The following is a 49369-nucleotide window of genomic DNA, read 5'->3' as shown; positions in this document are numbered from 1 at the left end:
GGACTGGGTCGGGTTTTATGCTGCGGTGGAAAAGCTCGGCAAATTGCCGATCGACGAGCGCAAGGCAGCCTTGAAAGCGTTGGCAGCGTCTAAGCCTTCTGCGGATTAGGCGACGTCATCGCGAGCAGGCTCGCTCCCACTGGGGCATCTCCAAATCCTGTGGCGAGGGAGCTTGCTCCCGCTCGGCTGCGCAGCAGTCGTCGCTTTTAGGGCCGCTTCGCGCCCCAGCGGGAGCAAGCTCCCTCGCCACGGACACCCAGCACAAAAAAAGGGCATACCGATTCATCGGTATGCCCTTTTGATTGCCGCTTTCTTCCCCCTGGCTGAGGTACTCGCAGCAATTACGGGTTGACGCTGTCTTTCAGGAATTTGCCTGGTTTGAAGGCAACGGTGTTGCTGGCCTTGATCTTCACCGGTTCACCGGTCTGTGGGTTCTTGCCAGTGCGGGCGCCGCGGTGGCGTTGCAGGAAAGTGCCGAAGCCCACCAGGGTGACGCTGTCCTTGCGGTGCAGGGCACCGGTGATTTCCTCGAGGACGGCGTTGAGGACGCGGTTGGCTTGTTCTTTGGTGAGGTCTGCTTTTTCCGCGATAGCGGCGGCGAGTTCTGGTTTACGCATGAATGAAGCCCCTTTGACGGTTTTTTTGTTGTTATGTCCGTGCCGTTCTCTTTGGAACGGCCCCTAAGGCGCCGCAGGCTCTACTCTGCGGCAGACGGGAGTGAGGATGGCACGGTGCCGAAAACGGCGCCAGTGGCCGGGCGACCTTTGTGGGACCAAAAGTAGGGTTTTTGCGACAGAACGACCAGTATTTACGCCAGCAGGGGTGGAAGTTCCTTGTTCAGCGCCAGTTTCTCCATCACCGCCGTGCCCGTCAGGGCATAGCCCAGCAGGTTGCCTTGCGCGTCGCGGCATAGCGCCTTGATGTCCGCACCCTGCCCTTCGACGCTCCACACGCCCTCGCTGCCCCGCGGTGGTGGCGACACCACCAGTGGGCACACCGGGGTTTTTACCGTAATCGGCATGGCGCCGTAGCTGACGGCCGTCGGGTTGCCGGCCAGGGTCTGGGCCAGGGCCCGGGCGCAGCTCATCAGCGGCATGACATACAGCAGATTCAAGCCATCGACCTCGGCGCAGTCACCCAGGGCGTAGATGTTGGCGTGGGAGGTTTTCAGGTGACGGTCGACAACGACGCCGCGGTTGACCACCAGACCGGCGGCCGCCGCCAGGTCGATGCGAGGGCGCAGGCCGATGGCCGAGACCACCAGGTCACAGGCGATCACCTGACCGTCGGACAGGTGCGCCTCCAGTCCGTCGGCGACCTTCTGCAAGCGGTTGAGCACGGGGCCCAGGTGGAAACGCGCGCCAAGGCTTTCCAGCCCGGCCTGGACCGCTGCGGCAGCGGCCGGGTGCAGCAGCGTCGGCATCACTTGCTCGCACGGCGCCACCAGCTGCACTTCGTAGCCGCCCAGGCTCAGGTCGTTGGCGAACTCGCAACCAATCAGGCCGGCGCCAAGCAACAACACCCGACGCTTGCCGGCGGCCGCGGCCCTGAAGCGTGCGTAGTCTTCCAGGTCGTTGATCGGAAAGATCAGGTCCGCCGCATCGCCCTGTACCGGCACGCGCACGGTTTCGGCGCCCCAGGCCAGGACCAGGTCACGGTAGCTCACCGCCTCTTCGCCGATCCACAGCCGTTTGTGGCCCGGATCGATGCCGCTGATACGGGTGTGGGTGCGTACTTCGGCCTTGAGTTGCTCGGCCATGGCCCCCGGTTCGGCCATGCTCAGGCCGTCGGCGTCCTTGTTCTTGCCAAAGCCTGTGGAGAGCATCGGCTTGGAATACGAGCGCCCGTCGTCCGCGGTGATCAGCAGCAGCGGGGTTTCGCTATCGAGCTTGCGAAACTCCCGGGCCAGATTGTAACCGGCCAGGCCCGTACCGACGATAACGACAGGTGCGCTCATGTTGCTCTCCATTTGATGAAACGATCAGTTGATTTCGATCATTTCGAAATCCATTTTGCCGACGCCACAGTCCGGGCACAGCCAGTCTGCCGGTACGTCCTCCCAGCGAGTGCCGGGCGCGATGCCATCGTCAGGCCAGCCGTCAGCTTCGTTGTAGATCAGGCCGCAGACGATACATTGCCACTTCTTCATTCCAATATTTCCTCAAGATGTCAGGCTTTGGCCGGTATTTTCCAGCTCAGGGCCGTTTTGTACTGATCGGTTGCGACAGATGCAAGCACGATCAGCAGGGCAGCCGGCCAGGCCAGTCAAAACCGGCGACCGACATGGTAAGCTCGCGGCCTCATTTGCTGCCATTCAAGACCTCTGTGCCGCATACAAATTCGATATTTCCTACACTCCAATGGTTGCCCCAGCCCCTGTTGTCGCCCCGCCCCGATGCGGCTGTACTCGACTGGCTGTTCGACGAAGGCTCCCTGACCCGGCGCCTCACGCGCCTGTCGGACGGCCATTTCAGCGTGACGCCGCTGTTCGAAGGCTGGCAGCCATTGCGCGCCGACGAATGCACCGCCCTGGACCTGGCCGAGGGCAGCGAGGGCTGGGTACGCGAGGTGTATCTGCGCGGCCATGACCAGCCGTGGGTGTTCGCCCGCAGCGTCGCGGCGCGTAGCGCCTTGCAGGGTGACGGCTTGCAGATGGACGAACTGGGCAGCCGTTCCCTGGGGGAGTTGCTGTTTTGTGACCAGGCGTTCCAGCGCCGAGCCATCGAAGTTTGCCATTACCCCGAGGCCGGGTTGCCGGAAGAAGTGCGCACCAGCGGCCTGTGGGGTCGCCGTTCACGTTTCGATCGCGGTGCGCTGAGTGTGCTGGTGGCGGAAATCTTCCTGCCGCGCTTATGGACCGTCGCCCGTGCCTATTCGGAGAGTTTTTGATGTACGTGCAACTGCTCAAATCCTTGAATCGCCTGAACCCACGGGCCTGGGACTTCGTGCAACTGACCCGCATGGACAAGCCCATCGGCATCTACCTGCTGCTGTGGCCGACGTTGTGGGCGTTGTGGATTGCCGGTGAAGGCTCGCCGTCCATCGCCAATGTGGCGATTTTCATCCTCGGCGTGGTGCTGACCCGCGCCGGTGGCTGTGTGATCAATGACTGGGCCGACCGCAAGGTCGACGGCCACGTCAAACGCACCGAGCAGCGCCCGCTGGTGAGCGGCAAGATCAGTTCAAAAGAGGCGCTGGTGTTCTTCGCCGTGCTGATGAGCGTGAGTTTCCTGCTGGTGCTGTGCACCAACGCCCCGACCATCCTGCTCTCCCTCGGGGGCCTGGCGCTGGCGTTCAGTTACCCATTCATGAAGCGCTATACCTACTACCCGCAAGTGGTCCTCGGCGCGGCGTTCTCCTGGGGCATGCCGATGGCGTTCACCGCCGAAACCGGTCATCTGCCGGCCGCCGCCTGGCTGCTGTACATCGCCAACCTGCTGTGGACGGTGGGCTACGACACCTATTACGCGATGACCGACCGGGACGATGACCTGCGCATTGGCGTGAAGTCCACGGCGATCCTGTTTGGTGATGCCGACCGGGTGATCATCCTGTCGTTGCAAGGTCTGGCCTTGGGCTGCCTGCTGTTGGCCGGGGCGAAATTCCAGCTGGGCGGCTGGTTCCACCTGGGGCTGGTGGCCGCTGCCGCGTGCTTCGCCTGGGAGTTCTGGTACACCCGTGACCGTGACCGGATGCGCTGCTTCAAGGCGTTCCTGCACAACCATTGGGCCGGGTTGGCGATTTTTGTGGGGATCGTGCTGGATTACGCGTTGCGCTGAAACCGCTGACCCAGCGGCGAACCTTGGGTCATGAAAGCCTTTGTGGCGAGGGAGCTTGCTCCCGCTCGGTTGCGCAGCGACCGCAAGATTGTGGGGCCGCTTCGCAGCCCAGCGGGAGCAAGCTCCCTCGCCACAAACAAGCGTCTTAAAGGGACGCGTTACTTGGCCTTGGCAACCTTCCAGGCGCCATCCATCAAGCCATCACCCGTCTTGTCTCCGGCTTTTGTGTCCTTCACAAAGGTGTACAGGGGCTTGCCATCGTAGGCCCACTGCTTCGTACCGTCGTCACGGGTGATCACGCTCCATTTGCCCATGGACTTGTCGCCGCTTTCAGCCTTGAGCGGTGGCCAGTTGGCCGCGCATTTGTCGTTGCACATCGACTTGCCGGCCGAGTCTTTGGCAAACGTGTACAACGTCATGCTCTGGTGATCGGTCCACATGTCGCCTGCTTTCATCGCCGGCTCAGCCGCGAACGCCAACGCCGGCAGCGCCAGGGCAGCGGTTACCGCCAAAACCTTGATGGATTGGGTGAAGTAATTCATGGAAACCTTCTTTTGTGGTTGTCAGGATTCGGACTAAAAAGCTTAGTCCAGGATCGCCTTCGCTGCCGTTCGAGGAAATAACTGTCACACGACTGCAATAATTCCGTTATCTAATGCGGCGCAAGACAGTTAAATGACAAGAGGATTACCCCATGGTTGGCAGGAGCATTCTGATCGTCGACGACGAGGCGCCCATCCGCGAGATGATCGCCGTTGCGTTGGAGATGGCCGGCTATGACTGCATGGAAGCAGAAAACTCTCAACAGGCCCATGCCATCATCGTCGACCGCAAGCCCGACCTGATCCTGCTGGACTGGATGCTGCCCGGCACGTCTGGCATCGAACTGGCAAGGCGTCTCAAGCGCGACGAGCTGACCGGTGATATTCCGATCATCATGCTCACCGCCAAGGGCGAAGAAGACAACAAGATCCAGGGCCTGGAAGTCGGCGCCGACGACTACATCACCAAGCCGTTTTCCCCACGGGAGCTGGTGGCGCGCCTGAAGGCCGTGTTGCGACGCGCCGGGCCGACCGATGGCGAAGCCCCCATCGAAGTCGGTGGCCTGCTGCTCGACCCGATCAGCCACCGCGTGACCATCGACGGCAAGCCCGCCGAGATGGGCCCGACCGAATACCGCCTGCTGCAATTCTTCATGACCCACCAGGAACGTGCCTACACCCGCGGACAACTGCTGGACCAAGTCTGGGGCGGCAACGTCTATGTCGAGGAGCGCACCGTTGACGTGCACATCCGGCGCCTGCGCAAGGCCCTCGGCGATGCCTATGAAAATCTGGTACAAACCGTGCGCGGCACCGGTTATCGTTTTTCGACCAAGGCCTGATCCGAGCCCTTACCGCCCGACAAAGCTGACAAGGACGCGCGTCACGTGAACCAAAACTGGCATGGCACCCTGATTCGCCACATGTTGTTGCTGGTGACCGGCTGTTTGCTGATCGGCCTGATCAGTGGTTACTACGGTTGGAGCCTGGCCGCGGGCCTGGGGCTTTACCTGGCCTGGACACTCAAGCAATTGCTGCGCCTGCATGAATGGCTGCGCCTGCACCAACCCGACGAAGCACCGCCCGACGGCTATGGCCTGTGGGGGGAGGTGTTCGACAGCATCTATCACCTGCAACGGCGCGACCAACGCGTCCGCGGGCGCCTGCAGGCGGTCATCGACCGGGTCCAGGAGTCCACCGCCGCGCTGAAAGACGCGGTGATCATGCTCGACAGCGACGGCAACCTGGAGTGGTGGAACCGCGCCGCCGAGACCCTGCTGGGCCTCAAGACGCCACAGGACAGCGGCCAGCCGGTGACCAACCTGGTGCGCCATCCGCGCTTCAAGGAATATTTCGAGCAGGCCAATTACGCCGAACCGCTGGAGATCCCTTCGCCCACCAATGATCGGCTACGCATCCAGCTGTACATCACCCGCTATGGCAACAATGAGCACTTGATGCTGGTGCGCGATGTCACGCGTATTCATCAGCTGGAACAGATGCGCAAGGACTTCATCGCCAACGTTTCCCACGAACTGCGCACGCCATTGACGGTGATCTGCGGCTACCTGGAAACCTTGCTCGACAACGTCGAGGAGGTGAACCCGCGCTGGAGCCGGGCCTTGCAGCAGATGCACCAGCAAAGCGGGCGCATGCAGACCCTGCTCAACGACTTGTTGCTGCTGGCGAAGCTGGAAGCCACCGATTACCCGTCGGACAACCAGCCAGTGCCCATCGATGACCTGCTGCAAACCATTGTCGAAGATGCGCAGGAACTGTCCGGCTCCAAGCAGCAGACCATCACCCTGGAAGCCGACGCGGCCGTGCAGCTCAAAGGCAGCGAGGCGGAACTGCGCAGTGCGTTTTCCAACCTGGTGTTCAACGCGGTCAAATACACGCCGGAGCAAGGCCGCATCCATGTGCGCTGGTGGGGCGATGAGCAAGGCGCGCACCTGAGCGTGCGCGATTCGGGCATTGGCATCGACAGCAAGCACCTGCCGCGCCTAACCGAACGCTTCTACCGTGTCGACTCCAGCCGCAACTCCAATACCGGGGGCACCGGGCTGGGCCTGGCCATCGTCAAACACGTCCTGCTGCGCCATCGCGCCCGCATGGAAATCAGCAGCGTACCCGGCCATGGCAGCACCTTTACCTGCCATTTCGCCCCGGCCCAGGTGGTTCGCGCACGCCTGGCCCGTCCCGCTGATTGAGTACGCCCCCTAGGCAATCGCCGAGTCAGCCGCTACATTGACTGACTTGCGCTTGCCTTTTCAGGCGCTCATTTTCAATTCCTACGACTATACGGAACCCGCAAAACTCCATCATGGACCCTTCCCCTGGCTTGTCCCTCGTCACACTCTTCGCCGAATTCGGCATGATTCTTTTTGCTCTGATCCTGGTTTTGCTCAACGGTTTTTTCGTTGCGGCCGAATTCGCCATGGTCAAGCTGCGCTCGACCCGGGTCGAGGCCATTGCCGAGCAGAACGGCTGGCGCGGACACATCCTGCGCACCGTCCATAGCCAGCTCGACGCTTACCTGTCGGCGTGCCAGCTGGGTATCACCCTGGCCTCCCTGGGCCTGGGCTGGGTCGGTGAGCCGGCGTTCGCCCACATCCTCGAGCCGTTGCTGGGCGCGGTCGGCGTACAGTCGCCGGAAGTGATCAAGGGCGTGTCGTTCTTCACCGCGTTCTTCATCATTTCGTACCTGCACATCGTGGTCGGTGAACTGGCGCCCAAATCCTGGGCCATTCGCAAACCCGAGCTGCTGTCGCTGTGGACCGCCGTGCCGCTGTACCTGTTCTACTGGGCCATGTACCCGGCGATCTACCTGCTCAACGCCAGCGCCAACGCCATCCTGCGCATCGCCGGCCAAGGCGAGCCCGGCCCGCATCACGAACACCATTACAGCCGCGAAGAACTGAAACTGATCCTGCACTCCAGCCGTGGCCAGGACCCGAGCGACCAAGGCATGCGCGTGCTGGCCTCGGCCGTGGAAATGGGCGAGCTGGAAGTGGTGGACTGGGCCAACTCCCGGGAAGACCTGGTGACGCTGGAGTTCAACGCGCCGCTCAAGGAAATCCTGGCGATGTTCCGTCGCCACAAGTTCAGCCGTTATCCGGTGTATGACAGCGAGCGCCAGGAGTTCGTCGGCCTGCTGCACATCAAGGACCTGCTGCTGGAACTGGCGGCCCTGGATCACATTCCCGAGTCGTTCAACCTGGCCGAACTGACCCGGCCGCTGGAGCGCGTGTCGCGGCACATGCCGCTGTCGCAATTGCTGGAGCAGTTCCGCAAGGGCGGCTCGCACTTCGCCCTGGTCGAGGAAGCCGACGGCAACATCATCGGCTACCTGACCATGGAAGACGTGCTGGAAGTGCTGGTGGGCGACATCCAGGACGAACACCGCAAGGCCGAACGCGGCATCCTGGCCTACCAGCCGGGCAAGCTGCTGGTACGAGGTGATACGCCGCTGTTCAAGGTCGAACGCCTGCTGGGGATCGACCTGGACCACATCGAGGCCGAAACCCTGGCTGGGTTGGTCTATGAAACCCTCAAGCGCGTACCGGAAGAGGAAGAAGTGCTGGAAGTCGAAGGCCTGCGGATCATCATCAAGAAGATGAAAGGGCCAAAGATCATTCTGGCGAAGGTGTTGATGCTCGATTGAGTATCAACCGCCCGCAAGCTGAAGGCATAACCCCTTGTGGCGAGGGAGCTTGCTCCCGCTCGGCTGCGAAGCAGTCGTCGTTTTTGGGGCCGCTTCGCGACCCAGCGGGAGCAAGCTCCCTCGCCACAAAAAGCCCCTCGAATCTCCAGTGCTACTGCTTGCCCACCGCAAAGTTGGGCAAGTCACCCACCGGTTGGTTGAACTGGTAGGGAATCGACACCAGCCCCAGGCCGGTATTGCGCTGCACCACGAAATGCAGGTGCGGGCCTGAGCTGTTGCCGGTATTGCCCGACAACGCCAACGGCGTGCCCACCCCGACCCGCTGCCCTTCCCGTACGCTCACCGAACCTTTCTGCAAGTGCAGGTAGACGCCCATGGTGCCGTCATCGTGCAACACCCGCACGAAGTTGCCCGAAGGGTCGTCTCCACGGCCGGTCTGCTCGTTTTCGGTCTTGATGACCACCCCGCCCCGCGCCGCGATGATCGGCGTGCCGACGGGCATGGCAATGTCCATGGCGTAGCGGTTCTTCGGGCCGTAATGACTGTACTGGCCGTTGGCACCCTGGCTCAGCCGGAACGGCCCGCCACGCCAGGGCAACGGGTATTGATAGGCCTGTGCCGCGCCTGCGGGGTCTCCCAGGGAGTATTCGAACCTTGGGGTGTACACCAGCGGCCTGCCAGGTTGCGTGGCCGTGAGCAGCGCCAGGCGCAGGTTGCTGCGCGCCGGCAGCACCCGACGAATCGGCCGGCTCGGTGCCCCGCTGACGTTGCGCAGCCCGGCGAAACTCAACTCGATCTCCACCGGCGCATACAGATCGTTGCGCACGAACACCGCGTCCGCGCCATTGTGTTTCTTGATATCGAGAAACACCTGCCGTTCCAGGCGCTCGACCATGCGGTCGCGGAACACGAACACCTGGGCGCCCTTGCTGGGGCGGTCACTGTAGGACACCACGCCATTGGCGTCGGTGGATTTATAGATGGTCATGGCCATGGCCGGGGTGGCGGCCAGGACAAGACCACAGGCGAACAGCAGCGGCACGAGCATGGGCAAGAATTCTGTCGAAATGAGGGCCTGCAAAGCAGCCTAGCAGCTGCGATGGACCAGCGTAGTCGACGGATGTTTCAAAATTGGATCAGCGATCGGTGTTGGATCTTATGGCCCATCGCGAGCAAGCTCGCTCCCACACTCGATCCAGTGAACACTGAAGATCCCCTGTGGGAGCGAGCCTGCTCGCGATAGCGGATTCAAGCGCAGCCGAATCAGGCGCCCGGTACGAAGTGCTTCTGCGCGGTGCCGCGGGCGATCAGGCGGGAGATGTAGTCGAGTTTCTGCGGGTCTTTGTCGACGAAGCGGAAGGTCAGTTGCAGCCATTCGCTGTCGGGCGTCTGTTCATGGGCGACGATGGCGTGCAGGTAGCCGTTCAGACGAGCGGTTTCGGCGTTGTCGCCTTGCTCCATGTCCAGCACCGCGCCTTCGAGCACTTGCGGCAGGGTGTCGGTGCGCTTGACCACCAGCAGCGCTTCCTTGAGGCTCAGGGCCTTGATCACGCATTGCTGGGTGCCGCTGGACAGGCGCAACTGGCCTTGGCCGCGGTTGGTCGACGAAGCGGCGGCTGCCGGCGCCTTGACCGGTGGGCTGTTGAGCAGGCCACGCGCCGGAGCGGCGGCGACAGGTGCGGCCGCGGGGGCCGAAGCAACAGCGGCTATCGGAGCCTTGCCGCCCGTCAGGGCGCTGAGGGAGTCATTGCCGAACGCCGAGTTCATCTTGGTCGGGGCACTGTTCATCAGCGTGTCGAGCTTGCCGACCTTGTGCAGGGCCTGCTTGACCTTGGTCAGTAGCTGCTCGTTGGTAAACGGCTTGCTGACATAGCCGGAAACGCCGGCCTGAATCGCCTGGACCACGTTTTCCTTGTCGCCGCGGCTGGTGACCATCACGAACGGCATGCCCTTGAGGTTGTCCTGCTGGCGGCACCAGGTCAGCAGTTCCAGGCCGGACATTTCCGGCATTTCCCAATCGCACAACACCAGGTCGAACGCTTCGCGAGCCAGCAGGGCTTGGGCTTTCTTGCCGTTCACCGCGTCTTCGATGCGCACGCCCGGGAAGTAGTTGCGCAAGCACTTCTTCACCAGGTCACGAATGAACGAAGCATCGTCCACGACCAACACACTGACCTTACTCATCCAGATACACCTCTAAAAAATCCCGGCAAGCATACCGCTTTTACTGATGGCACATTGCCAAAAAACCTTCAGTCACGCCGGGACTTTTCGTTCGCGGGGTGCTGCTTTCGATGAAAAAAAACCCAAAAAAAAGCCCGACCAGAAGGCCGGGCGCTTTTCTTGGCAATCTTACTTATCGTCAGTTTCGCCCGGAACATTAGCAGTTTCGGACAGGGTGCCCTCAACTTCTTGCTTCATGCGCTTGAGTCCCAAATGCCTCACATCGGTGCCGCGCACCAGGTAGATGACAAGTTCCGAGATGTTGCGTGCATGATCGCCAATACGCTCCAGAGAACGCAGCACCCAGATGATGCTCAACACTCGGGAAATGGAGCGCGGGTCTTCCATCATGTACGTCGCCAGCTCGCGCAGGGCGGTCTTGTATTCGCGGTCGATGATCTTGTCGTACTGGGCCACCGACAACGCCAGATCGGCGTCGAAGCGGGCAAAGGCGTCCAGCGCATCGCGAACCATGTTGCGCACCTGGTCGCCAATGTGGCGAACCTCGACGTAACCGCGCGGCGCTTCGCCTTCTTCGCACAACTGAATGGCGCGACGGGCGATCTTGGTGGCTTCGTCGCCGATCCGCTCAAGGTCGATCACCGACTTGGAGATGCTGATGATCAGGCGCAGGTCGGAAGCCGCTGGCTGACGACGGGCCAGGATACGCAGGCACTCCTCGTCAATGTTGCGTTCCATCTGGTTGATCTGGTCATCGATTTCGCGCACTTGCTGGGCCAGGCCGGAGTCGGCCTCGATCAGCGCGGTCACCGCATCGTTGACCTGCTTTTCCACCAGCCCGCCCATGGCCAGCAAGTGACTGCGCACTTCCTCAAGCTCAGCGTTGAACTGTGCGGAAATGTGGTGAGTAAGGCCTTCCTTCGAAATCATCTTGTTCGCTCCGCGAAAGTTGCAAGCTTCAAGCTGCAAGCTTCAAGCAGTTAAATGTTGATCCTGATAGCGCAGTGCGGCTATGCAGCAGCCTCGACTAGCCGTAACGACCGGTGATGTAGTCTTCGGTCTGTTTCTTGGCCGGATTGGTGAACAGGGTGTCGGTGTCGCCGAACTCCACCAGTTTGCCCATGTACATGAACGCCGTGTAGTCGGAAACCCGCGCCGCCTGTTGCATGTTGTGGGTCACGATAACGATGGTGAACTTGGACTTGAGCTCGTAGATCAGCTCTTCGACTTTCAGCGTCGAGATCGGGTCCAGGGCCGAGCAGGGTTCGTCGAGCAGCAGCACTTCCGGTTCCACGGCGATGGTGCGAGCAATCACCAGGCGTTGCTGTTGGCCGCCGGACAGACCCAGGGCCGACTCATGCAGGCGGTCCTTGACCTCATCCCACAGCGCCGCGCCCTTGAGGGCCCATTCCACGGCTTCGTCGAGGATGCGCTTCTTGTTGATGCCCTGGATGCGCAAGCCGTAGACCACGTTCTCGTAGATGGTTTTCGGGAACGGGTTGGGCTTCTGGAACACCATGCCCACGCGACGACGCAGCTCGGCCACGTCTTCGCCCTTGCGGTAGATGTTGTTGCCGTAGAGGTTGATTTCCCCTTCGACACGGCAGCCGTCCACCAGGTCGTTCATGCGGTTGAAGGTGCGCAGCAAGGTGGACTTGCCGCAGCCCGACGGGCCGATGAACGCGGTGACGCGCTGTTTCGGGATGTTCAGGCTGACGTCATACAGCGCCTGCTTGTCGCCGTAGAACAGGTTCAGGCCGGGCACTTCGATGGCGACGGTTTCCTGGGCCAGGTCCAGGCTCTGCTTGTCGCGGCCCAGGGCCGACATGTTGATGCCGTGTGTATGTGCTTCGTGTTGCATGGGAGGCTCCCTGTGCTAACAAATTCGGTTCGGTTGGCCACTGAGTGGCCATGCCAATCTGTGTATGTGTCTGTGTGGGAGCGAGCCTGCTCGCGATTCAGGCGACTCGGTCTGGCTTTGAACCGAGGTGATGCCATCGCGAGCAGGCTCGCTCCCACAGAAAATCAATGTGTGATCAACTATCCAGTGCCTTGTACTTCTCGCGCAGGTGGTTACGGATCCACACCGCCGACAGGTTGAGCGTGGCGATCACCAGCACCAGCAGCAGCGCCGTGGCGTACACCAGCGGTCGCGCCGCTTCGACGTTCGGGCTCTGGAAACCTACGTCATAGATATGGAAGCCCAGGTGCATGATCTTCTGGTCCAGGTGCAGGTACGGGTAGTTGCCGTCCAGCGGCAACGACGGGGCCAGTTTCACCACGCCCACCAGCATCAACGGCGCCACTTCACCGGCGGCACGGGCCACGGCGAGGATCATCCCGGTCATCATCGCCGGGCTCGCCATGGGCAGGACGATTTTCCACAGAGTCTCGGCCTTGGTTGCGCCGAGGGCCAGGGAGCCTTCGCGCACAGTCCGCGGGATCCGCGCCAGGCCTTCTTCGGTGGCCACGATCACCACCGGCACCGCCAGCAGCGCCAGGGTCAGGGAGGCCCAGAGCAGGCCCGGGGTACCGAAGGTCGGCGCCGGCAAGGCCTCGGGGAAGAACAGCCGGTCGACCGAACCACCCAGCACGTAGACGAAGAAGCCCAGGCCAAACACACCGTAGACGATGGCCGGAACACCCGCCAGGTTGTTCACCGCGATACGGATCAGGCGGGTCATCGGGCCCTGGCGGGCATATTCACGCAGGTAGACCGCCGCCAGCACGCCGAACGGCGTCACGATCATCGCCATGATCAGGGTCATCATCACGGTGCCGAAAATCGCCGGGAAGATGCCACCTTCGGTGTTCGCTTCCCGCGGGTCGTCGCTGAGGAATTCCCAGACCTTGCTGACGTAGAAACCCATCTTGGTGAACGTGCCCATGCCGTTTGGCTGGTAAGCGTGCACCACCTTGCCAATCTCGATTTCCACTTCCTTGCCATTGGCATCGCGGGCGGTCAGGCTGTCGCGATTGAACTGCGCATGCAGGTCGGCCAGGCGCGCTTCGATGTCCTTGTAGCGGGCATTGAGTTCGGCACGCTCGCTTTCCAGGTCGGCTTGGGCGGCGGCATCGAGCTTGCCGTCCAGCTCCAGTTTGCGACCGTGCAGGCGGATACGCTCCAGGCCGGCGTTGATTGCACCGATGTCGCTTTTTTCCAGGGTCTTGAGCTCGGCGGCCAACTGATTGACCCGCTGGACGCGAGCCTGCAGTTGCGGCCAGGCGGCCTCGCCTTCGGCGACGATCTTGCCGCTCTCCTTGACGTTGACCAGGTAGCCGTAGAAGTTGCCCCACTCACGACGCTCGATCGCCATCAGCTCCGGCGGCGTGGTCTGGTTGGTCAGCCAGTCGCCGACGATCCAGGTGAAGTCGGTGCCATTCAGGTCCCGGTTACCCACCTTGATCAGTTCGCGGGTCATGAACTCGGGGCCTTCGTCCGGCACCGGCAGGCCAGCGCTTTTCAGGCGCTCGCGAGGCACTTCTTCTTTCTGCACGATTTCGCCGACCACCAGGTGCGCAGGCATGCCCGGCACGTTGTAGCTGGCGTGGACCAGGTCCGCCGGCCAGAAGTGGCCCAGGCCGCGCACGGCGATCACCGCCAGCAGGCCAATGGTCATGATGACCGCGATGGACACCGCGCCACCGCTGATCCAGACGCCGGGGGCGCCGCTCTTGAACCATCCTTTCAGGGAGTTCTGTTTCACAGACTTCTACCTTTCTTAAAGCGACGAATATTTCTTGCGCAGACGCTGACGGATCAGCTCGGCGAGGGTGTTCATGATGAAGGTGAACAACAGCAGCACCAAGGCCGACAGGAACAGCACGCGGTAATGGCTGCCGCCGACTTCCGACTCGGGCATCTCCACCGCCACGTTGGCCGCCAGGGTGCGCAGGCCTTCGAACAGGTTCATTTCCATGACCGGCGTGTTGCCCGTGGCCATCAGCACGATCATGGTCTCGCCCACCGCACGACCCATGCCGATCATCAGCGCCGAGAAGATGCCGGGGCTGGCGGTGAGGATGACCACGCGGGTCATGGTCTGCCACGGCGTCGCACCAAGGGCCAGGGAGCCCAGGGTCAGGCCGCGCGGCACGCTGAACACGGCGTCTTCGGCGATGGAGTAGATGTTCGGGATCACCGCGAAACCCATCGCCAAACCGACCACCAGAGCGTTGCGCTGGTCGTAGGTGATGCCCAGGTCATGGGAGATCCACATGCGCATGTCACCGCCGAAGAACCAGGCTTCCATGTACGGGCTCATGTACAGCGAGAGCCAGCCGACGAACAGGATCACCGGGATCAGCAGGGCGCTTTCCCAGCCGTCCGGCACCCGCAGGCGAATGGATTCCGGCAGGCGGCTGAAGACGAACCCGGCGACCAGGATGCCAATTGGCAGCAACATCAGCAGGCTGAAAATACCCGGCAAGTGCCCTTCGACGTACGGTGCCAGGAACAGGCCGGCAAAGAAGCCGAGGATCACCGTCGGCATGGCTTCCATCAGCTCGATCACCGGCTTGACCTTGCGGCGCATGCCCGGGGCCATGAAGTAGGCGGTGTAGATCGCAGCGGCAATGGCCAGCGGCGCAGCCAGCAACATCGCGTAGAACGCCGCTTTCAGGGTGCCGAAGGTCAGCGGCGAAAGGCTCATCTTGGGTTCGAAGTCGGTGTTGGCGGCGGTCGATTGCCAGACGTACTTGGGTTCGTCGTAGTTTTCGTACCAGACCTTGCTCCACAACGCGCTCCACGAGACTTCCGGGTGCGGATTGTCCAGCGTCAACGGTTGCAGCTTGCCGCCCTGTTCAACGATCAGGCGGTTGGCCCGTGGCGACATGCCGAACAGGCCTTGGCCATCGACCACCTGGTCCACCAGCAGGGTACGGTGGGCGGTGCTGTGGAACACGCCAAGCTTGCCGGCGGCATCGAGGGCAACGAAACCTTTGCGACGTTCTTCGGCGCTGATTTCAACAATCGGCGTGGTGCCCATCTGGAAGGTGCGAATCTGTTTGAAGCGCAACTCGCCGTCCGGATCACGGGCCATGAACCACTGGGCCAGGCCGCCCTTGGAGTCGCCGATGATCAGCGAGATCCCGCCCACCAGCTGGGTGGCGGCGGTGACTTGGGCGTCAGCGTTCTCGAGCAGTTTGTAGCGGCCGTTGAGGCTCTTGTCCCGCAGGCTGAACACGTCGGCCTGGGCCCGCCCGTTGACCACATACAGCCATTGCTGGCGCGGGTCGACGAAGATGTTCTTCACCGGCTCGGTCATCTGCGGCAGATCGATGCGCGTCTGCTCGCTGGTGACCTCACCGGTCATCATGTTTTCTTCGCTGGTGAGCGACAGCACTTGCAGCTGGGCACCGCTGGAACCGGCCAGCAGCAGGGTCGAATCGGTGGCATTGAGGCTGACATGTTCCAGGGCCGCGCCCTGTTCGTTCAACGCGATCGGCGTCTCGCCGTAAGGGTATTCGACGGCAGGCGAAATGGTTTTCTTGCCGTCCGGGTAGCTGACCTTATAGGTGTGACGGAATACCAAGGCCTGGCCGTTAGACAGACCGATTGCCACCAATGGGCTGCCGGGCTGGTCTTCGCCAATGGCAGTCACGCTGGCGCCAGCCGGGATCGGCAGGTCGACGCGGCGCAGTTCGGCACCGCTGTCGAGATCGTAGAACAGCGCCTGGCCCTTGTCGGAAACCCGCATGGCGACTTGGTTCTGTTCTTCGATGGAGATCATCAAGGGTTTGCCGGCGTCTTGCATCCAGGCTGGGGCGATCGAGTCCTTGGCGGTCAGGTCCGCGCCCTGGAACAGGGGCAGCACCACGTAGGCCAGGAAGAAGAAGATCAACGTAATGGCAGCGAGGACAGCGAGGCCGCCAACCAGCACGTACCAGCGGGTCAGGCGATCCTTGAGCGCGCGAATACGGCGCTTGCGTTGCAGCTCAGGCGTATTGAAGTCAATGCGCTTGGGAGGGGAAGTCGTAGTCATTGTGGAATTGGCCAGATCATTCATGCGCACACCCTAGCGATCCTGTATGACAGAAAGATGACAATGCAGTGACGCAACAAATCCGCCGCCGAGGAAACCGGCAGCGGACAGGAATTGGGGGTGTGGGAGGGTTTGCTCGCGAAGTCAGTCAACATCCCTGTTGAATGCACTGACCTCTTCGCGAGCAAGCCCGCTCCCACAAGAGTCCGGGCGTTGGCCCGGGCTCAGGTATTACTTCTTGGCGACGCTGCCGCCTTCCGACAGACCCAGGTCAGCCAGTGCCTTGGCGGCCACTTTGGCTGGCAGTGGGATGTAACCGTCCTTGACTACAACTTCCTGGCCTTGCTTGGACAGGATCAGCTTCACGAACTCGGCTTCCAGCGGGGCCAGAGGCTTGTTCGGTGCCTTGTTGACGTAAACGTAGAGGAAGCGCGACAGCGGGTACTTGCCGTTCAGGGCATTTTCTTCGCTGTCTTCGATGAACTCGCCGCCTTCTTTCTTGGCCAGGGCAACGGTTTTCACGCTGGCGGTCTTGTAGCCGATACCCGAGTAGCCAACGCCGTTGAGCGAGCTGCTGATCGACTGTACAACCGAGGCCGAGCCAGGCTGTTCATTGACGTTGGACTTGTAGTCACCTTTGCACAGGGCTTCTTCTTTGAAGTAGCCGTAGGTGCCGGACACCGAGTTACGACCGAACAACTGGACTGGCTTGTTGGCCAGGTCACCGGTCACGCCCAGGTCGCCCCAGGTCTTGACGTCGGCCTTGGCGCCGCACAGACGAGTGGAGGAGAAAATCGCATCAACCTGAGCCATGGTCAGGCCTTTGATCGGGTTGTCCTTGTGTACGAATACCGCCAGGGCGTCCACGGCAACCGGGATAGCGGTTGGCTTGTAGCCGTATTTCTGTTCGAAGGCTTGCAGCTCGTTGTCCTTCATCTTGCGGCTCATCGGGCCCAGGTTGGAGGTGCCTTCGGTGAGCGCAGGTGGCGCGGTGGAAGAACCGGCGGCCTGAATCTGGATGTTTACGTTCGGGTATTCCTTCTTGTAGTTCTCGGCCCACAAGGTCATCAGGTTGGCCAGGGTATCGGAGCCGACGCTGGACAGGTTGCCCGATACACCAGTGGTCTTGGTGTAAGACGGAATTGCCGGGTCAACACCAGCGGCAACCGCGCTGGCAGTCGCAACGCCAGCAGCGACAAACGTCATTGCCGCCATCAAACGCTTCAGTTTCATGCCTTACTCCTAGCAGATAGGGTGTGTTAAGTCGGCCAAGTATCGGTAAGCCGTGTGAACACTCTATGGCTGAAATATGACAATTGGATGAAAGGCCAGTATCGAGTTTTACAAGATGATTCATGCGGCCCCAATCGCGAGCAAGCTCGCTCCCACAGGGGCTTTGCGGTGAACGCAGAACCCTTGTGGGAGCGAGCTTGCTCGCGATGGGGCCAGTACAGTCAGTGAAAGATTCGGACCTAACGCCCCTTCTTCCAGAGATACCCGCCCACCACAATCCCGATCCCACAGATGGCCGCCACGTAATACGCCGGCCCCATCGAGCTCTCTTTCAACAGCAGGGTCACGATCATCGGCGTCAACCCGCCGAAGATTGCGTAGGCCAGGTTGTAGGAGAACGACAAGCCACTGAAGCGCACCACCGCTGGGAAGGCATTGACCATGACATAAGGCACCGCGCCGATGGTACCGACCAGCAAGCCACTCAAGGCATACAGCGGGAACAGCCATTCGGGATGGTCGAACAGGCAGTGGTAGAAGGTCCAGAACGTGATCAACAGCAAACCACTGCCGAAGACAAACACCCGGCCAGCACCAAAACGGTCGGCCAGCACACCCGCACCGATGCAACCTAGACTCAGGAACACGATCGCCAGGCTGTTGGCCTGCAACGCGGTGGTCGGACTGAAGTGGTACACCGTCTGCAGCACGGTCGGTGTCATCAGGATGACCACAATGACGCCGGCCGACAGCAGCCAGGTCAACAACATGGAAATGGCGATGGCGCCGCGATGATCACGCAGCACGGCCCGCAGCGGCACTTCCTCGGCCAGGGCCTTGCGCAGTTGCAGCTCGGCGAACACCGGGGTTTCGTGCAACCAGCGACGCAGGTACACCGAAAACAGCCCGAACACGCCGCCCAGCAGGAACGGGATCCGCCAGGCGTAATCGGCCACTTCCACCGGTGTATAAATGCTGTTGATCGCCGTGGCGACCAGCGAACCCAACAAAATTCCCGCCGTCAGCCCGCAAGTCAGCGTGCCACAGGCATAGCCGATGTGGCGCGCCGGAACGTGTTCGGAAACGAATACCCAGGCGCCCGGCACTTCCCCGCCGATGGCCGCGCCCTGGATCACCCGCATCAGCAACAGCAGGATCGGCGCCCACATGCCGATCTGTGCATATGTGGGCAGCAGGCCCATGATCAGGGTCGGCACAGCCATCATGAAAATGCTCAGGGTGAACATCTTCTTGCGTCCCAGCAGGTCGCCGAAGTGGGCCATGACGATCCCGCCCAACGGCCGGGCCAGGTAACCGGCGGCAAAAATGCCGAACGTCTGCATCAAGCGCAGCCACTCGGGCATTTCGGCAGGGAAGAACAATTTGCCGACCACGGTGGCAAAGAACACGAAAATGATGAAATCGTAGAACTCCAGCGCACCGCCCAGGGCAGAAAGCGACAGGGTCTTGTAATCGTTGCGGGTCAGTGGACGTGCGGGTTGTGCGGGCGTCGCCGTGCTCGAAGGCGCAGTGGTCATGGCAAGGGCTTCTCTTATAGTCGGTTCTGCAACCCTGGTAACACGGGTTGGGGGCCTGGGCAGGTCCGGCACGATAGCAAATTGTTCGAAAAAGCACATAGAGGGGCGTATTTGATAGTCGAAATCAGAACCGAGTGGTCGTCTCGACGTCTATCGCCCGATATACTCGCAACCTTGCAGTACTCTGTAAGGGGTTGCTGTGCGAAAACGTCGTTGGTGGCGTAGTACCTAACCAGCCGGTTTCGCAGAGTTTCCCTTTGGCACGCCTTTACGAAAAACGTGACGAACGCAGTATGTTCGGGCTGAATCGTTTTTTACAAAGACGGCTATTCACCTGAAGTACAAGACAGCGTTACGGGTCAGAGGCCCCCCTGCATGATAGAGCTCGAACAAGAAGATCCAATCCCGCAAGGCGACCTGGCCCTGCAAATCACCGCGCTCCCTCGCGAGACCAACGGCTTCGGCGATATTTTCGGCGGCTGGCTGGTGTCCCAGATGGACCTGGCCGGCACCGCCATGGCCAGCAAAGTGGCGGGCGGACGCGTGGCCACCGTGGCGATCGATCGCATGGCGTTCCTCGTACCGGTTGCAGTGGGGGCGCAGCTTTCCTTTTATACCCAGGCGCTGGAAATCGGCCGCAGCTCGATCCAGATGATGGTCGAGGTCTGGAGCGACGACCCGCTGTCCAGTGAATGGCGCAAGGTGACCGAGGCGGTATTTGTCTTCGTCGCTATCGACGGCAGCGGTCGCACCCGCTCGGTTCCGCCGCGCGCCCGTTAAACACGGTGGCCTTTTTGCGGTCCATTGCAGTCCCTGTTCCCGAGCGAGATTTGCAACATGCCTACGCCCAACGTCGAAGCCGTCAAGCTGGATGAACTGAACGCCTGGCGTATCCGCCACGGTCAGGCCGAGTTGCTGGTGGCCCAACAAGGCGCGCATATCCTCAGTTATCAAGTGGACGGCCAGCCGCCGCTGATCTGGCTCAACGACCAAGCCACGTTCAAGGCCGGCAAGAGCATCCGCGCGGGCGTGCCGGTGTGCTGGCCGTGGTTCGGCAACCTGACGCGCAACCCCGACAGCGTACAGGCCATGCGCGTGAGCAACGACCCGGCCACCGCCCACGGCCTGGTGCGGACGATGGATTGGACGCTCAAGGGCATCGAAGCCGAAGGCGAAAGCCTCAAGGTGGAGTTCGTGTTGCCCTACCCCGAGAATGGTCTTTCAGGCTGGCCTCACCAGGTCGAGCTGACGCTGGCCATCGTGATGGACGAGCAACTGCATATCCGCCTCACCAGCCATAACCGTGGCAGCGAAACCGTCAGCCTCAGCCAGGCGTTGCACAGCTACTTTGCCGTGAGCGACGTGCGCAACGTACAGGTCGAAGGGGTGGATGGCTTGAGCTACATCGAGACCCTGGACGACTGGAAAACCGTCACCCAGGCCGGCAACCTGCACTTTGCTGGCGAGACCGACCGCATCTACCTCGATACCCCGCCAAAGCTGAGCATCGTCGACCCGCAGTGGCAACGCCGGATCGAGCTGACCAGCAGCGGTTCACGCTCGGCAGTGATCTGGAACCCCTGGACCGAACGCGCCAAGGCCTTCAGCGACATGGCCGATGACGGCTGGCAGCACATGCTGTGTATCGAGACGGCCAATGTGATGGACGATGTGGTGACGTTGTTGCCGCAGGCCAGCCATACCCTGGGTGTGAGCATCGGCAGCAAGCCGCTCTAACACACACCGCAACCCCCCTCTGGGAGCGAGCTTGCTCGCGATAGCGCCATGACAGTCAACATCAGCGTCGACTGACACACCGCCATCGCGAGCAAGCTCGCTCCCACATTGGGATTTTTGTCAGGCCAACAGGCCTATTACAAATCCGCCTCCTGCACCACCCGCACCCTTTCCGCCTCCAGCGCATACGCCGCACTCGCCAGATCGTTGTCGACCTTTTCGATCTTCAGCGTGCCGGTCACCCACAGCGGTGTATAGATGTCATCCAGCTTCAGGCCCTTGGGGTAGCGCACCAGCACCAGTTGATTAGGCGGCGGTGGCGGGACGTGGATGCAGGCGCCGGGGTATGGCACCAGGAAAAACAGCGTGCTGCGGCCCTTGGCGTCGGTTTCCAACGGTACCGGGTAACCACCGATGCGGATGTGCTTGTCGTTCATCGACGCCACGGTCTTGGTCGAATACATCACCGCCGGCAAGCCCTTGCTTTGTTTCAGGCCACCTTTCTCGGTGAAGGTGCCGTTGGCTTCGGGGGAGTTGTGGTCGATCTCGGGCATGGCCTCGAGGGCTTTCTGGTCCGACTTGGGCATCAGTTCGAGCCAGTCGGTTTCCGGCAGCTCGGCGGCGTGGGCCAGGCCACTGCCCAGCAAAAGAAGGGTCAACACTAGACGGCGCATGAATGGGCTCGGCAATGGGTAGGAAGTGCAACGCCGGGCATTCTAGCCCCCTCTGCGCGCCACGCAGAGGGGGCTTTGTCGCATTTGAATCAGTTTCTTTTGATCAGGCCGTAGATCACCAGCAACACCACCGCGCCCACCAAGGCACCAATGAAGCCAGCGCCTTCGCCGGCATGGTAGATGCCCAGGGCCTGGCCGCCGTAAGTGGCTGCCAACGAACCGCCGATACCGAGCAGGATGGTCATGATCCAGCCCATGCTGTCATCGCCCGGTTTCAGGAAGCGCGCCAGCAGGCCGACGATCAGGCCGATAAAGATGGTTCCAATGATTCCCATGGCATTTCCCTCTGGTTGAATAGCTAGAGCCAGAATCCGGTCAGATTTGGCGCCTAGCTAATCAGAGAAGTTGGCCGACGAATGGTTCCACCGATGTCCCAGACTATTACTCGGCGATCAGCGTCTCGACCTTGATGATCTGCTGGGCCAGCGTCGCCCGGTCCGCGCAACGCAGGTTGGCATGACCGACCTTGCGCCCGGCCTTGAACGCCTTGCCATAGTGATGCAGATGGCAGTCGGCAATCGCCAGGACTTTCTCGCTGTCCGGGACCTTGCCGATGAAGTTGAGCATCGCGCTTTCACCGACCTTGGCGGTCGACCCCAGCGGCAGCCCGGCCACCGCCCGCAGGTGGTTTTCGAACTGGCTGCATTCGGCGCCTTCGGTGGTCCAGTGCCCGGAGTTGTGTACCCGAGGCGCGATTTCGTTGGCCTTGAGGCCACCGTCCACTTCAAAGAACTCGAACGCCATCACGCCGACATAGTCGAGCTGCTTGAGCACCCGGCTGGAATAGTCCTCGGCCAGGGCCTGCAACGGATGGTCGGTGCTGGCGACGGACAGCTTGAGGATGCCGTCCTTGTGAGTGTTGTGCACCAGCGGGTAGAAACGGATTTCACCGTCGCGGGCACGCACGGCAATCAGCGAGACTTCGCCGGTGAACGGCACGAAGCCTTCCAGCAGGCAGCCCACGCTGCCGAGCTCGGCGAACGTACCGACCACGTCTTCAGGCTTGCGCAGGACTTTCTGGCCCTTGCCGTCGTAACCCAGGGTACGGGTCTTGAGCACGGCGGGCAGGCCGATGGCAGCGACGGCGGCGTCGAGGTCGGCCTGGGACTGAATGTCGGCAAACGCCGGCGTAGGGATACCCAGGTCCTTGAACATGTTCTTTTCGAACCAGCGGTCGCGGGCGATGCGCAGGGCTTCGGCGCTCGGGTAGACCGGGACGAACTGGGACAGGAAGGCCACGGTCTCGGCCGGGACGCTTTCGAACTCGAAGGTCACCAGGTCGACTTCATCGGCCAATTGGCGCAGGTGATCCTGGTCGCCGTAGTCGGCCCGCAAGTGTTCACCCAACGCCGCGGCGCAGGCGTCCGGCGCCGGGTCCAGGAAAGCGAAGTTCATCCCCAGCGGCGTACCTGCCAGGGCCAACATGCGACCCAACTGGCCGCCACCGATTACACCGATCTTCATTCGTCAACAACCTCAGGCAATGCGTGGGTCTGGATTGTCCAGGACGCTGTCTGTCTGCTCAGCGCGGAATTTTTTCAGCACGGTATGAAATTGTGGGTGCTTGGCGCCCAGGATGCTCGCCGACAGCAGGGCCGCGTTGATCGCACCAGCCTTGCCGATGGCCAGGGTCGCGACCGGGATGCCGGCCGGCATTTGCACGATCGACAGCAACGAATCGACGCCCGAGAGCATCGAAGACTGGACCGGCACGCCCAGCACCGGCAGGTGGGTCTTGGCCGCACACATGCCTGGCAAATGGGCGGCGCCACCGGCACCGGCGATGATCACCTCGATGCCACGCGCCTCGGCTTCTTCGGCGTACTGGAACAGCAGGTCCGGGGTACGGTGGGCGGAGACCACTTTCACCTCGTAAGGGATGCCGAGCTTTTCCAGCATATCGGCGGTGTGGCTAAGGGTGGACCAATCGGACTTGGAGCCCATGATCACGCCAACCAGTGCACTCATCGTCGTGCCTCTTCTCTCTGGGCGCCCGCAGGCGCGTCAAAAAACAACAAGCCACGCAGGAAACCGGCGTGGCTTGTTGTACGAATTATGGCCGGGCAAGCCGACCGAAGGCCGGGCAGTATACCGAAAACGGTGCGTTAAACGCACTTTCGCCGACCATCTGTCATTTGCGTTGAAGTGGCGGTTTTATTGACTCGCAGGTCAGCAGAACCGCAGCACAAATCCCTGTGGGAGCGAGCTTGCTCGCGATAGCGGTAGATCAGTCAATGCAACTGTGAATGCCAGTCCGTCATCGCGAGCAAGCTCGCTCCCACAAGGGCTCGGTGATGACCCTGATATCAGTGATATCCCACAAGGGGGTCTGCGCTGTTTCAGGATCCGATGGCACCCTGCACCACACCACCTTCAAGCTTGCGCCACAACAACCGCACATTGGCCTTGCGCACCAGGGCGCAGCGGTACAGGCGGATCTCCAGCGGCACGTGCCATTGCGGGCCGCCGCAGATTACCAGTTCGCCCCGGGCCAGTTCGGCGCGAACGCTCAGGTGCGGCACCCAGGCGATGCCCAGGCCTTCCAGGGCCATGCTCTTGAGGCTGTCGGCCATGGCCGTCTCGTAGATCGTGGTGAAACGCAGCGCCCGCTGGCGCAACAACTGGTTGACCGAACGCCCCAGGAACGCCCCGGCGCTATAGGCCAGCAGCGGCACGCTGGCCTCGCCCTCAAGGTCGAACAGCGGATTGCCGTTGGCATCGGCGGCGCACACCGGGAGCATTTCGGTCTGGCCCAGGTGCAGCGAAGGGAAGATCTCCGGGTCCATCTGCATGGCCGAGTCCGGATCGTAGAAGGCCAGCATCAGGTCGCAGCCCCCTTCACGCAATGCATGGACCGCATCGCCGACGTTGGTCGCCACCAGCCGAGTGGCGATGTTCATGCCCTCGTTGCGCAGTTGTGCGATCCAGCGCGGGAAGAAGCCCAGCGCCAGGGAGTGGGCAGCGGCCACTTGGATGACTTCGCCCTGCCCGCCCTCCAGGTGATGCAAATGGCGCAACACTTCACCCAATTGCTCCACCACCGTACGCGCCGTCACCAGGAACAACTGCCCCGCCGCCGTCAGCTCGACGGGCGTGCGCGAACGGTTGACCAGGGTCAGTCCCAGCGCCGCCTCGAGGCTGCGGATTCGTCGGCTGAACGCCGGTTGCGTCACAAAGCGCCGTTCGGCCGCCTGGGAGAAACTGCGGGTAGCGGCCAGGGCACTGAAGTCCTCAAGCCATTTGCTTTCAAGATTCATCACGCCTCCCTTACACGCACCAAAACAGGTCACACGTTCGTCGCACCACCGACGTCACACCGACATTATGCCGAATATGCATAGGGCAGTGCTTAACAGCATTGGCCCTATTTTTTTCGAGAGCCTAGGATTCGCAGCGTTCCGGCTCAGACCGGGTCCTTATCGAGATGATTTCTATCATGTCCTCCGCTGCATCATTCCGCACAGAAAAAGACCTGCTTGGCGTACTCGAAGTACCAGCGCAAGCGTATTACGGCATCCAGACCCTACGAGCGGTAAACAACTTCCGTCTCTCCGGCGTCCCGATTTCGCATTACCCTAAACTGGTGGTCGGTCTGGCAATGGTCAAACAGGCCGCCGCTGACGCCAACCGCGAACTGGGCCAGCTCAGCGAAGCCAAGCACGCCGCCATCAGTGAAGCCTGTGCACGATTGATCCGCGGCGATTTCCACGAAGAATTCGTGGTGGACATGATCCAGGGCGGCGCCGGCACGTCGACCAACATGAATGCCAACGAAGTCATCGCCAACATCGCGCTGGAGGCCATGGGCCACCAGAAAGGCGAGTACCAATACCTGCACCCCAACAACGACGTGAACATGGCGCAATCCACCAACGACGCCTACCCAACCGCGATCCGCCTGGGTCTGCTGCTGGGCCACGACGCGTTGCTGGCCAGCCTCGACAGCCTGATCCAGGCGTTCGCGGCCAAAGGTGAAGAATTCAGCCACGTCCTGAAAATGGGCCGCACCCAGCTGCAAGACGCCGTGCCGATGACCCTCGGCCAGGAATTCCGCGCCTTCGCCACCACCCTGAGCGAAGACCTGGCGCGCCTCAAAACTCTGGCGCCTGAACTGCTCACCGAAGTGAACCTGGGCGGCACCGCCATCGGCACCGGCATCAACGCCGACCCGCGCTACCAGGCCTTGGCCGTGCAGCGCCTGGCAACCATCAGCGGCCAGCCGCTGGTTCCGGCCGCCGACCTGATCGAAGCCACCTCCGACATGGGCGCCTTCGTGCTGTTCTCCGGCATGCTCAAGCGCACCGCGGTCAAGCTGTCGAAGATCTGCAACGACCTGCGCCTGCTGTCCAGCGGCCCACGCACCGGCATCAACGAAATCAACCTGCCGGCCCGCCAGCCAGGCAGCTCGATCATGCCCGGCAAGGTCAACCCGGTGATCCCGGAAGCGGTCAACCAGGTGGCATTCCAGATCATCGGCAACGACCTGGCCCTGACCATCGCCGCCGAAGGCGGCCAACTGCAACTGAACGTGATGGAACCGCTGATCGCCTTCAAGATCTTCGACTCGATCCGCCTGCTGCAACGGGCCATGGACATGCTGCGCGAGCACTGCATCGTCGGCATCACCGCCAACGAAGCGCGCTGCCGCGAACTGGTCGAGCACTCGATCGGCCTGGTCACCGCCCTGAACCCGTACATCGGCTATGAAAACGCCACCCGCATCGCCCGTGTTGCCTTGGAAAGTGGCCGCGGCGTGCTGGAACTGGTGCGCGAAGAAGGCTTGCTCGACGACGCCATGCTCGACGACATCCTGCGCCCGGAAAACATGATTGCTCCGCGTCTGGTCCCGCTCAAAGCGTGATCGACACGACCACCGCTCACCAGGTCGAGGGACTAGACACCTCTCACCTTTTGAGGGCTTGGGGATCTTCCCCAAGCCCTTTTTTTAATTGATAGCAGCCAAGGATGACCGAACCTGTGGGAAGGAACCTACTCGTGATAAACGACGACGCGCTGCCCGTTGTAAACCGCGTCGCCAGCCAACACGAGCGGGCTCGTCCCCACAAGAACCTGACCGAAAGGCCAGGTGTTTCAAAGGTTTCGTTTCGTCGGACGCACCACAACTGTGCAGACGGGCACCGCACTGATAGGTATAGTGCCGCCCCTCTTCGCGTGAGCGGTCGTCTGCAGCGAGACCCTTAAACATGCGAAAACCGAACTAATAACAACCCGCGAAAATGGACCGGGACGAAACATCGCCTCACCTGTCGGGCCGCTCGCCGACCGATGTAACGCGATGTTTCCAAATGGCCAGCATTTGCTTAAACAAAAAACAGCGAGGAATACTCATGCTTGAAGTCATCAACGACTTCCTCTCAGGGAAAGTGCTGATCGTGCTCATCGTCGGGCTCGGCAGCTACTTCACGATCCGCTCGCGTTTCGTCCAGTTCCGTCATTTCTTTCATATGTTCGCGGTGTTCCGTGACAGCCTGAAAAGCAGCACTGACCAGCTCAGTTCGTTCCAGGCCTTGATGCTCAGCCTGGCCGGTCGTGTCGGCGCGGGCAACATCGCCGGTGTCGGTATCGCCGTGACCCTTGGCGGTCCTGGCGCGGTGTTCTGGATGTGGGTGACCGCGCTGGTCGGCATGTCCAGCAGCTTCTTCGAGTGCTCCCTCGGCCAGCTCTATAAGCGCTGCGATTCCGAAGGCCAGTTCCGTGGCGGCCCGTCCTACTACATCCAGCACGGCCTGCAGAAGCGCTGGTTGGGCATGATCATGGCAGTCCTGCTGCTGGTCACCTTCGGCTTCGCCTTCAACGGCCTGCAAGCCCACGCGGTCACCCACTCCCTGAACAACGCCTTCGGCTTCGACACCACCTACACAGGCCTGGGCCTGGCGGTACTGTTGGGCCTGGTGTTCATCGGTGGGATCAAGCGCATCGCCAAGGTGGCCGACCTGCTGGTACCGGTCAAGACCCTGGCGTACATCGCCGTGACCCTCTACGTGATCGTGCTTCAGTTCGAACATGTACCGGGCATGCTGGCGACCATCGTCAAGAGCGCCTTCGGTCTGGACCAGGCCTTCGGCGGCCTGATCGGCAGCGCCATCGTCATGGGCGTCAAGCGTGGCGTGTTCGCCAACGAAGCCGGCCTGGGCAGTGCGCCTAACGTCGCCGCCGTCGCGTCGGTCGAGCACCCGGTCGCCCAGGGCGTGGTCCAGGCATTCAGCGTGTTCCTCGACACGTTCGTAATCTGCACCTGCACCGCGCTGCTGATCCTGCTGTCGGGCTTTTATACCCCAGGCTTCGAAGGCGACGGCATTGCCCTGACCCAGAACTCCCTGGCGGCCGTCGTGGGTGACTGGGGCCGGGTATTCATCTCCGTGGCCCTGTCCTTGTTCGTGTTTACCTCGATCCTCTACAACTACTACCTGGGCGAGAACAACCTGCGCTTCATGCTGGGTGAGAACCGCAAGGCCCTGATTGCCTACCGCACGCTGGTCCTGGTCCTGATTTTCTGGGGCGCCATCGAAAACCTCAGCACCGTGTTCGCCTTCGCCGACATCACCATGACCCTGCTGGCGTTCGTGAACCTGATCGCGCTGTTCCTGCTGTTCAAGGTCGGCATGCGCATCCTGCGTGACTACGATGACCAACGTTCGGCCGGCATCAAGACCCCTGTCTTCGATTCCAGCAAGTTCCCGGACCTGGATCTGGACCGCAACGCTTGGCCGGCCAACCCATCGGCGTCGGTTGCCAAACCTGACACCGCTGGTGCTGGCGCGACCGCAGCGCAACGCTGATCGGTACAAGCTGTTTGGAAAAAACCGGGCGCATCCCCTGCGCCCGGCGTGACACAGCCTGAGGTCGGCGTCATGCTCGACCTTATGTTGTGGCAGCTATTAATGCAGCTGCCGTTTTCGTCCTCGGAGAACAACCCCCATGAATGGCTCGACCTACCCTGCCGCCCAGCACGTCATGGTGCTCTACACCGGCGGCACCATCGGCATGCAGGCCAGCGCCCACGGCCTGGCCCCGGCATCCGGTTTCGAAGCGCGGATGCGCGATTACCTGCACAGCCAACCCGAACTCGTCGTACCGCAATGGCGCTTCCGGGAAATGTCGCCGCTGATCGACAGCGCCAACATGACCCCAGCTTATTGGCAACAACTGCGCGAAGCGGTGGTCGATGCCGTGGATGTGCAGGGCTGCGACAGCGTACTGATCCTGCACGGCACCGATACCCTGGCCTACAGCGCCGCGGCGATGAGCTTCCAACTGCTGGGCCTGCATGCGCGGGTCTGCTTCACCGGCTCGATGCTGCCCGCCGGCGTGACCGACAGCGACGCCTGGGAAAACCTCAGCGGCGCGCTGGTCGCTCTTGGCCAGGGGCTGGCGCCGGGCGTGCACCTGTACTTCCACGGTGAGCTGCTGGCGCCGACCCGTTGCGCGAAAGTGCGCAGCTTCGGTCGCCACCCGTTCAAGCGCCTCGAACGCCAGGGCGGCGGCGTCAAAGCCTCCTCGCTGCCGGCGCAGTTGAATTACAACCAGCCCAAGCAACTGGCGAACATCGCGGTGTTGCCGCTGTTTCCCGGCATCGGCGCACAGGTCCTCGATGGCCTGCTGGGCAGTGGTATCCAAGGCCTGGTGCTGGAGTGCTACGGCAGCGGCACCGGACCGAGCGACAACCCGGCCTTCCTCGCCAGCCTCGAGCGGGCGCGGGACAGCGGCGTGGTCGTCGTGGCGGTGACCCAATGCCATGAAGGGGGCGTCGAGCTGGACGTTTACGAGGCTGGCAGTCGCTTGCGTGGCGTAGGCGTGCTGTCCGGCGGCGGCATGACCCGCGAGGCCGCGTTCGGCAAGTTGCAGGCGTTGATTGGCGCCGGGCTGCCGGTGGAAGAGGTTCGGCGGCTGGTAGAGCTGGACTTGTGCGGCGAACTCAGCTGACAGCCTGCACGGCCTGTGGGGGCCAGGTCGGCCCCACAGGCATTAGCACGCGACTACAGCGAGAGAAAAAACGCCCTGGCGGCAGCGCTCCCAATGTTGGCCCGCCAGATCCTGTCGACGGCCTGGCCGGACTGTTGCTGAGCCCGCTGGAAATCAAGACCTCGCCCGCGCTGCGCGGAGGTTTTCAAATGCGCCTTGGAGAAATCCTGCGCGGCGGCGTCCTTCTTCAGATAGTGAAAGTGCGCGTACCACAGCACCCGGTTGTCGTGCCTGTCGCGAATCTCATACTCCTGTAGAAAATCGGCGCCTTTGCCTCCTGAGATATCCACGCGATCGCCCACTCTGCGGATGCTGATCTCTTGTTCCTCCAACAGATACTCCACCGCACCTACGTCTGGAAGTTTCGACTTGACCATCCCGATACGCGTGGTTCGTCCCAACCGGCGAAGTCGTTCGGCTGCAGCCTCCAGCGCATCGATCAACGCCAATGGGACCTGATCGCCAAGGGATTGAGTCAACTGCGCAATCTCATCGGCGCAGCGACTGAACTCAGTCGACTTGCCCACGATCAGGTCTTCCACATCGCTGGGAGGACGCCCGCTTTCGGCCAACCATCGCGCGTCGCCTATCCGCTGGCTGAGCGTGGCCAACAAATCGCGGCCCTTTTTCTCCAGACTCTTGAGCTTTTTGGCGGCACGCGTGCTTAACCCTCCTGCGCCTCCCAGCAAGCGCAGGCCATACCCCCATTTCCAGCGGCCTTGCCCGTCATGTTCAAGCCAGGGGCCGGTTCGCGCCGGATGGGTCGCGTCGATGACCACCACCCCCTCAAGCTTGCGAGACACCTGGTACCAATCGCCCTCGACAAAGGCGAACCACAACGAGCCTTGTTGGTAGAGTCCTTTGTATTCACCGGACCTCACCAACCCCTGCACAGCCGCTGGCGCCGACAGCTTGAAGCTATCGAGACTGGCCAGCTCACGCGCAGAAAACCTGGCGTGTGGGCTCGACCATCCATAGACCAGCCGCGCTTTCGCGCCGAACGGAGTCGCCGAAACGGGCGATACCGGGGTCGGCGTGATCGCGTTGTCGAGCGGGACAGGGCGAATGCCCGGCCCCTCGCCAGCGAGGGGCCGCTCATCAAGGCCGGACAGGTCCCTCAGACGCGCGCCCCCATGCACCAGGACCAACGCCAGGCTCATCAAGACCCCGGCCATCGCCTCCCAGCGGTTTTCGGCACGCTCGCCTTGCACCAGCTCATCGAGGCTGGCGGTGAGCTGGACCAGCAAGCCGATCATCGCCACCGGACCGTCAAACAGCGGCGACAACAGGTTGAACGCCACCCACCCGAACTGCTTGAAGCTATCCCAGCGGGCCTGCGAATCAGAGACGCAAGCCTGCCGGGCCTGGTCAATCAGCGCCTGGGCGCAAGCCTGGTACAGCGCGCCGGCAATATCGCCTTGCAGCGGCTCGTCGGCGAGCAAGGCGGGGTCGGGTGTCGGTGGGCTGTCGAAATCGGAAACAACCAGTCGGCCTATGTGCGGCTCCTGAAAACCACCATTGGCGTAGACCGGGCGGGCAGAAGGCGCCAGCCCGGCGAGAACGCTTTCCTGCAATGCCCCGGGGGTCTTGATGGCGGTGAAGAGCGCCGCACACGAGGCGAACTCGATCAAGGGCATGGGCGAGGCAGGCCGATAAAGGACCTGGGGGCCCTGATCGACGTTCTTCGGGCCGATCACAAACTGGTTGCTGACCCTGTCCGGCGTCGCGTCAGCATGAGAAAGAAAGGCCAACGGCCTGATCACCGGTTCATGCCCACCGTCGAGGTTGTGGGACGTCGCCGGCTGCAACACGGCGACCAGATATTGATAGGCGAGGTCCGTCAGGCTCTTCTTGATTTTCAGTTCCAGTGCCAGCAGCGGCAGCAAAATGCCCAGGCTGTCGCTGAAGTGTTTCTGCCTGCGGGCCCGCTCCAGGGGGTCGTCCAATAACCGACGTTGCAGCAACTTTGGATAGTGCTTGCCGATATCGGCCCGCGAGGTCAGGTCCCGCAGATAGTCATAGGTCATCCAGGCCGGAGGCTCGCCCCCCTGGTAGGTGATCGTCGAGGGGACAAGGGGAAAGGCACCGAGGTTTTTTATCGCCCGTTGGGCGAATGCTTGGGTTTCCCGCTCAAAGGTGGGCGGCGGAAAAGGCGGATCGGCGATCTCGAACGACGTGTTGGTCAATCGAGACACTGTCACCTCGATATCGCTCACGCGAATATCCGTGCGCGTGCGGTCATCCTCGAGCATTTTCTCCTTCAATGCCTGCTCGGCAAACTCGAGGATCCCTGGAATACCGGTCATGAATGAGCAGTTCTTTCGGTGCAGGGTCGCCAGCGATGACAAGAGACGGCTGTAGGCACTGCGATCGACCAACGAAGCATTCTGGAGCCATGCCGGGAGCCTGTCCCACAAGGCCGACAGCCTGGACTCATGCCCTGAACGAAACGCCCCCAGCAAAAGACCCGGGCTGGATATCTGCGCCACGCGGCGCTCGAGACTGGCCGAATCGACGAAGTCCGCAGGCTTGATCGCCGCGATGAGCTGTAACTGACGCTCCAGGAGACAAAAGGTCAAGGCGTCGAAAATGTCATGCTCGGGGGTGTAGTTTCTCAAGGTCCAATGGCGTGCCGAGGGCAAACCGAACCAGGACGCCTCCCTGGCCGACACCGAACTGAACCGCTCGATCCCGCCCGACAGGGTGTACAGCAGGGCGATTTCTTGCTCACCTGAATGACGGGTCATCGACATCACCAGGACATCATCTGGATGAGGGCTGCTGCTGTCGCCGTCATAGACAAATGTGATGCAGGCCTGGGTTGCTGCGGCATGCCCCGGGGCCCGTTGTCGCAGGGCATTGTCCGGATAATCGAGGACGGCCTGAACGGTCGCCAATTCTTCGCCGACAAGCCCCGACGCGGCCTGTCGCAACTGAGCGCGGAACAGATCGGACAGCTGACGCCAGACGCTGGGGACGCCGGTGCTCCAGAACGCCACCAGGCATTGTTGATAGCAATCGAGCAACAAGGGCGCCCATTCACTGAGCATCTGCTGGATGTCGCTGAGCGCCACGCTTTCCTTGCGGGGGCTCTCCATGCCCGCGGATTTGGCCAGAAAGCTGGCCTGGCTGAACGTCCTGGCAGCCGCACCGCGACAGCGCTCCAACAACAAGTCCGTCAACCCATGGGTGCTGTAGCCCATCAAGTGTTGTTGTCCCGCTTCCACGCGCCATTGTGGTTCCAGAATGACGGCGTTTGCGGCGCAGATACCCAAGGTGGGGTAGCGCTCATCGAACACTTCCTGGAGCGTAAACCGTGCGGCCTCCACCAGGGTTGGGCGTGACGAGAACAGCAGGTGCACACTCAGGGCCAATGAAGTGAGCGCTTCATCATCGCGCAGGGGACGTGGCGACTTTGTATCCGAAGGCACTGCGGGGGAAGTCGGCATGGTTGTCTCCATATAGGCAGGGGAATGGAGGGCCGTCAGCCACCGGCACAGGCAGGCGCCGCGACCCATCACCTGCAAGCGTAAGCAGCCCTTGAGCGCGTCGTGCGGTACCCGGTTATCGCTTTTCCCGGCATGCAACTTGCTCCGTTTCCAGCCTTTCCCAGGCTGGAAACGGACATGCTTCATTCCCACCTCACCACTCTCAACGCCGTGTCATTGATACTGGGCACCTTTAAAAACGAAGGGCTACCCAGTGCTGCATTGCTGGCCGGCAGTGGCATCAACGCGGCGGACCTGAGCCGGGCCGATACGCGCATCACCACCAACCAGGAGATGCAGGTCTGCGCCAACGCCGTGGCCCTCAAGCGCGACATCGGCCTGGAACTGGGCCTGCGCATGCACGTTTCGTCCTACGGCATGCTCGGCTATGCCCTGCTCACCAGTGCCACCTTAGGTGACGCCTTGCGCCTGGCGCTGCGCTATCCGGCGCTATTGGGAACACTTTTCGACCTGAGCCTGGACGATGACGGCGAGCACATCTGGTTCAGCGCCGGCGATTATCGGGAGAATCCGGCCCTGGCGGTGTTCAATGCCGAGTTCTGCATGGTTTCGCTGAAAGTCATCTGCAACGACCTCCTTGGCCATGCGCTGCCCTTGCGCGCGGCGCGCTTCGAACATCCGGCGCCCGATTACCAGGCCCGCTACGCAGCGCTCTTCGATTGCCCGGTGCGGTTCGACAGCGTCGATAACGCATTCGCCTTCGAGCGCCACTGGCTCGACCAACCCTTGCCCCTGGCCGACCCCATCACCCATCACGCCATGGCCGAACGTTGCCGCCGGCAAAACACCGAGTTCACCGGACGCCAGGCCTGGCTGGGGCGGATCCGCCAGTTGCTCGACGCCCAACTGAACGCCGCCCCCGGGCTGGAAGGCCTGGCCGAACAAATGAACTGCTCGGCCCGCACCTTGCGGCGCCACCTCAAGGACTTGGGCTGCAGCTACCAGGAACTGCTGGACGAACTGCGCTTCGAACGGGCCAAGCAAATGCTCTGCGAGGACCAATTGCCGATCTATCGAATCGCCGAACGACTGGGCTTCAGCGAAACCGCCAGCTTCCGCCATGCCTTCGTGCGCTGGAGCGGCGTGGCGCCCAGCCAGTTCAGGGCCTGACCTTCCCAGGGAATCACCTCCTTCATGTACGACACCTTACCCCTGTGGGAGCAAGGCTTGCCCGCGATAGCGTCAGTCCAGACACATCCTGCTCCAACATTCCAAGTCGGATACGCTCCTGCTGTCCTAGCCTTGAAATAAAGGACAGATTAAGGACGATCATTTGTGACAACACGGCCTCATTCCCAACAGTTGCGTTCCGGACGTTATTCGCAATCTGGCCAAATCTATTTACTGACCGTGAATACCCGCGGCCGCGAGCCGCTTTTTAGCCGCTTCGAGACAGGACGCTTAGTCGTTGATGCCTTTCGAAAGGCTCAGGAAGAGCAATTTGCCCACTCGTTGGCCTGGGTGGTGATGCCAGACCATTTTCACTGGCTGATCGAATTGCAGGGTATCGACCTCTCCAAGCTGATTGCGCGAACGAAGTCTCGGACCACGGTTGTCTTCAATCGATTGACGCAGCGGGAAGGATCGCTTTGGCAGGAAGGATTTCATGACCGAGCCATTCGCAAGGAGGAAGATCTGCAATCAGTCGCTCGATATGTCGTGGCCAACCCGCTGCGAGCCGGTTTGGTTACAAAAATAGGGGACTACCCCTTGTGGGACGCGATATGGGTCTGACTCGATTGAAGCGGCGTCCATGATGGCCTCATCGCGGGCAAGCCTTGCTCCCACAGGTATTCCAAATGCTGCTTTTTGAGGGCGAGCAAACCTGCTTCCACAGGCATTCCAAATGATGCCTTTTGGGGGGCCTGCTCCCACAGCCACTCCAGATGCTGCTTTTGGGAGAGCAAGCCTTACCCCCATAGCATTCAAGGGCGCTGCCCTGTGGGAGCAAGGCTTGCCCGCGATAGCAATATGACTAACCCCGCAAAAACGCCTGGTGCAACGCATCCACCGTCTCGAAGTGATACGCCGGGCCCTCGGCGCTGAGTTCTTCATGGCTGCCAAACCCATACCCCACCGCCGCCGCATCCAGGCCGTTGCTGCGGGCGCCGATCAGGTCGTGTTTGCGGTCGCCGATCATCAGGGTGCTGGTCGGGTCGAGGCCTTCTTCGGCCAGCAGGTGGGCGATTAGCTCCACTTTGTTGGTGCGGGTGCCGTCCAGTTCGCTGCCGTAGATCACCTTGAAGTGACGGGCGAAGTCGAAGTGGCGGGCGATTTCCCGGGCGAAGACCCAGGGTTTGGAGGTGGCGATGTACAACTGGCGCCCTTGGCCACCCAAGGTTTCCAGCAACGGCATCACGCCGTCGAAGACGCGATTTTCGTATAGGCCGGTGACCTTGAAGCGTTCGCGATAGAAATTCACCGCCTCCCAGGCCTTCGCTTCGTCGAAGTCGTAAAACTGCATGAACGCCTGCAACAACGGCGGGCCGATGAAATGCTCGAGGCGGGTCAGGTCAGGCTCGTCGATGCCCAGTTTGCTCAAGGCGAACTGGATCGAACGGGTGATGCCCTCGCGGGGGTCGGTGAGGGTGCCGTCGAGGTCGAAGAGTACAGTCTGGTAATGCATGGCTGGTCCTGATGGTGGCATCACGTGGCGAGGGAGCTTGCTCCCGCTTGAGCGCGAAGCGCTCACAAAAAATGGGTCTGCTGCGCAGCCCAGCGGGAGCAAGCTCCCTCGCCACGATGAATCAAACAAATAAGAACAGTGACAAACCCATCAAGGCAGGTCGTAGCCTTCGGCCAGATGCAGGTCCTTGAGCTTCACGTAGTTCGCCGCGCTGTAGGTGAAGAAGGCGCGCTCCTTGTCCGTCAGCGGCCGGGCCTGCTTCACCGGGCTGCCCACGTACAAAAAACCGCTTTCCAGGCGTTTGCCCGGCGGTACCAGGCTGCCGGCACCGATGATCACATCATCCTCGACCACCGCGCCGTCCATGACGATGCTGCCCATGCCGATCAGGACCCGGCTGCCCACGGCGCAACCATGGAGCATGACCTTGTGGGCGATGGTCACGTCGTCGCCGATCAGCAACGGGAAGCCATCCGGATTGAACGGCCCGGCGTGGGTGATGTGCAGCACGCAACCATCCTGGACGCTGGTACGCGCGCCGATACGGATGCGGTGCATGTCGCCGCGAATGACCGTCAGCGGCCAGACGGAGCTGTCTTCGCCGATTTCGACGTCGCCGATCACCACCGCGGTGCTGTCGACAAAAGCGCCACGGGCTAGCCGCGGGCTGTGGTTCTGGTACGTGCGAAGGGTCACGATAGGCTCTCTCTTATCCGGTGATAGGCGCTGCTAGCTGCGGTGAACGTCGATTGTAATTAAGATGGGCCCATGTTTCTTCCAGCCAAGGTGTCGACCGTGAGCGTGAACAACCCTCTTTTGCAGCCCTATGACCTGCCGCCATTCTCGGCGATCCGTGCCGAGCACGTGCAACCGGCCATCGAGCAGATCCTGGCTGACAACCGTGCCGCCATCGCCGAGCTCCTCAAGACCCAAGTCCAGCAGCCTACCTGGGCCGGCCTGGTATTGGCGATGGACGAGCTCAATGATCGCCTGGGCGCCGCCTGGAGCCCGGTCAGCCATTTGAATGCCGTGCGCAACAGCCCTGAACTGCGCGAAGCCTATGAGGCCTGCCTGCCGGCGCTGAGTGCCTACTCCACCGAGCTGGGCCAGAACCGCGAGCTGTTCCAGGCCTTCGAAGCCCTGGCAAGCAGCCCTGAAGCCGCGGGTTTCGACGTGGCGCAGAAAACCATCCTGGAACATTCCCTGCGTGACTTCCGCCTGTCGGGTATCGACCTGCCACCGGAGCAGCAGAAGCGCTACGCCGAAGTGCAAAGCAAACTGTCCGAGCTGGGCAGCCGCTTCTCCAACCAACTGCTGGACGCGACCCAGGCCTGGACCAAACACGTCACCGACGAGGCCGCCCTTGCCGGCCTGACCGACTCGGCCAAGGCACAAATGGCCGCGGCCGCCCAGGCCAAGGAGCTGGACGGCTGGCTGATCAACCTGGAATTCCCCAGCTATTACGCGGTGATGACCTACGCCGAAGACCGCGCCCTGCGTGAAGAAGTCTACGCGGCGTACTGCACCCGCGCCTCCGACCAAGGCCCGAATGCCGGTCAGAACGACAACGGCCCGGTGATGGAACAGATCCTCGACCTGCGCCAGGAACTGGCCCAATTACTCGGTTTCGCCAACTTCGCCGAGTTGAGCCTGGCGACCAAGATGGCCGAATCCAGCGATCAGGTCCTCAGTTTCCTGCGGGACCTGGCCAAGCGCAGCAAGCCGTTCGCCGCCTTGGACCTGGAACAGCTCAAAGCCTTCGCCGCCGAACAGGGCTGCCCCGACCTGCAAAGCTGGGACAGCGGTTTCTACGGTGAAAAACTGCGCCAGCAGCGGTACAGCGTCGCCCAGGAAGCCCTGCGTGCGTACTTCCCGATCGACAAGGTACTGGGCGGCCTGTTCGCCATCGTGCAACGCCTCTACGGCATCGAGATCGCCGAACTGAAAGGCTTCGACACCTGGCACCCAGACGTGCGCCTGTTCGAGATCAAGGAAAACGGCCAACACGTCGGCCGCTTCTTCTTCGACCTCTACGCCCGCGCCAACAAGCGTGGCGGGGCCTGGATGGACGGCGCCCGCGACCGTCGTCGCACCATCGACGGCGTCCTGCAAAGCCCGGTCGCCAACCTGGTGTGCAACTTCACCCCGGCCGACAGTGGCAAACCAGCGCTGCTGACCCACGATGAAGTCACCACCCTGTTCCACGAATTCGGCCATGGCCTGCACCACCTGTTGACCCGCGTCGAACACGCCGGTGTGTCCGGCATCAACGGCGTGGCCTGGGACGCCGTGGAGCTGCCGAGCCAGTTCATGGAAAACTGGTGCTGGGAGCCTGAAGGCCTGGCGTTGATCTCCGGCCACTACGAAACCGGCGAGCCACTGCCCCAGGACCTGCTGGAAAAAATGCTCGCGGCGAAAAACTTCCAGTCCGGCCTGATGATGGTCCGCCAGTTGGAGTTCTCGCTGTTCGACTTCGAGCTGCACGCCACCCACGACGATGGCCGCAGCGTGCTGCAAGTGCTCGAAGGCGTGCGCGACGAAGTGTCGGTCATGCGTCCCCCGGCCTACAACCGCTTCCCCAACAGCTTCGCCCACATCTTCGCCGGCGGGTATGCGGCGGGCTACTACAGCTACAAATGGGCGGAAGTGTTGTCGGCCGACGCGTTCTCCAAGTTCGAAGAAGACGGCGTGCTCAACGCCGACACCGGGCGTGCCTTCCGTGAGGCGATCCTGGCCCGTGGCGGCTCGCAGGAACCGATGGTGCTGTTCGTCGACTTCCGTGGTCGTGAGCCGTCGATTGACGCACTCTTGCGCCACAGCGGCCTGACCGAGGACGCGGCAGCATGAGCGAGGGACCTGTGATTACCAAGCGACGCTTTATCGCCGGGGCGGTCTGCCCGGCCTGCAGCGAGCCGGACAAATTGATGATGTGGAACGAAGACGGCGTGCCGCACCGTGAATGTGTGGCCTGCGGTTATTCCGACACACTCAACGAGCAAGGCCTGTCGGTACCCAAGGAATTGGGCACCCGGGTCAATACCTCGGCGCTCAAGGCGCCGGACGCCAAGGTTCAGGCAGTGCAGTTTTTCCCCAACCCCAAGTTGAAGAAAAAACCGACGGAATGATCCGGTATCACCTTCCGGGCCCCACGGCCCGGAAGCGATACATATATACCGCCCGTGCCCACAGCTTCCTTTACAGACTGTTCATCACGTCCAGACTGAGAGGAAGGCTGCCATGCCCGACGATGCCAATCCGCTGTTGCAGGCCTATGACCTGCCCCCTTTTTCGCTGATCCAAGCCGAAGATTTTTTACCGGCCCTCGACCGGATTCTTGCCGAGAGCCGCGCTCAAATCGCCGAAATCATCAAGACCCAGACACCGTTCCCCACCTGGGACGACCTCGTGCTGGCGATGGACGAGATCCACGCCCGCTTGAAGAGCTTCGCCTACGTGCTGGAACGGCTGACTTCGACCAGGACAGGCGACGCCTGGACGCAGGCTTCGCTCGATTGCAGCGAACGGTTGCACGATTACCAACGGTCATTGAGGCGAAACCCCGAACTGTTTCAACTCTACCAGCGCTTGGCCAACAGCCAGATCGCCAGGCATTTCACCCCGGCGAGAAAACGAACGCTGGAAATAATCCTTCGGCGGTTTCACCAGAACGCAGCGGCGCACACCGCACAGGCAGACTTGAAAGAGCTGCAACTGCGCATCCAAGGCGCCCGGAGCTTGTTTCTGGAACACCTGCAACAAGCCAATAAAGCCTGGAGCCAAGCGCTTGACGACGAGGCCCAGTTGAGCGGCCTGCCGTCGTCCTTCAAACAGCGCATGGCCGACCAGGCGCGTGAGGCTGGACGCGAGGGCTGGTTGCTGACGCTCAATGAGGAGTCGTTTCGTACCGTCACCCGTTACGCTGACGATCAGGGTTTGCGCAAGCAAATGTACGTCGCCTTCAGCACGCGCGCATCGGATCAAGGGTCCCATGCCGGCCTGTTCGACAACGGCGAAGTCCTCGCGCAGTTGCTCAGGGATCGCCATCAGCAGGCGACGTTGCTGGGCTATTCGAATTACGCGCAAATGGCGCTAGAACCGGAGCAGGCCGAGTCGCCAGAGCAGGTCCTGTCGTTCTTGCAAGAACGGCTCGCACAGCAGCGCAGCGTATTTGCCCGGGACGCCCAGCAGCTGCAAATATTTGCCGCAACGCAAGGCTTCAGCGGCGTCCAGCCTTGGGATTATCAATACCTGGCCGAAAAGCTTCGGCGGCAAACGGCTGGGGTTTCGGAGCAGGCCGCCAGTGCCTGGTTTGAACTGGAGTCGACTTTCGCACAGCTGTTGCTGATCGCCAGGGACCTGTTCGGCGTGGACATCGTTGAACGCCGGGATGTGCCGACCTGGCACCGGGACGTGCGTCTTCTTGAAGTCCGCGAGCGGGACGAAACCGTGGGCTACCTCTATTTCGACCCGTTTGCAGAGGCGAACCACGACGGTTTCCCCAGTACCACCATCCTGCGCAACCGGCGCATCACCGCCGAGGGCCGGCCCCGGTACCCTATCGCGGCCTTGCATGGCTGGTTGCCACGTGGCTCAGGTGCAAGCCCGGTGTTGCTCGATCATCGGCAACTGCGCATCCTCTTTCATGAGTTCGGCCATTGCTTGCATCACGTCTTGACCCGGGCTGACTACCGCGAGATTTCAGGCATCACCGAATTTTCCCGGGATACGGCCGAGTTTGCCGGGGTGTTGTTCGAGCAATGGTGCTTCACCAAGCCCTGCCTGATCCGGGTATCGAAACATCACCAGACAGGGGAACCGTTGCCCGACGCAATCGCCGATCAACTGCTGCTATACCTCGATACCCATACCAGTTGGGATACCGCACTGTCCTTGCGCGATGCGCTGTTCGACATGGAATTGCACCGCAGCCACGGCGACGGACGCACCGCGCAACAAATATTCGATCAGGTCAGCGCACAGGTCGGGCACCTGCCGGTGTCTGCCACCGAGCGCTGGCCCAATGGCCTGGACTACATGGTGACCGGCTATGGGGCCGGGCTCTATGCCTATACCTGGTCGAGAGCATTGGCGAACACCGTGTTCCAGAGATTCAAGCGCGACGGGCTGTTCAACCAGAAAACCGGGCGGGCGTTGCGCGAGACGATTTTCGGGCCGGGCGATGCGCGACCGCTGTCGGAGTCGATCGCCGCGTTTCTGGGCACATAGCGATCATCGCTCGGGAAGCACAACCTGAGGGTCGAGGTGACGCGTCGTCGTGGTTGAGTTGACCCAGCTTTCGAGGGAGCAAAGGGCAAAGACGCTGGTGCTGCAATCGCCATTCGCCAGCGCCATGCGGAGTTTGTCGACATCGGCCTGCATCATGTAGCGCACCCCATCCTTGAAATGATGGCTGTCACCGAAGCCGCCTTCGGTCATTTCGTTCAAGGCGTCCTCTTTGCTCCAACCCTGCACCACCACCCGGTACATGGCGGCGACCAGCCCGGTGCGGTCCGAGCCGTGCTTGCAGTGCATCAGCACCGGCCCCTTGGCTTCGGCCGCCTGGATGGCGCGCAAAGCCCTGAGGATGTCGCTGTCATCGACATGATTGGTGCGATAGGGCAACTGCACTTGCTCGATGCCGGGCGTGGACAACCAGCGCTTGTCCGCCTCCGGCAGGAAGTTGATCACCGTGCCGATCCTGAGTTTATTCAGCAAGGGCAGCGCTGCGCCGTCCGGCAGGGAGCTGCGATAGAGCGTCGGCGACATCTGGTAGAGGTTGTAGTCCTTTTCCACCGGCTGTGCCCATTCAGCGGGTCTCGCGTCAGGGGAATCGGCCGCTTGGGCGGGGACTTCGGCCAGCCCGGTGAGCAGGGCCAGGCAGAGCAATGAACGGGAACAGAGCTTGAGCATGCACGGACGACCGAAAGCGAAGGAATGCCAGAGGCTCAGTTTCGGCTCGCTGCGGTTAAAAGCCTGTGAGGAGAACGTCAAAGCCTTGTGAACGATGATCGGGTATCCGGGCTGCTGAATGGCACTGGTCTTAATCGAACGCAGCGAATACTGTATGCACATACAGCTTTCGGAGTTCTCCCATGTCAGCCTCTCTTCCGCCTCGCGGCCGCGGCACCGCGACCAACCCGCACAACCGCTTCGCCCCGAGTCGCTCGGTGGCCGAAGATGACGGCTGGTATCAGGAAGTCCCGCCGACCCAGGGCACCGAAGTGCGCATCGAAATGGCCAAGTCCATCATTACCCGCAACACCTCGTCCGATATCCCCTTCGACCGCTCGATCAACCCGTATCGAGGCTGCGAACACGGTTGCATCTACTGCTATGCGCGGCCTAGCCATGCCTATTGGGACCTGTCGCCGGGGCTGGATTTCGAAACGAAGCTGATCGCCAAGACCAATGCCGCCGATGTGCTGGAAGAGCAGTTGTCCCGGCGCGGCTATCAATGTGCGCCCATCGCGCTGGGGTCCAACACCGATCCCTATCAGCCTATCGAACGCGAACAACGGATCACCCGCCGGATTCTCGAAGTGCTGCTGCGCTATCGGCACCCGGTGACCATCGTCACCAAGGGTTCGCTGATCCTGCGCGACCTGGACCTGCTGACCGAACTGGCCCAACAACGGCTGGTGCACGTGATGATCAGCCTCACCACCCTGGACGATGAGCTCAAGCGCATTCTCGAACCCCGCGCGGCAGCGCCCAAGGCGCGGTTGCGGGCGATCAAGGTCATGCGCGAGGCGGGCATTGCCGTAGGCGTGCTGTGCGCACCGATGATTCCGATGATCAATGACAGCGAGATCGAAAGCCTGCTGGCCGAAGCCCACGCCGCCGGCGCGCAGAATGCCGCCTACGTCATGCTGCGCCTGCCGCTGGAAGTCGCGCCGCTGTTCGAGCAGTGGTTGCAGGCGCACTACCCGCAGCGCGCCGCCCATGTGCTGAGCCTGGTCCGCCAGAGCCGCGGCGGCGAGCTGTATGACAGCCGCTTCGGTGCGCGGATGCGCGGCGAAGGCCCGTTCGCCGACCTGCTGGCCCAGCGTTTCGCCAAGGCCCTCAAGCGCTTGGGGCTTGAACGCCGCGACGGATACAATCTGGATTGCGATGCCTTCTGTCCGCCGGGCCGACAGATGTCGTTGATTTGATTAAAGTTGACCTTGGAACGGCTGCTGGACATGAGCTGCGCCAGTGTTTCGCCACCCTGTAATCGTTGTTCTAGAGCCTTCGATTTCAGTTTGAGTTAAGTTTCGGCCGCTACCTTGTTCAGCGAGTGACTGACAGGTCGAGCCTTTCGACCTGGACGTTTTTTAACCAGCCACTGGCTCCGTCAAAGAGGATGAATCATGAGTGACAAGGATAAACAGCCGTTGGCTGCGTCGGCTTCAGCCCAACCCGAGGCGGAAACCGCCGATGCAGCGCTGCAGCATATTGTTGACGGCTTTTTGCATTTCCATCACGAGATCTTTCCGCAACAGGAAGAGCTCTTCAAGAAACTCGCCACCGCCCAGAAACCCCGGGCGATGTTCATCACCTGCGCCGATTCGCGCATCGTGCCCGAGTTGATCACCCATAGTTCCCCCGGCGACCTGTTCGTGACCCGTAACGTCGGCAACGTCGTGCCGCCTTACGGCCAGATGAACGGCGGCGTCTCCACCGCCATCGAATACGCCGTACTGGCCCTCGGCGTGCAACACATCATTGTCTGCGGCCATTCCGATTGCGGCGCCATGCGTGCCGTGCTCAACCCCGACACCCTGGAAAAAATGCCCACGGTAAAAGCCTGGCTGCGCCACGCCGAAGTGGCCAAGACCATGGTCCATGACAACTGCCCGTGCGGTGACGAAAAGCAAACCATGCCCATCCTCACCGAAGAGAACGTGATCGCGCAGTTGCAGCATTTGCGAACGCATCCCTCGGTGGCCTCGCGCATGGCCAATGGTCAGTTGTTCATCCATGGCTGGGTGTACAACATCGAGACCAGCGAGATCAAAGCCTATGACGCGGACCAGGGACGTTTCCTGCCGCTCGATGGCAGCCATCCGATACCGGTGGCGACGCCCAAAGCGCGCTTCTAACCACTCCTAAACATCCTTGTGTGGTTCAGCCTTACCGCTATTTGCGTGGTAGGGCCTCGCCATGCCTGAAGAAAACTTCGGGAGAGTCGCCATGCGTGCTCAATTAAAAGCTGTTCTGCCACGGGAGCTGTTGGCTTCGGTGGTGGTGTTCCTGGTGGCGCTGCCCTTGTGCATGGGCATTGCCATCGCATCCGGCCTACCGCCGGCCAAAGGCCTGATCACCGGCATCATCGGTGGCCTGGTGGTGGGTTTCCTGGCAGGTTCCAAGCTGCAAGTCAGTGGCCCGGCCGCCGGGTTGGCGGTGTTGGTCTTCGAATTGGTGCGCCAGCATGGCGTGGCCATGCTCGGGCCGATCCTGCTGCTGGCCGGGCTGTTGCAATTGTTGGCCGGGCGCTTTCGCCTCGGCTGCTGGTTCCGGGTCACCGCACCTGCGGTGGTGTACGGGATGCTCGCGGGTATCGGCGTGCTGATCGTGTTGTCCCAGGTCCATGTGATGCTCGACGCGGCGCCCAAGCCTTCAGGGTTGGATAACCTGGCGGCGTTCCCGGCGGCGGTGGACCAGGCCTTGCCGTCCTTCGGCTGGCAGGCCGGCCTGCTTGGTTTGTCGACGATTGCGGTGATGTGGTTGTGGGAAAAATTCCGCCCCCACAGCCTGCGCTTCGTTCCCGGCGCCTTGCTTGGCGTAGGCCTGGCGACCATCGCCAGCCTGCTGCTGGCCTTGCAGGTCAAACGGGTGGAAGTCCCGGAGAACCTCGCCGAAGCCATTGATTGGCTGCGCCCGGCGGACCTGCTGAACCTGGCCGACCCGACGCTGCTGATCGCCGCCTTCGCGGTCGCTTTCATCGCCAGCGCTGAAACCTTGCTGTCGGCGGCTGCGGTGGATCGCATGCACAGCGGTGATCGTGCGGACTTCGACCGGGAACTGTCGGCGCAAGGAATCGGCAACATGCTTTGCGGCCTGCTCGGCGCCCTGCCGATGACCGGGGTGATCGTGCGTAGCTCGGCCAACGTCCAGGCCGGCGCCACCACGCGAATGTCGACGATTTTCCACGGCCTGTGGTTGCTGCTCTTCGTCCTGTTGCTGTCCAGCGTGCTGCAAAGCATTCCGGTGGCGAGCCTGGCAGGTGTGCTGGTGTACACCGGTTTCAAACTGGTGGACCTCAAGGCGTTTCGCAGCCTGGGCCGTTATGGCCGGATGCCGATGTTCACCTACGCCGCAACGGCGTTGGCGATCATCTTCACCGACCTGCTGACCGGTGTGCTGATCGGCTTCGGCCTGACCCTGGCGAAACTCGCCTGGAAAGCCTCGCGCCTGAAAATCAGCCTGATCGACCTGCCCCAGGAAGGCGAGATGGAACTGCGGCTGGTCGGCGCGGCGACCTTCCTCAAGGTGCCGGCGCTGACCCAGGTGCTGAACGCCATACCGCAAGGCGCGACCGTGCATGTACCGCTCAATAACCTGAGCTACATCGATCACTCGTGCCTGGAGTTGCTGGAAGAATGGGGCCGGGCGAATGCCAGCAAGGGGTCGAAGCTGTTGATCGAATCCCGCGGGCTCAAGCGCCGGTTGGAAGGGCGGCTGCGTACCACCGTAGGGGTTGGCGCAGCCTCTGCCTGACACCCGTCCAAATGTGGGAGCGAGCTTGCTCGCGAAAGCGGTGGATCAGTTGGCTAAATGCTGCCTGACACTGCGCCTTCGCGAGCAAGCTCGCTCCCACAGGGGTTGGGTGTAGGGCACAGGATTCATGAACGGCACAGATCCATGTGGGAGCGAGCTTGCTCGCGATAGCGGAGTATCAGTCAACTGCGATGTGGCTGATCCATTGCCTTCGCGAGCAAGCCCGCTCCCACAAGGGTTTCGTGTTTTGCTGCTGGATCAAGCCGCCGGCTGATCCAGCTCCAGCCCAACGCCCAGCTGGCGCGACAGGCACGGCCAACGCTTCCAGGCAGCGCCCGTGTCCGGGCTGCCGAGTTTCTCCCGGTAAGACTCCACCGATTCCAGCGCAAAGCTGTCTTCGTCGAGCATTTCATCCACGGCGTGATGCACGGCTTCGTCCAGCTGGTTGGCGAACGGCTCGCCGATCAGGTGGTGAGCGATCAGGTTGGCGACCGTCATGTCCAGCGGAATCAGCGGTTGGCTGAAATGCTTGATATACAGGTCGTTGACCTCTTCCACCAACCGATGGGCCAGGTAGGCTTCGTCCAGCAAACTGTCCAGGCCAACATGGCCTTCCATCACCTTGGGTGGCTGGAGGAAAAACTGCTCGGCGATGGTCAGCACCGGCTTGATCTGCGATTCGATCCCGGCTTCGCGGGCCACCTCGTTGGCGGCGTCCAGCAGGTCCGGCACTTGCTCGATGTAAGCGCTGACAAAACGGGTCATGACGCCCTTGGCGTCAATGTCCGGCAATTGGATCGCGGCGTGCAGATGCGGCAGCTGGGCCTCCAGCTGGCGGGTCAATTGGCCGGTCTCGGCCTCGTGTTGTTGGGCTTTTTGGATCTGCTCGCGCAATGCGGCGGTGTTCATGACAACTCCAGGAAACAAAAGGCAATGAAATAGGGAAGACATAACTTAGCTGGCACAAAAACACTCCTAAGACCTATTTTTCATAACCGTCCCTTTCCTTGCAGCACCACAGTTATATCGGTTTGCCATCACTCAGGTTCGCATCCTTCTCCATTCGTGGGCTCTAGCGCAAGCCCCGGGTGTTTCAAACGATTTACGCCATCGCGTTGCGAGGTTGCCGGTGCTGTCTATACTCGGTTTGGAATGGAGTTAGCTGATGACACCCGATTGCATGTGCAGCAAGGCGCGGCGAGTCAATTAAGCAGTCTGAATAGCCGATCCCTTGCCGCAGGCTTTACGCCTACGGGATAACAAGAACGATAAGGGGAACCCGCAATGACGCGACATCCACACGTATGGATGGGCCTCCTGTTGTGGTCGATTTTCAGCCAGGCGCAAGCGGCCTGGACTGTGAATATGGCACCTGGAGCGACACAGATCAGCAACGCAGTGTTCGACCTGCACATGACCATCTTCTGGATCTGTGTGGTCATCGGCATCATCGTCTTCGGCGCCATGTTCTGGTCGATGATGATGCACCGCCGTTCAACCGGCCAGAATGCCGCGCACTTCCACGAAAACACCCGCGTGGAAATCCTCTGGACCATCGTGCCCTTCCTGATCCTGGTGCTGATGGCGATTCCTGCCACCGCCACCCTGATCAAGATGTACGACTCCAGCGAGTCGGACATCGATATCCAGGTCACTGGCTATCAATGGAAGTGGCACTACAAGTACCTGGGCCAGGACGTCGAGTTCTTCAGCAACCTGGCGACCCCCGCCGAACAAATCCATAACCAGAGCGCCAAGGGCGAACACTACCTGTTGGAGGTCGACAAGCCGCTGGTGCTGCCGGTCGATGCCAAGGTGCGCTTTTTGGTGACCTCCGCCGACGTGATCCACTCCTGGTGGGTGCCGGCCTTCGCGGTCAAGCGCGATGCGATCCCAGGCTTCGTCAACGAAGCCTGGACCCGTGTCGACAAGCCCGGCCTGTATCGGGGCCAGTGCGCCGAGCTGTGCGGCAAGGACCACGGCTTCATGCCGATCGTGGTGGAGGTCAAGAGCAAGCCCGACTATGAAAAATGGCTGGGCGAACGCAAGGCCGAAGCCGCGCAGCTCAAAGAGTTGACCAGCAAGGAATGGACGCGCGAAGAACTTGTCGAGCGTGGCGACAAGATCTACCACACCACCTGCGTGGCCTGTCACCAGGCCGAAGGCCAGGGTCTGCCGCCGATGTTCCCGGCCCTCAAGGGCTCGAAAATCGCCACTGGGCCAATCAAGGATCACCTGAGCATTGTCTTCCACGGCAAGCCCGGCACCGCCATGGCCGCGTTTGGCAAACAGCTATCGGAAGTCGATATCGCCGCGGTCGTGACCTATGAACGCAACGCCTGGGGTAACAACAAGGGCGACATGGTGACGCCTAAAGAAGTGCTGGAACTCAAACAGGCAGAAAGCCAATGAGCCGGCCTGACGTTCGTTCCCGCAACCGGTCGGGGCTCAGCGCCCCGCACCGCCCAGCCCACTCGTTCGAAGGAGACAGGACATGAGTGCTGTGATCGATGACCACGGTCATGCCGACCACGCCCACGGCCCCGCCAAGGGCCTGATGCGCTGGGTACTGACCACCAACCACAAGGATATCGGCACGCTGTACCTGTGGTTCGCCTTCTCCATGTTCCTGTTGGGCGGCTCGTTCGCCATGGTGATCCGCGCCGAGCTGTTCCAGCCCGGCCTGCAGATCGTGGAGCCGGCGTTCTTCAACCAGATGACCACCATGCATGGCCTGGTGATGGTCTTCGGCGCGGTGATGCCGGCGTTCGTCGGCCTCGCCAACTGGATGATCCCGCTAATGATCGGCGCGCCTGACATGGCCCTGCCGCGCATGAACAACTTCAGCTTCTGGTTGTTGCCGGCCGCGTTCCTGATGCTGGTCTCGACGTTGTTCACAGCCGGTGGCGGGCCGAACTTCGGTTGGACCTTCTACGCCCCGCTGTCCACCACCTATGCGCCGGAAAGCGTGACGTTCTTCATCTTTGCCATCCACCTGATGGGCATCAGCTCGATCATGGGCGCGATCAATGTGATCGCCACCATCCTCAACCTGCGTGCCCCCGGCATGACCCTGATGAAAATGCCGCTGTTCGTCTGGACCTGGCTGATCACCGCGTTCCTACTGATCGCGGTGATGCCGGTGCTGGCCGGCTGCGTGACGATGATGCTGATGGACATCCACTTCGGCACCAGCTTCTTCAGTGCCGCCGGTGGCGGTGACCCGGTGCTGTTCCAGCACGTGTTCTGGTTCTTCGGCCACCCCGAGGTGTACATCATGATCCTGCCGGCCTTCGGCGCCGTCAGCTCAATCATCCCGGCGTTCTCGCGCAAGCCGTTGTTCGGCTACACCTCGATGGTCTACGCCACGGCCGCCATCGCGTTCCTGTCGTTCATCGTCTGGGCGCACCACATGTTCGTGGTCGGCATTCCGCTGGTGGGCGAGCTGTTCTTCATGTACGCCACCCTGCTGATCGCCGTGCCCACCGGGGTGAAGGTGTTCAACTGGGCCAGCACCATGTGGCAAGGCTCGCTGACCTTCGAGACGCCGATGCTGTTTGCCGTGGCGTTCGTGATCCTGTTCTCCATCGGGGGTTTCTCCGGGCTGATGCTGGCGATTGCTCCGGCGGACTTCCAGTATCAGGACACCTACTTCGTGGTCGCGCACTTCCACTACGTGCTGGTGCCCGGCGCGATCTTCGGGATCTTCGCCTCGGCCTACTATTGGCTGCCGAAATGGACCGGCCACATGTATGACGAAACCCTCGGCAAGCTGCACTTCTGGCTGTCGTTCGTGGGGATGAACATGGCGTTCTTCCCGATGCACTTCGTCGGCCTGGCGGGCATGCCCCGGCGGATTCCCGACTACAACCTGCAGTTCGCCGATTTCAACATGGTCTCGTCCATCGGCGCGTTCATGTTCGGCACCACGCAGATCTTCTTCCTGTTCATCGTGATCAAGACTATCCGTGGCGGCCCGCCGGCACCGGCCAAGCCGTGGGATGGTGCCGAAGGGTTGGAGTGGAGCGTGCCGTCACCGGCGCCGTATCACACGTTTACTACGCCGCCGGAAGTGAAATAGATGACACATGGGACCTGTGTGGGAGCGAGCTTGCTCGCGATAGCGGTGTATCTGACACACCGAGTCGTCGCTATCG

42 protein-coding genes and 1 pseudogene are annotated in these 49369 nt (G+C 61.6%); 21 read left to right on the top strand and 22 right to left on the bottom strand.

The window, feature by feature from the left end:
- Positions 1–109, top strand: a pseudogene (locus LQ215_RS19155) (aminopeptidase); the annotation flags it as partial.
- Positions 110–341: 232 nt separating this feature from the next.
- Here the strand turns inward: LQ215_RS19155 and LQ215_RS19150 are convergent.
- The 3 genes from LQ215_RS19150 to LQ215_RS19140 all read right to left on the bottom strand — a co-directional run bounded on the left by LQ215_RS19150 (position 342) and on the right by LQ215_RS19140 (position 2149).
- Positions 342–617, bottom strand: a complete 276-nt coding sequence (locus LQ215_RS19150; RefSeq protein WP_003177201.1) for an HU family DNA-binding protein — start codon at positions 615–617, stop codon at positions 342–344.
- Positions 618–808: 191 nt separating this feature from the next.
- The gene (locus LQ215_RS19145) at positions 809–1957 is read right to left on the bottom strand and encodes an NAD(P)/FAD-dependent oxidoreductase (protein ID WP_230152086.1); all 1149 of its coding nucleotides are present in this window, start codon (positions 1955–1957) and stop codon (positions 809–811) included.
- A 24-nt stretch (positions 1958–1981) separates the two neighbouring features.
- The gene (locus LQ215_RS19140) at positions 1982–2149 is read right to left on the bottom strand and encodes a rubredoxin (protein ID WP_003177199.1); all 168 of its coding nucleotides are present in this window, start codon (positions 2147–2149) and stop codon (positions 1982–1984) included.
- A 176-nt stretch (positions 2150–2325) separates the two neighbouring features.
- Between LQ215_RS19140 and LQ215_RS19135 the strand changes: the two genes are divergently transcribed.
- Complete coding sequence (locus LQ215_RS19135; protein ID WP_230152088.1) at positions 2326–2889, top strand: chorismate--pyruvate lyase family protein; 564 nt, start codon at positions 2326–2328, stop codon at positions 2887–2889.
- Positions 2889–3779 (top strand): 4-hydroxybenzoate octaprenyltransferase, encoded by an 891-nt coding sequence (gene ubiA, locus LQ215_RS19130; RefSeq protein ID WP_230152085.1) that lies wholly within the window; start codon positions 2889–2891, stop codon positions 3777–3779. The genes LQ215_RS19135 and ubiA overlap by 1 nt, the downstream gene beginning before the upstream one ends.
- A gap of 158 nt (positions 3780–3937) precedes the next feature.
- Here the strand turns inward: ubiA and LQ215_RS19125 are convergent, their stop codons facing one another.
- A complete protein-coding gene (locus LQ215_RS19125) occupies positions 3938–4321 on the bottom strand; it encodes a COG4315 family predicted lipoprotein (protein ID WP_230152083.1) in 384 nt (127 codons plus the stop codon).
- Positions 4322–4473: 152 nt separating this feature from the next.
- Here LQ215_RS19125 and phoB point away from each other — a divergent pair, with 152 nt between their 5' ends.
- The 3 genes from phoB (at position 4474) to LQ215_RS19110 (ending at position 7985) form a co-directional block, all read left to right on the top strand.
- Complete coding sequence (gene phoB, locus LQ215_RS19120; protein ID WP_003177195.1) at positions 4474–5163, top strand: phosphate regulon transcriptional regulator PhoB; 690 nt, start codon at positions 4474–4476, stop codon at positions 5161–5163.
- A gap of 81 nt (positions 5164–5244) precedes the next feature.
- Positions 5245–6531: a phosphate regulon sensor histidine kinase PhoR gene (gene phoR / locus LQ215_RS19115; protein ID WP_230152087.1), complete on the top strand. Its 1287-nt coding sequence runs from the start codon at positions 5245–5247 to the stop codon at positions 6529–6531.
- A 113-nt stretch (positions 6532–6644) separates the two neighbouring features.
- The gene (locus tag LQ215_RS19110; protein WP_014335895.1) at positions 6645–7985 is read left to right on the top strand and encodes a hemolysin family protein; all 1341 of its coding nucleotides are present in this window, start codon (positions 6645–6647) and stop codon (positions 7983–7985) included.
- 151 nt (positions 7986–8136) lie between these two features.
- Here the strand turns inward: LQ215_RS19110 and LQ215_RS19105 are convergent, their stop codons facing one another.
- The 8 genes from LQ215_RS19105 to LQ215_RS19070 form a co-directional block, all read right to left on the bottom strand.
- Positions 8137–9033 (bottom strand): peptidoglycan DD-metalloendopeptidase family protein, encoded by an 897-nt coding sequence (locus LQ215_RS19105; RefSeq protein WP_230152082.1) that lies wholly within the window; start codon positions 9031–9033, stop codon positions 8137–8139.
- A gap of 215 nt (positions 9034–9248) precedes the next feature.
- Entirely contained in the window at positions 9249–10169 is a 921-nt protein-coding gene (locus LQ215_RS19100; protein ID WP_230152081.1) for a response regulator, read from the bottom strand.
- 168 nt (positions 10170–10337) lie between these two features.
- The gene (gene phoU, locus LQ215_RS19095; RefSeq protein ID WP_230152080.1) at positions 10338–11099 is read right to left on the bottom strand and encodes a phosphate signaling complex protein PhoU; all 762 of its coding nucleotides are present in this window, start codon (positions 11097–11099) and stop codon (positions 10338–10340) included.
- 97 nt (positions 11100–11196) lie between these two features.
- Entirely contained in the window at positions 11197–12030 is an 834-nt protein-coding gene (gene pstB / locus LQ215_RS19090) for a phosphate ABC transporter ATP-binding protein PstB (RefSeq protein WP_014335891.1), read from the bottom strand.
- A gap of 175 nt (positions 12031–12205) precedes the next feature.
- Positions 12206–13876, bottom strand: coding sequence for a phosphate ABC transporter permease PstA (gene pstA / locus LQ215_RS19085; RefSeq protein ID WP_230152079.1), 1671 nt, complete (start codon positions 13874–13876; stop codon positions 12206–12208).
- 15 nt (positions 13877–13891) lie between these two features.
- The gene (locus LQ215_RS19080) at positions 13892–16177 is read right to left on the bottom strand and encodes an ABC transporter permease subunit (protein WP_230152078.1); all 2286 of its coding nucleotides are present in this window, start codon (positions 16175–16177) and stop codon (positions 13892–13894) included.
- Between the two features lie 207 nt (positions 16178–16384).
- Complete coding sequence (locus LQ215_RS19075) at positions 16385–17386, bottom strand: phosphate ABC transporter substrate-binding protein PstS (protein WP_230152077.1); 1002 nt, start codon at positions 17384–17386, stop codon at positions 16385–16387.
- Between the two features lie 239 nt (positions 17387–17625).
- Positions 17626–18924: an MFS transporter gene (locus tag LQ215_RS19070; protein ID WP_003196378.1), complete on the bottom strand. Its 1299-nt coding sequence runs from the start codon at positions 18922–18924 to the stop codon at positions 17626–17628.
- A 375-nt stretch (positions 18925–19299) separates the two neighbouring features.
- Here LQ215_RS19070 and LQ215_RS19065 point away from each other — a divergent pair, with 375 nt between their 5' ends.
- Together LQ215_RS19065 and LQ215_RS19060 are read left to right on the top strand one after the other, a co-directional pair.
- Positions 19300–19704, top strand: a complete 405-nt coding sequence (locus LQ215_RS19065) for an acyl-CoA thioesterase (protein WP_003177184.1) — start codon at positions 19300–19302, stop codon at positions 19702–19704.
- A gap of 57 nt (positions 19705–19761) precedes the next feature.
- Positions 19762–20661: a D-hexose-6-phosphate mutarotase gene (locus tag LQ215_RS19060; protein WP_230152076.1), complete on the top strand. Its 900-nt coding sequence runs from the start codon at positions 19762–19764 to the stop codon at positions 20659–20661.
- A 137-nt stretch (positions 20662–20798) separates the two neighbouring features.
- Here LQ215_RS19060 and LQ215_RS19055 read toward each other — a convergent pair whose 3' ends face one another.
- From LQ215_RS19055 to LQ215_RS19035, 5 genes are all read right to left on the bottom strand, one after another.
- On the bottom strand, positions 20799–21335 hold the full coding sequence (locus LQ215_RS19055; protein WP_230152074.1) for a DUF3299 domain-containing protein: 537 nt from the start codon (positions 21333–21335) through the stop codon (positions 20799–20801).
- 89 nt (positions 21336–21424) lie between these two features.
- Complete coding sequence (locus LQ215_RS19050; RefSeq protein WP_058544176.1) at positions 21425–21670, bottom strand: GlsB/YeaQ/YmgE family stress response membrane protein; 246 nt, start codon at positions 21668–21670, stop codon at positions 21425–21427.
- A gap of 106 nt (positions 21671–21776) precedes the next feature.
- On the bottom strand, positions 21777–22859 hold the full coding sequence (locus tag LQ215_RS19045; protein ID WP_230152073.1) for a 5-(carboxyamino)imidazole ribonucleotide synthase: 1083 nt from the start codon (positions 22857–22859) through the stop codon (positions 21777–21779).
- A 12-nt stretch (positions 22860–22871) separates the two neighbouring features.
- Complete coding sequence (gene purE, locus LQ215_RS19040) at positions 22872–23363, bottom strand: 5-(carboxyamino)imidazole ribonucleotide mutase (RefSeq protein ID WP_003196369.1); 492 nt, start codon at positions 23361–23363, stop codon at positions 22872–22874.
- A 371-nt stretch (positions 23364–23734) separates the two neighbouring features.
- Complete coding sequence (locus LQ215_RS19035; RefSeq protein WP_230152072.1) at positions 23735–24652, bottom strand: LysR substrate-binding domain-containing protein; 918 nt, start codon at positions 24650–24652, stop codon at positions 23735–23737.
- A gap of 179 nt (positions 24653–24831) precedes the next feature.
- On the opposite strand from LQ215_RS19035, the gene aspA reads away from it, so the two are divergent.
- The 3 genes from aspA (at position 24832) to LQ215_RS19020 (ending at position 29339) form a co-directional block, all read left to right on the top strand.
- Positions 24832–26256: an aspartate ammonia-lyase gene (aspA, locus tag LQ215_RS19030; RefSeq protein WP_003196363.1), complete on the top strand. Its 1425-nt coding sequence runs from the start codon at positions 24832–24834 to the stop codon at positions 26254–26256.
- A 487-nt stretch (positions 26257–26743) separates the two neighbouring features.
- The gene (locus LQ215_RS19025) at positions 26744–28195 is read left to right on the top strand and encodes an alanine/glycine:cation symporter family protein (protein ID WP_230152071.1); all 1452 of its coding nucleotides are present in this window, start codon (positions 26744–26746) and stop codon (positions 28193–28195) included.
- A 139-nt stretch (positions 28196–28334) separates the two neighbouring features.
- Positions 28335–29339, top strand: coding sequence for an asparaginase (locus LQ215_RS19020; RefSeq protein WP_230152070.1), 1005 nt, complete (start codon positions 28335–28337; stop codon positions 29337–29339).
- Between the two features lie 53 nt (positions 29340–29392).
- On the opposite strand, the gene LQ215_RS19015 is transcribed toward LQ215_RS19020, so the two are convergent.
- A complete protein-coding gene (locus LQ215_RS19015) occupies positions 29393–32827 on the bottom strand; it encodes a dermonecrotic toxin domain-containing protein (protein WP_230152069.1) in 3435 nt (1144 codons plus the stop codon).
- A gap of 177 nt (positions 32828–33004) precedes the next feature.
- On the opposite strand from LQ215_RS19015, the gene LQ215_RS19010 reads away from it, so the two are divergent.
- Together LQ215_RS19010 and LQ215_RS19005 are read left to right on the top strand one after the other, a co-directional pair.
- A complete protein-coding gene (locus LQ215_RS19010; RefSeq protein WP_230152068.1) occupies positions 33005–33997 on the top strand; it encodes an AraC family transcriptional regulator in 993 nt (330 codons plus the stop codon).
- Between the two features lie 165 nt (positions 33998–34162).
- Positions 34163–34621: an REP-associated tyrosine transposase gene (locus LQ215_RS19005; RefSeq protein WP_230152067.1), complete on the top strand. Its 459-nt coding sequence runs from the start codon at positions 34163–34165 to the stop codon at positions 34619–34621.
- 241 nt (positions 34622–34862) lie between these two features.
- Here LQ215_RS19005 and LQ215_RS19000 read toward each other — a convergent pair whose 3' ends face one another.
- Both LQ215_RS19000 and LQ215_RS18995 read right to left on the bottom strand, forming a co-directional pair.
- A complete protein-coding gene (locus LQ215_RS19000) occupies positions 34863–35513 on the bottom strand; it encodes an HAD family hydrolase (protein WP_003196353.1) in 651 nt (216 codons plus the stop codon).
- A gap of 150 nt (positions 35514–35663) precedes the next feature.
- Entirely contained in the window at positions 35664–36209 is a 546-nt protein-coding gene (locus LQ215_RS18995; RefSeq protein WP_230152066.1) for a gamma carbonic anhydrase family protein, read from the bottom strand.
- A 72-nt stretch (positions 36210–36281) separates the two neighbouring features.
- On the opposite strand from LQ215_RS18995, the gene prlC reads away from it, so the two are divergent.
- From prlC to LQ215_RS18980, 3 genes are all read left to right on the top strand, one after another.
- On the top strand, positions 36282–38360 hold the full coding sequence (gene prlC, locus LQ215_RS18990; protein ID WP_230152065.1) for an oligopeptidase A: 2079 nt from the start codon (positions 36282–36284) through the stop codon (positions 38358–38360).
- Entirely contained in the window at positions 38357–38638 is a 282-nt protein-coding gene (locus tag LQ215_RS18985) for a YheV family putative zinc ribbon protein (RefSeq protein ID WP_003196348.1), read from the top strand. Before prlC ends, LQ215_RS18985 begins: the two co-directional genes overlap by 4 nt.
- Before the next feature lie 112 nt (positions 38639–38750).
- Positions 38751–40739 (top strand): M3 family metallopeptidase, encoded by a 1989-nt coding sequence (locus tag LQ215_RS18980; protein WP_230152063.1) that lies wholly within the window; start codon positions 38751–38753, stop codon positions 40737–40739.
- Positions 40740–40742: 3 nt separating this feature from the next.
- Here LQ215_RS18980 and LQ215_RS18975 read toward each other — a convergent pair whose 3' ends face one another.
- On the bottom strand, positions 40743–41423 hold the full coding sequence (locus LQ215_RS18975; protein WP_230152062.1) for a dual specificity protein phosphatase family protein: 681 nt from the start codon (positions 41421–41423) through the stop codon (positions 40743–40745).
- Between the two features lie 182 nt (positions 41424–41605).
- Between LQ215_RS18975 and LQ215_RS18970 the strand changes: the two genes are divergently transcribed.
- The 3 genes from LQ215_RS18970 to LQ215_RS18960 all read left to right on the top strand — a co-directional run bounded on the left by LQ215_RS18970 (position 41606) and on the right by LQ215_RS18960 (position 45212).
- Positions 41606–42664 carry a PA0069 family radical SAM protein gene (locus tag LQ215_RS18970; RefSeq protein ID WP_230152061.1) on the top strand — a complete coding sequence of 353 codons (1059 nt, stop codon included), beginning with the start codon at positions 41606–41608 and terminating at the stop codon, positions 42662–42664.
- 198 nt (positions 42665–42862) lie between these two features.
- Positions 42863–43594 carry a carbonic anhydrase gene (locus LQ215_RS18965; protein ID WP_063323564.1) on the top strand — a complete coding sequence of 244 codons (732 nt, stop codon included), beginning with the start codon at positions 42863–42865 and terminating at the stop codon, positions 43592–43594.
- A 91-nt stretch (positions 43595–43685) separates the two neighbouring features.
- Positions 43686–45212 (top strand): SulP family inorganic anion transporter, encoded by a 1527-nt coding sequence (locus tag LQ215_RS18960; RefSeq protein WP_230152060.1) that lies wholly within the window; start codon positions 43686–43688, stop codon positions 45210–45212.
- A gap of 258 nt (positions 45213–45470) precedes the next feature.
- On the opposite strand, the gene LQ215_RS18955 is transcribed toward LQ215_RS18960, so the two are convergent.
- A complete protein-coding gene (locus LQ215_RS18955) occupies positions 45471–46121 on the bottom strand; it encodes a hypothetical protein (RefSeq protein WP_003196336.1) in 651 nt (216 codons plus the stop codon).
- Positions 46122–46496: 375 nt separating this feature from the next.
- On the opposite strand from LQ215_RS18955, the gene coxB reads away from it, so the two are divergent.
- Together coxB and ctaD are read left to right on the top strand one after the other, a co-directional pair.
- On the top strand, positions 46497–47624 hold the full coding sequence (coxB, locus tag LQ215_RS18950; protein ID WP_230152059.1) for a cytochrome c oxidase subunit II: 1128 nt from the start codon (positions 46497–46499) through the stop codon (positions 47622–47624).
- 82 nt (positions 47625–47706) lie between these two features.
- The gene (gene ctaD / locus LQ215_RS18945) at positions 47707–49293 is read left to right on the top strand and encodes a cytochrome c oxidase subunit I (RefSeq protein WP_230152058.1); all 1587 of its coding nucleotides are present in this window, start codon (positions 47707–47709) and stop codon (positions 49291–49293) included.
- Positions 49294–49369: the final 76 nt, after the last annotated feature.

Source organism: Pseudomonas brassicacearum (genome assembly GCF_918698105.1).
Lineage (GTDB): Bacteria > Pseudomonadota > Gammaproteobacteria > Pseudomonadales > Pseudomonadaceae > Aquipseudomonas > Aquipseudomonas brassicacearum_F.
Note: the sequence above shows the minus strand (reverse complement) of the source record. Positions and strands in the feature narration are given on the sequence as shown.

Excerpts from the sequence above, each read along its gene's own strand:
- LQ215_RS19150 (WP_003177201.1), bottom strand. The coding sequence starts at position 617 with ATGCGTAAACCAGAACTCGCCGCCGCTATCGCGGAAAAAGCAGACCTC.
- LQ215_RS19145 (WP_230152086.1), bottom strand. The coding sequence starts at position 1,957 with ATGAGCGCACCTGTCGTTATCGTCGGTACGGGCCTGGCCGGTTACAAT.
- LQ215_RS19140 (WP_003177199.1), bottom strand. The coding sequence starts at position 2,149 with ATGAAGAAGTGGCAATGTATCGTCTGCGGCCTGATCTACAACGAAGCT.
- ubiA (WP_230152085.1), top strand. The coding sequence starts at position 2,889 with ATGTACGTGCAACTGCTCAAATCCTTGAATCGCCTGAACCCACGGGCC.
- LQ215_RS19125 (WP_230152083.1), bottom strand. The coding sequence starts at position 4,321 with ATGAATTACTTCACCCAATCCATCAAGGTTTTGGCGGTAACCGCTGCC.
- phoB (WP_003177195.1), top strand. The coding sequence starts at position 4,474 with ATGGTTGGCAGGAGCATTCTGATCGTCGACGACGAGGCGCCCATCCGC.
- phoR (WP_230152087.1), top strand. The coding sequence starts at position 5,245 with ATGTTGTTGCTGGTGACCGGCTGTTTGCTGATCGGCCTGATCAGTGGT.
- LQ215_RS19110 (WP_014335895.1), top strand. The coding sequence starts at position 6,645 with ATGGACCCTTCCCCTGGCTTGTCCCTCGTCACACTCTTCGCCGAATTC.
- LQ215_RS19105 (WP_230152082.1), bottom strand. The coding sequence starts at position 9,033 with ATGCTCGTGCCGCTGCTGTTCGCCTGTGGTCTTGTCCTGGCCGCCACC.
- LQ215_RS19100 (WP_230152081.1), bottom strand. The coding sequence starts at position 10,169 with ATGAGTAAGGTCAGTGTGTTGGTCGTGGACGATGCTTCGTTCATTCGT.
- phoU (WP_230152080.1), bottom strand. The coding sequence starts at position 11,099 with ATGATTTCGAAGGAAGGCCTTACTCACCACATTTCCGCACAGTTCAAC.
- pstB (WP_014335891.1), bottom strand. The coding sequence starts at position 12,030 with ATGCAACACGAAGCACATACACACGGCATCAACATGTCGGCCCTGGGC.
- LQ215_RS19080 (WP_230152078.1), bottom strand. The coding sequence starts at position 16,177 with ATGAATGATCTGGCCAATTCCACAATGACTACGACTTCCCCTCCCAAG.
- LQ215_RS19075 (WP_230152077.1), bottom strand. The coding sequence starts at position 17,386 with ATGAAACTGAAGCGTTTGATGGCGGCAATGACGTTTGTCGCTGCTGGC.
- LQ215_RS19070 (WP_003196378.1), bottom strand. The coding sequence starts at position 18,924 with ATGACCACTGCGCCTTCGAGCACGGCGACGCCCGCACAACCCGCACGT.
- LQ215_RS19065 (WP_003177184.1), top strand. The coding sequence starts at position 19,300 with ATGATAGAGCTCGAACAAGAAGATCCAATCCCGCAAGGCGACCTGGCC.
- LQ215_RS19060 (WP_230152076.1), top strand. The coding sequence starts at position 19,762 with ATGCCTACGCCCAACGTCGAAGCCGTCAAGCTGGATGAACTGAACGCC.
- LQ215_RS19055 (WP_230152074.1), bottom strand. The coding sequence starts at position 21,335 with ATGCGCCGTCTAGTGTTGACCCTTCTTTTGCTGGGCAGTGGCCTGGCC.
- LQ215_RS19050 (WP_058544176.1), bottom strand. The coding sequence starts at position 21,670 with ATGGGAATCATTGGAACCATCTTTATCGGCCTGATCGTCGGCCTGCTG.
- LQ215_RS19045 (WP_230152073.1), bottom strand. The coding sequence starts at position 22,859 with ATGAAGATCGGTGTAATCGGTGGCGGCCAGTTGGGTCGCATGTTGGCC.
- purE (WP_003196369.1), bottom strand. The coding sequence starts at position 23,363 with ATGAGTGCACTGGTTGGCGTGATCATGGGCTCCAAGTCCGATTGGTCC.
- LQ215_RS19035 (WP_230152072.1), bottom strand. The coding sequence starts at position 24,652 with ATGAATCTTGAAAGCAAATGGCTTGAGGACTTCAGTGCCCTGGCCGCT.
- aspA (WP_003196363.1), top strand. The coding sequence starts at position 24,832 with ATGTCCTCCGCTGCATCATTCCGCACAGAAAAAGACCTGCTTGGCGTA.
- LQ215_RS19025 (WP_230152071.1), top strand. The coding sequence starts at position 26,744 with ATGCTTGAAGTCATCAACGACTTCCTCTCAGGGAAAGTGCTGATCGTG.
- LQ215_RS19020 (WP_230152070.1), top strand. The coding sequence starts at position 28,335 with ATGAATGGCTCGACCTACCCTGCCGCCCAGCACGTCATGGTGCTCTAC.
- LQ215_RS19015 (WP_230152069.1), bottom strand. The coding sequence starts at position 32,827 with ATGCCGACTTCCCCCGCAGTGCCTTCGGATACAAAGTCGCCACGTCCC.
- LQ215_RS19010 (WP_230152068.1), top strand. The coding sequence starts at position 33,005 with ATGCTTCATTCCCACCTCACCACTCTCAACGCCGTGTCATTGATACTG.
- LQ215_RS19000 (WP_003196353.1), bottom strand. The coding sequence starts at position 35,513 with ATGCATTACCAGACTGTACTCTTCGACCTCGACGGCACCCTCACCGAC.
- prlC (WP_230152065.1), top strand. The coding sequence starts at position 36,282 with ATGTTTCTTCCAGCCAAGGTGTCGACCGTGAGCGTGAACAACCCTCTT.
- LQ215_RS18985 (WP_003196348.1), top strand. The coding sequence starts at position 38,357 with ATGAGCGAGGGACCTGTGATTACCAAGCGACGCTTTATCGCCGGGGCG.
- LQ215_RS18980 (WP_230152063.1), top strand. The coding sequence starts at position 38,751 with ATGCCCGACGATGCCAATCCGCTGTTGCAGGCCTATGACCTGCCCCCT.
- LQ215_RS18975 (WP_230152062.1), bottom strand. The coding sequence starts at position 41,423 with ATGCTCAAGCTCTGTTCCCGTTCATTGCTCTGCCTGGCCCTGCTCACC.
- LQ215_RS18970 (WP_230152061.1), top strand. The coding sequence starts at position 41,606 with ATGTCAGCCTCTCTTCCGCCTCGCGGCCGCGGCACCGCGACCAACCCG.
- LQ215_RS18965 (WP_063323564.1), top strand. The coding sequence starts at position 42,863 with ATGAGTGACAAGGATAAACAGCCGTTGGCTGCGTCGGCTTCAGCCCAA.
- LQ215_RS18960 (WP_230152060.1), top strand. The coding sequence starts at position 43,686 with ATGCGTGCTCAATTAAAAGCTGTTCTGCCACGGGAGCTGTTGGCTTCG.
- LQ215_RS18955 (WP_003196336.1), bottom strand. The coding sequence starts at position 46,121 with ATGAACACCGCCGCATTGCGCGAGCAGATCCAAAAAGCCCAACAACAC.
- coxB (WP_230152059.1), top strand. The coding sequence starts at position 46,497 with ATGACGCGACATCCACACGTATGGATGGGCCTCCTGTTGTGGTCGATT.
- ctaD (WP_230152058.1), top strand. The coding sequence starts at position 47,707 with ATGAGTGCTGTGATCGATGACCACGGTCATGCCGACCACGCCCACGGC.